The organism is Tolypothrix campylonemoides VB511288_2, from assembly GCF_045999855.1.
GTDB classification, from domain to species: Bacteria; Cyanobacteriota; Cyanobacteriia; order Cyanobacteriales; family Nostocaceae; genus Scytonema; species Scytonema bouteillei_A.
Genome location: NZ_JBFPMW010000020.1, coordinates 57,672 through 115,342, shown reverse-complemented (window position 1 = coordinate 115,342; position 57,671 = coordinate 57,672). Strand labels below are relative to the sequence as shown.

At 39.8% G+C, this 57,671-nt stretch carries 48 protein-coding genes, 1 tRNA gene and 2 pseudogenes; 30 read left to right on the top strand and 21 right to left on the bottom strand.

What is annotated here, in order from left to right; all coding sequences use genetic code 11:
- Positions 1–18: 18 nt before the first annotated feature.
- The 3 genes from AB0756_RS37660 to AB0756_RS37650 form a co-directional block, all read right to left on the bottom strand.
- On the bottom strand, positions 19–216 hold the full coding sequence (locus tag AB0756_RS37660) for an NblA/ycf18 family protein (protein ID WP_038073892.1): 198 nt from the start codon (positions 214–216) through the stop codon (positions 19–21).
- A 599-nt stretch (positions 217–815) separates the two neighbouring features.
- A complete protein-coding gene (locus AB0756_RS37655) occupies positions 816–1,541 on the bottom strand; it encodes a Stp1/IreP family PP2C-type Ser/Thr phosphatase (protein ID WP_038073890.1) in 726 nt (241 codons plus the stop codon).
- A gap of 16 nt (positions 1,542–1,557) precedes the next feature.
- Positions 1,558–3,243, bottom strand: coding sequence for an ABC1 kinase family protein (locus AB0756_RS37650; RefSeq protein ID WP_038073887.1), 1,686 nt, complete (start codon positions 3,241–3,243; stop codon positions 1,558–1,560).
- A 40-nt stretch (positions 3,244–3,283) separates the two neighbouring features.
- Here AB0756_RS37650 and AB0756_RS37645 point away from each other — a divergent pair, with 40 nt between their 5' ends.
- Positions 3,284–3,427: a hypothetical protein gene (locus tag AB0756_RS37645; RefSeq protein WP_153021460.1), complete on the top strand. Its 144-nt coding sequence runs from the start codon at positions 3,284–3,286 to the stop codon at positions 3,425–3,427.
- Positions 3,428–3,444: 17 nt separating this feature from the next.
- Here AB0756_RS37645 and AB0756_RS37640 read toward each other — a convergent pair whose 3' ends face one another.
- Positions 3,445–3,780 (bottom strand): DUF6825 family protein, encoded by a 336-nt coding sequence (locus AB0756_RS37640; RefSeq protein ID WP_038073885.1) that lies wholly within the window; start codon positions 3,778–3,780, stop codon positions 3,445–3,447.
- Between the two features lie 197 nt (positions 3,781–3,977).
- On the opposite strand from AB0756_RS37640, the gene AB0756_RS37635 reads away from it, so the two are divergent.
- On the top strand, positions 3,978–5,303 hold the full coding sequence (locus AB0756_RS37635) for a serine/threonine protein kinase (protein WP_038073877.1): 1,326 nt from the start codon (positions 3,978–3,980) through the stop codon (positions 5,301–5,303).
- Positions 5,304–5,369: 66 nt separating this feature from the next.
- Here the strand turns inward: AB0756_RS37635 and AB0756_RS37630 are convergent, their stop codons facing one another.
- From AB0756_RS37630 to AB0756_RS37620, 3 genes are all read right to left on the bottom strand, one after another.
- The gene (locus AB0756_RS37630; RefSeq protein WP_050045762.1) at positions 5,370–6,413 is read right to left on the bottom strand and encodes a pentapeptide repeat-containing protein; all 1,044 of its coding nucleotides are present in this window, start codon (positions 6,411–6,413) and stop codon (positions 5,370–5,372) included.
- A 514-nt stretch (positions 6,414–6,927) separates the two neighbouring features.
- On the bottom strand, positions 6,928–8,568 hold the full coding sequence (locus tag AB0756_RS37625; protein ID WP_167844680.1) for an ABC-F family ATP-binding cassette domain-containing protein: 1,641 nt from the start codon (positions 8,566–8,568) through the stop codon (positions 6,928–6,930).
- Between the two features lie 989 nt (positions 8,569–9,557).
- The gene (locus AB0756_RS37620; RefSeq protein WP_038073874.1) at positions 9,558–10,511 is read right to left on the bottom strand and encodes a response regulator; all 954 of its coding nucleotides are present in this window, start codon (positions 10,509–10,511) and stop codon (positions 9,558–9,560) included.
- Positions 10,512–10,799: 288 nt separating this feature from the next.
- On the opposite strand from AB0756_RS37620, the gene AB0756_RS37615 reads away from it, so the two are divergent.
- Positions 10,800–11,879, top strand: coding sequence for a RuBisCO accumulation factor 1 (locus tag AB0756_RS37615; protein WP_038073871.1), 1,080 nt, complete (start codon positions 10,800–10,802; stop codon positions 11,877–11,879).
- A 233-nt stretch (positions 11,880–12,112) separates the two neighbouring features.
- Entirely contained in the window at positions 12,113–12,985 is an 873-nt protein-coding gene (locus tag AB0756_RS37610; protein ID WP_038073906.1) for a hypothetical protein, read from the top strand.
- A gap of 77 nt (positions 12,986–13,062) precedes the next feature.
- On the opposite strand, the gene AB0756_RS37605 is transcribed toward AB0756_RS37610, so the two are convergent.
- The 4 genes from AB0756_RS37605 to pds form a co-directional block, all read right to left on the bottom strand.
- On the bottom strand, positions 13,063–14,379 hold the full coding sequence (locus AB0756_RS37605) for an ABC transporter substrate-binding protein (RefSeq protein ID WP_038073863.1): 1,317 nt from the start codon (positions 14,377–14,379) through the stop codon (positions 13,063–13,065).
- Between the two features lie 260 nt (positions 14,380–14,639).
- Positions 14,640–14,731 (bottom strand) — tRNA-Ser (locus tag AB0756_RS37600).
- 116 nt (positions 14,732–14,847) lie between these two features.
- Positions 14,848–15,780: a 15-cis-phytoene synthase CrtB gene (crtB, locus tag AB0756_RS37595; protein ID WP_038073860.1), complete on the bottom strand. Its 933-nt coding sequence runs from the start codon at positions 15,778–15,780 to the stop codon at positions 14,848–14,850.
- The gene (gene pds, locus AB0756_RS37590; RefSeq protein WP_038073857.1) at positions 15,764–17,203 is read right to left on the bottom strand and encodes a 15-cis-phytoene desaturase; all 1,440 of its coding nucleotides are present in this window, start codon (positions 17,201–17,203) and stop codon (positions 15,764–15,766) included. Before pds ends, crtB begins: the two co-directional genes overlap by 17 nt.
- Positions 17,204–17,955: 752 nt before the next feature.
- Here pds and AB0756_RS37585 point away from each other — a divergent pair.
- The 7 genes and pseudogenes from AB0756_RS37585 to AB0756_RS37555 all read left to right on the top strand — a co-directional run bounded on the left by AB0756_RS37585 (position 17,956) and on the right by AB0756_RS37555 (position 27,043).
- Entirely contained in the window at positions 17,956–19,182 is a 1,227-nt protein-coding gene (locus AB0756_RS37585) for a septal ring lytic transglycosylase RlpA family protein (protein ID WP_038073854.1), read from the top strand.
- Between the two features lie 460 nt (positions 19,183–19,642).
- Positions 19,643–19,834, top strand: a pseudogene (locus AB0756_RS37580) (hypothetical protein); the annotation flags it as partial.
- A 178-nt stretch (positions 19,835–20,012) separates the two neighbouring features.
- Positions 20,013–20,270, top strand: a complete 258-nt coding sequence (locus AB0756_RS37575; RefSeq protein ID WP_038073851.1) for a hypothetical protein — start codon at positions 20,013–20,015, stop codon at positions 20,268–20,270.
- Between the two features lie 196 nt (positions 20,271–20,466).
- On the top strand, positions 20,467–20,661 hold the full coding sequence (locus AB0756_RS37570; RefSeq protein WP_336604366.1) for a hypothetical protein: 195 nt from the start codon (positions 20,467–20,469) through the stop codon (positions 20,659–20,661).
- A gap of 735 nt (positions 20,662–21,396) precedes the next feature.
- Positions 21,397–23,865, top strand: coding sequence for a dynamin family protein (locus tag AB0756_RS37565; RefSeq protein ID WP_038073844.1), 2,469 nt, complete (start codon positions 21,397–21,399; stop codon positions 23,863–23,865).
- A 20-nt stretch (positions 23,866–23,885) separates the two neighbouring features.
- Positions 23,886–24,719, top strand: coding sequence for a hypothetical protein (locus tag AB0756_RS37560; RefSeq protein WP_038073843.1), 834 nt, complete (start codon positions 23,886–23,888; stop codon positions 24,717–24,719).
- Positions 24,720–24,859: 140 nt separating this feature from the next.
- The gene (locus AB0756_RS37555) at positions 24,860–27,043 is read left to right on the top strand and encodes a dynamin family protein (RefSeq protein WP_237265878.1); all 2,184 of its coding nucleotides are present in this window, start codon (positions 24,860–24,862) and stop codon (positions 27,041–27,043) included.
- 53 nt (positions 27,044–27,096) lie between these two features.
- On the opposite strand, the gene mutL is transcribed toward AB0756_RS37555, so the two are convergent.
- Positions 27,097–28,779, bottom strand: coding sequence for a DNA mismatch repair endonuclease MutL (gene mutL, locus AB0756_RS37550; protein ID WP_038073838.1), 1,683 nt, complete (start codon positions 28,777–28,779; stop codon positions 27,097–27,099).
- Positions 28,780–29,063: 284 nt separating this feature from the next.
- Here mutL and AB0756_RS37545 point away from each other — a divergent pair, with 284 nt between their 5' ends.
- Positions 29,064–29,408, top strand: a complete 345-nt coding sequence (locus AB0756_RS37545; RefSeq protein WP_038073903.1) for a rhodanese-like domain-containing protein — start codon at positions 29,064–29,066, stop codon at positions 29,406–29,408.
- Positions 29,409–29,443: 35 nt separating this feature from the next.
- Here the strand turns inward: AB0756_RS37545 and AB0756_RS37540 are convergent, their stop codons facing one another.
- Positions 29,444–30,478: an adenosine deaminase gene (locus tag AB0756_RS37540; protein ID WP_038073836.1), complete on the bottom strand. Its 1,035-nt coding sequence runs from the start codon at positions 30,476–30,478 to the stop codon at positions 29,444–29,446.
- 208 nt (positions 30,479–30,686) lie between these two features.
- Between AB0756_RS37540 and AB0756_RS37535 the strand changes: the two genes are divergently transcribed.
- From AB0756_RS37535 to AB0756_RS37510, 6 genes are all read left to right on the top strand, one after another.
- Positions 30,687–32,030, top strand: a complete 1,344-nt coding sequence (locus tag AB0756_RS37535) for an adenylosuccinate synthase (RefSeq protein WP_038073833.1) — start codon at positions 30,687–30,689, stop codon at positions 32,028–32,030.
- A 91-nt stretch (positions 32,031–32,121) separates the two neighbouring features.
- On the top strand, positions 32,122–32,706 hold the full coding sequence (locus tag AB0756_RS37530; RefSeq protein ID WP_038072672.1) for a 50S ribosomal protein L25/general stress protein Ctc: 585 nt from the start codon (positions 32,122–32,124) through the stop codon (positions 32,704–32,706).
- A gap of 115 nt (positions 32,707–32,821) precedes the next feature.
- Positions 32,822–34,396 (top strand): bifunctional aminoglycoside phosphotransferase/ATP-binding protein, encoded by a 1,575-nt coding sequence (locus AB0756_RS37525; protein WP_038072671.1) that lies wholly within the window; start codon positions 32,822–32,824, stop codon positions 34,394–34,396.
- On the top strand, positions 34,378–34,875 hold the full coding sequence (locus tag AB0756_RS37520; RefSeq protein WP_038072669.1) for a hypothetical protein: 498 nt from the start codon (positions 34,378–34,380) through the stop codon (positions 34,873–34,875). The genes AB0756_RS37525 and AB0756_RS37520 overlap by 19 nt, the downstream gene beginning before the upstream one ends.
- A 260-nt stretch (positions 34,876–35,135) precedes the next feature.
- On the top strand, positions 35,136–35,924 hold the full coding sequence (locus AB0756_RS37515; protein ID WP_038072667.1) for a YdcF family protein: 789 nt from the start codon (positions 35,136–35,138) through the stop codon (positions 35,922–35,924).
- Positions 35,925–35,962: 38 nt separating this feature from the next.
- Positions 35,963–36,187, top strand: a complete 225-nt coding sequence (locus AB0756_RS37510) for a hypothetical protein (RefSeq protein WP_038072665.1) — start codon at positions 35,963–35,965, stop codon at positions 36,185–36,187.
- A gap of 6 nt (positions 36,188–36,193) precedes the next feature.
- Here the strand turns inward: AB0756_RS37510 and AB0756_RS37505 are convergent, their stop codons facing one another.
- Complete coding sequence (locus tag AB0756_RS37505) at positions 36,194–36,466, bottom strand: ferredoxin-thioredoxin reductase variable chain (protein ID WP_038072663.1); 273 nt, start codon at positions 36,464–36,466, stop codon at positions 36,194–36,196.
- Positions 36,467–36,763: 297 nt separating this feature from the next.
- Complete coding sequence (locus AB0756_RS37500) at positions 36,764–38,698, bottom strand: protein phosphatase 2C domain-containing protein (protein WP_038072661.1); 1,935 nt, start codon at positions 38,696–38,698, stop codon at positions 36,764–36,766.
- A 392-nt stretch (positions 38,699–39,090) separates the two neighbouring features.
- Here AB0756_RS37500 and AB0756_RS37495 point away from each other — a divergent pair, with 392 nt between their 5' ends.
- Together AB0756_RS37495 and AB0756_RS37490 are read left to right on the top strand one after the other, a co-directional pair.
- Positions 39,091–39,525, top strand: a complete 435-nt coding sequence (locus AB0756_RS37495) for an NfeD family protein (RefSeq protein WP_038072659.1) — start codon at positions 39,091–39,093, stop codon at positions 39,523–39,525.
- Positions 39,526–39,553: 28 nt separating this feature from the next.
- A complete protein-coding gene (locus tag AB0756_RS37490) occupies positions 39,554–40,552 on the top strand; it encodes an SPFH domain-containing protein (protein WP_038072657.1) in 999 nt (332 codons plus the stop codon).
- Positions 40,553–40,629: 77 nt separating this feature from the next.
- Here AB0756_RS37490 and AB0756_RS37485 read toward each other — a convergent pair whose 3' ends face one another.
- A complete protein-coding gene (locus AB0756_RS37485; protein WP_038072656.1) occupies positions 40,630–41,028 on the bottom strand; it encodes a Fur family transcriptional regulator in 399 nt (132 codons plus the stop codon).
- A 236-nt stretch (positions 41,029–41,264) separates the two neighbouring features.
- On the opposite strand from AB0756_RS37485, the gene purS reads away from it, so the two are divergent.
- The 4 genes from purS to AB0756_RS37465 all read left to right on the top strand — a co-directional run bounded on the left by purS (position 41,265) and on the right by AB0756_RS37465 (position 43,936).
- Positions 41,265–41,549 (top strand): phosphoribosylformylglycinamidine synthase subunit PurS, encoded by a 285-nt coding sequence (purS, locus tag AB0756_RS37480; RefSeq protein WP_038072654.1) that lies wholly within the window; start codon positions 41,265–41,267, stop codon positions 41,547–41,549.
- 66 nt (positions 41,550–41,615) lie between these two features.
- A complete protein-coding gene (gene purQ, locus AB0756_RS37475; protein WP_038072652.1) occupies positions 41,616–42,290 on the top strand; it encodes a phosphoribosylformylglycinamidine synthase subunit PurQ in 675 nt (224 codons plus the stop codon).
- Between the two features lie 168 nt (positions 42,291–42,458).
- Positions 42,459–43,244, top strand: coding sequence for a hypothetical protein (locus AB0756_RS37470; protein WP_038072650.1), 786 nt, complete (start codon positions 42,459–42,461; stop codon positions 43,242–43,244).
- Positions 43,245–43,447: 203 nt separating this feature from the next.
- Positions 43,448–43,936, top strand: a complete 489-nt coding sequence (locus AB0756_RS37465) for a hypothetical protein (RefSeq protein WP_038072648.1) — start codon at positions 43,448–43,450, stop codon at positions 43,934–43,936.
- 85 nt (positions 43,937–44,021) lie between these two features.
- Here AB0756_RS37465 and AB0756_RS37460 read toward each other — a convergent pair whose 3' ends face one another.
- Positions 44,022–44,447 (bottom strand): hypothetical protein, encoded by a 426-nt coding sequence (locus AB0756_RS37460; RefSeq protein ID WP_038072646.1) that lies wholly within the window; start codon positions 44,445–44,447, stop codon positions 44,022–44,024.
- A 16-nt stretch (positions 44,448–44,463) separates the two neighbouring features.
- Positions 44,464–45,762 (bottom strand): TolB family protein, encoded by a 1,299-nt coding sequence (locus tag AB0756_RS37455; protein WP_050045759.1) that lies wholly within the window; start codon positions 45,760–45,762, stop codon positions 44,464–44,466.
- Positions 45,763–46,271: 509 nt separating this feature from the next.
- Between AB0756_RS37455 and AB0756_RS37450 the strand changes: the two genes are divergently transcribed.
- Complete coding sequence (locus tag AB0756_RS37450; RefSeq protein ID WP_202048615.1) at positions 46,272–46,460, top strand: hypothetical protein; 189 nt, start codon at positions 46,272–46,274, stop codon at positions 46,458–46,460.
- Positions 46,461–46,579: 119 nt separating this feature from the next.
- Here the strand turns inward: AB0756_RS37450 and AB0756_RS37445 are convergent, their stop codons facing one another.
- Positions 46,580–47,215, bottom strand: coding sequence for a hypothetical protein (locus AB0756_RS37445; protein ID WP_038072643.1), 636 nt, complete (start codon positions 47,213–47,215; stop codon positions 46,580–46,582).
- 223 nt (positions 47,216–47,438) lie between these two features.
- Between AB0756_RS37445 and AB0756_RS37440 the strand changes: the two genes are divergently transcribed.
- Entirely contained in the window at positions 47,439–47,747 is a 309-nt protein-coding gene (locus AB0756_RS37440) for a PadR family transcriptional regulator (protein WP_038072639.1), read from the top strand.
- 12 nt (positions 47,748–47,759) lie between these two features.
- On the opposite strand, the gene AB0756_RS37435 is transcribed toward AB0756_RS37440, so the two are convergent.
- A complete protein-coding gene (locus AB0756_RS37435) occupies positions 47,760–48,188 on the bottom strand; it encodes a beta-lactamase hydrolase domain-containing protein (protein ID WP_038072638.1) in 429 nt (142 codons plus the stop codon).
- Between the two features lie 1,246 nt (positions 48,189–49,434).
- Here AB0756_RS37435 and AB0756_RS37430 point away from each other — a divergent pair.
- From AB0756_RS37430 to AB0756_RS37415, 4 genes and pseudogenes are all read left to right on the top strand, one after another.
- Entirely contained in the window at positions 49,435–53,403 is a 3,969-nt protein-coding gene (locus tag AB0756_RS37430) for a DUF4011 domain-containing protein (RefSeq protein ID WP_038072637.1), read from the top strand.
- A gap of 65 nt (positions 53,404–53,468) precedes the next feature.
- A complete protein-coding gene (locus AB0756_RS37425) occupies positions 53,469–55,487 on the top strand; it encodes a phosphorylase family protein (protein WP_038072636.1) in 2,019 nt (672 codons plus the stop codon).
- A 128-nt stretch (positions 55,488–55,615) separates the two neighbouring features.
- The gene (locus AB0756_RS37420; protein WP_038072635.1) at positions 55,616–56,170 is read left to right on the top strand and encodes a hypothetical protein; all 555 of its coding nucleotides are present in this window, start codon (positions 55,616–55,618) and stop codon (positions 56,168–56,170) included.
- A gap of 130 nt (positions 56,171–56,300) precedes the next feature.
- A pseudogene (locus AB0756_RS37415) lies at positions 56,301–56,762 on the top strand (transposase); the annotation flags it as partial.
- Between the two features lie 90 nt (positions 56,763–56,852).
- On the opposite strand, the gene AB0756_RS37410 reads toward AB0756_RS37415, so the two are convergent.
- Entirely contained in the window at positions 56,853–57,437 is a 585-nt protein-coding gene (locus AB0756_RS37410; protein ID WP_082051700.1) for a YqhA family protein, read from the bottom strand.
- Positions 57,438–57,671: the final 234 nt, after the last annotated feature.

The window sequence follows — 57,671 nt, the reverse complement described above, 5'->3', positions numbered from 1 at the left end:
CACTGCGACATCACAAATCTATGCCCAAGTGGAACCAGAGTCTAGTCCCCATTGGTGCTTGAGGAGCTCTTTATAAGTAGCTTCACGGACAACCATTTGCTCGTAAAGCTTGACCAAAAAATCCTTTGCTTGGTCGTGGCTCATGTTTTGAACTTGGCTGGCAAAAGAATGAATGCTGAATTGTTGTTCTAAACTCAATTCGATTGGCTGGTTCATAAGTTATCTCCTAAGAGGATAAGTAAAGTTGAAAGAGTCAAGCAAACCAGAGGTGTGCTGGTACTGACTCTAATTAGCCATACAATTGTTCTTCTTACATATTACGAAAGATAACAACTGTTTGACGGAATTGCCCACACCCTAATGGATAATTTTTCGCTTTGAGCATCTTGCGGCTCACTCTACTGATATACACCTCAAGTCCGTTAAAGCGGATTTCGGGTGGCTGATATTAGTTGGGACAAAAACCAACTCTCATAAAGTCCAAGGGCAAAAGAACTCGATCGCTGAGCTTTGTCTTCCTTTGGTGCCTCTCGCATCTCCTGTCTGCCAACAAGAAATGCGAGAGCTTGTAAATCAGAATTATATGCGCCATACCTTATTAGGTGCAAGATGTCAATTACACTGAAACATCTTAAATAAAGCCTCCGAAGTCGATAACTACGGAGGCTTAAGAATATATGTATCAAGTTGTAAACCAGAAAAATGCTCAAGCTGAACATAATTAGGGTTTGGGAACAAGGAAGACAGGGAGGGAATAAGGAAGACAGGGGAGACAAAGAAGACAGGGGAGAAGAATAAATCTTCTCAATTCCCAATCACTCAACCGTTACAATCACAACGGTTATATTATCGTGTCCGCCATGCTCTTTAGCTGATTCAATGAGGGAGTACGCTGCTTTATCTACTGCAGGATTTTCTTCAAGGAAAGAACTAATAGTTTGATCGGCTAGTTCTTCTGTGAGCCCATCACTGCATAAAAGCAGACGATCCCCTGCTTTAATATCAACTTGCTTGATATCAACTTGGTGTAAATCTTCACGCCCCAAACAGCGAGATAACACGTGACGGAAGGGATGAATACGAGCTTCTTCTGAGGTGATATCGCCCATTTTCAGAGCACGTGCTACCCAGGTGTGGTCTTCGGTGATTTGTTCCAATTGAGAGCTACGGAAACGGTAAAGCCGAGAATCACCAACATGAGCGCACCAAGGTAACTCGGGATCGCGAAACATGATGGCTACAACGGTTGTTCCCATATCAGCCCGTTCGGGGTGATGTTGCTGGTCGAGCAAAATAGCTTCATTTGCTTTTAATAAAGCTTCTTCTAGTAATTGTTCGGAAGATTTGGGAGCTTTCCAATTTTCTGTTAAATACGTTTGAATTTCTTGTGTAGCAATGCGGCTTGCTTGCTCGCCTCCAGCATGACCGCCCATACCATCAGCGACTATAAAAAAGCGGTCTTCTGGGTCAATGTAGTAAGCATCTTGGTTATTAGAACGAATAAGTCCTGGGTCACTTTTCCCAGTAGAGTTAATTTTCATATAGTTTCTACAAAATTTAATACATACGGTCATAGCGGTCGAGACGCATGAGCAGTCGAATCAACAGCCACGAAACAGCAGCTGCGATTAAACCAGCAAGCGCAGCCAACCATATATAGTCTTTCAACAATAAAATAGCAGCTGAAAGGGTAAAACCACTCACAATAACAGCATAAGTCATTCCCAGTTGAACATTTGTTTGTCGGCGCAGCAATCTCTCGGTTTCTAAAGACCGAACTCGCAGCCGCATATCACCTCGTTCTAGTTTTTCTAGTGTATCTTCGAGCCTGCGCGGTAACCCTAGAGCCGTACTGCTAACTTGAACTGCTTGACGGCTCAATTCATTGAGAAAGCTATTGCCTTCTGTACCATTCATATCGGTCATAAGCTGCATTGCATATGGTTTTGCTACTTCCATAAAGTTAAATTCAGGATCTAACCCCTTACCTACACCTTCGAGAGTTGAGAAAGCTCGCATGACAAAAGTAAAGGTAGCAGGAAATCTAAATGGCTGATTATATGCTATTTCGTACAAATCGTCACTAATAGCAGCCACAGACTGATTTTCAAAAGGCTTATCCATAAAATTGTCCAGCATATACTGAACGGAGCGCCGCACCGGACCCATATCATCTACGGGAGCAAGCGCACCCAAATCTATCAGAGATTTCACAACGCGATTGCCATCTTTTGAAGCAATTCCAAACAGCGTTTCCATGAGCCCTTCACGTATATTACTTTTTATACGTCCCATCATCCCAAAATCATAGAAAATGAGAGCACCCATCGGGCTAACAGCAATATTGCCGGGGTGAGGATCTGCATGGAAGAACCCATTGTTTAGCAGTTGATGTAGATAAGCTTCAGCACCGTGACGGGCAATTTCTTTCCTATCTAAACCAGCCGCCTCTATTGCTTCATACTGGCTAATTTTAATCCCCGGAAGATATTCTAAAGTCACAACACGAGACGAAGTATAACGCCAGTAAACTCGCGGTACTTTCACCCAATCAATATCACGAAAATTGCGACGGAAAGTATCGGCGTTGCGACCTTCATTGAGATAATCAATTTCTTCCCAAAGAATGCGACAGCACTCCTCATAAATCCCCATCCAATCGCGACCCCGCCCCCATTCAGGGTGGTTTTGAAAATAACGTGCGATTCCCTTGAGAATTTGTAAATCTATTTCAAATAACTTCTTAAGACCCGGTCGTTGCACTTTAACAACAACTGCTTCCCCCGAATGCAGGGTAGCTTTATGAACTTGACCCAAGCTAGCAGCCGCCAGAGGAATTGGTTCAAAACTCTGAAAGAGGTCGGGAATTTTCTTACCCATCTCTTGCTCGATAATCGCTTCTACCTGTTCGTAGCTAAAAGCGGGAACTCTGTCTTGTAACTTAGACAGTTCTTCGACATATTCAACAGGAAATATATCAGAACGAGTAGAAAAAAGTTGTCCAACCTTAATAAAAGTTGGTCCCAAATCCAACAGAGTATTGCGAATCCATATTGCTTGAGCCTTTCGTCTTGCAGTTTTCTTAGCTTCCGTCACACCCCCTGGATAACTCCAAGACTTGTTGTAACGCCAAAGCTTGAACATCAAAGTCAAGACAAAAGACCAAATATCCACAAAGCGCCGTCTGCGAGAGTAATTTTCCCGATTCCAACGGTATGCCTTATCCGAATAACCTTTTTCCATATGCTTTGCTTACCGCTGGTTTTGACCCCTTCCTTGTCGTTTGGTTATTAGCAATCAGTCATTAGCCATCAGCCATCAGCCATCAGCCATCAGCCACCAGCCATTAGCCACCAGCCATCAGCCACCAGCCACCAGCTATCAGCCACCAGCCATTAGCCATCAGCCATTAGCCATTAGCCATTAGCCATTAGCCATCAGCCATTAGCCATTAGCATTACTTTGATTCCGAAACCGATGCAACTCAGTACGAAGTGTGGCAATTTCTGCTCGCAAATCGTCGATACTGGCTTGTGTGTCAACAGGTCCCGAACTAGTTTCAGAGTGAACTGAAGAAGTTGAAGCAGAACCAGCCGCTTCAGAAGCCCGGTTTGCCCGTTCTATGACTTCTTCTGTAAACTCGCGCATTTGCTCTCTGAGTTCAGCATCCCATTTACCGACTTCGCTTAAAGCATCGGTAACAGCGAACTCCAACTTTTCGCTGAGGACTTCAGCAACTGCTCTTCCAACAAAAAAAGCTTGCACTAAGGGGTTAGTCATAAATTTTTGTTACGCTCGTCCGCTAAAAAATTATAACTTGCTCGCTTACCCTGGTGCTTCTGCTTAAGTACTGGACTTTTGATAGAAACCAGCACCTCAAGAAAACAAAGGTTATAAAAGGTATATGGGATAGCGAGCCGCATCCGCCACAAGTGTTGATTTAAGGCTCATTTGACTTTGTTGAGAGGAATTTGGCGATGCTAGAAGTAGGACAAATATTACAAACTCGCTATCAACTCAAAGAGAACCTGGGGCAAAATGGCGGTCGTCAAACTTGGCTGGCTGAAGATTTAAAAACACAGCCAAGCGAACGTGTCATTGTGAAACTGCTGACATTTGGCGATCGAGTGCAGTGGGAAAGTCTGAGACTTTTTGAGCGAGAAGCTAATATTCTCAAGCAATTAGACCATCCTCGAATTCCTAAGTATCGGGATTATTTTTCTATTGACGATCGCATTCTCTGGTTTGGTCTAGTTCAGGATTTCATACCAGGTTCCTCCTTGAGGGAGTTGCTGACTCAAGGGCAGAAATTTTCGGAAAAGCAAATTCGCCAAATTGCCACAGATATCTTAAATATTTTAGTCTATTTGCACGAACTTAACCCAGCTGTGCTTCATCGAGACATTAAACCCAGTAATTTAATTCTGGGAGAAGACAAGCGAATTTACCTCGTTGACTTTGGAGCCGTACAAGATCGAGCCATTACAGAAAGAGCCACTTTTACCGTGATTGGGACTTATGGTTATGCTCCCATGGAGCAGTTTGGTGGTCGAGCCGTTCCTGCAAGCGATCTTTACGCTTTAGGTGCTAGTTTAATTCATTTACTGACAGGGATACCACCAGCAGATTTACCACAACGAAAGATGCGGATTCAGTTTAGCGATCGCGTCAGCATAGACCCCCATTTAATAAGATGGATTGAAATCCTTACAGAACCCGATGTAGAAGAGCGATTTAGTACGGCTCGTCAAGCTTTAAAAGCACTCGATACACCTCAAAATTCCAAAACCTATCTTCCAATTCACAAGCCACAAAGCAGTAGAATTCAAATTAAGAAATCTGCACGCAAACTGAACATCAAACTTCCCAAAAGAGGCCTAAAAACTTTAGATTTTTGCAGTCTAATAATTGGATTAACTGCATCTAGTCTATTTGCTGGATTATTTAGTATGGGAACAGGTTTAGGACCCTTAATTTTGTTAGCTGGTTCGATTCTTTCACTCAGTTCCTTGATTGCGCCGCTGACTGAAACCAACGTTGACTTTCAAAGAGATACTTTTACAATTACATGGAGTATTTTGGGTAAGCGTTACCGATATCTTGATGGAAACACGCAAGACATACACAATGTTTATGTTTACATTTATCAATCCAAAGGAGGAGAAGATTCTTCAGAAAGAATGAAACTGATCGTTGCAGCGGGTGAAGATAAATACAAATTTGGAGATTTTGATTTTAAAACGAGTGAACCAGAATGTCTTTGGTTAATTCAAGAGATAAAAGATTGGCTGGGACTGAGATAAATTATGAAGGATGAATGATGAATTATGAATGCTCAAACCTTCAATTCATAATTCAGAATTTATAATTCATAATTCATCAAACAGTGCTTTTTCCCAATTTTTAGCGGACTTGATTTGTTCTATTTCAAGACTTTTAACAGATCGGAAATCAGCATCACTCAGGTTAGCACCTTTGAGATTAGCACCACTGAGGTTAGCACCGCTTAAATTCGCTTCTTGGAGATTAGCACTGCTGAGGTTAGCACCTTTGAGATTAGCACCACTGAGATTAGCACTACTCAAGTTAGCTTCTTTAAGATTAGCACCGCTGAGGTTGGTATCACTCAAATCGGTATTGCTCAGATTGGCACTCCAAAGTTGGGCATTGCTTAGGTCTGCTGAAAACAGGATAGCATTATTAAGAATAGAACTGTTAAGATTAGCACCAATCAGATTGGCATTACAGAGATCGGCACAGTTGAGATCGGCAAAGAAAAGTGTAGCACCATTAAGATTGGCACCGCTTAAATTAGCCTCATTTAGGGTGGCAAAAAAGAGATTGGCATTGCTGAGATTGGCGGAGATGAGATTGGCATCACTGAGGTTAGCACCATTTAAATCGGCATTGCTAAGGTTGGCATTACTAAAGATGCAATCATTAAAATCAACTTCTTTAAGATCGGCGTTTCTAAGATTGATTTCACTTAAATTAGCACCAGGAACGTCAATTCCTTTCAGAGAAACTCGGTACTTATTCAAATCTTCTAGTGCTTTAATTCTAGCGTAGCTAGTAGAAACTTTTGCCGCTGATGCATTATCAACAACTTGCCATGCCTCATATATTCTGTTTTCGCGACGTTCTTGGCTTTCTAATATATATAAAATGGCTACGGTTAATATACTAAAACCTTCAATATTGCTTGGTGCAAATATAGAAATTACTTGTCTGAAATAACAATTTTGTAAAGGTTCTTTAATCCGACAAAATTCTTGATTGTTAGACCATTTATCTATACAACTTGCTATTACCATAATAATATAAGCAATAGTAAAAGCAATAACTACACGAAACCAGAGTTGATTTAAATAATTTTTCCACAAGGTGATTGTATGGTATTGTATATTTTTCAACTTTCATCACCTCCTAATTATTAACGCGAGTTTACTGAAGTCAAAACAGACAGCACCCCAAACCCCTCCCCTGCAAAGAGAGGGCTTTCAAACCCTGATGATAAGATTGGTTTTCCTCTGCCGTTTGATGAGAGGAAGTGAGTGTGAGGTCTGTCGAACTCACGTTAATTTTTAAAATGTTAATTTATAAAAATGACAATCAAATTAACACTACTAAAGTACATTAAAACAAAATCCTAGCATTTTAAGTTTCAAAATATACATCTCGTAATGTACAAAAATTTACATTCTTTGGATTTTGGAGATGTGTCAAACGGTAGATCTTTACATATCTAAAAATTTTGCTGGTAGAAATACATCTAGAGCAAGCTCTACAGGTTAAAGAATTATCTATTGCGTCGTCCTTTATAACAAGCATAGATAATTTATAAAAAATTGTAAGTACTAAGTATTCTAGGGTGGGCATTACCCGCCCTATCTCAGTTCAAAAATAAAAGAGACTCATTCAACACTTCTAGCTAGTAAGTAACTCTTGATAATATTGTTCGGGTTTGCTGGGTAAGTATGTGGTCATTTGCAGGGTTTGCTGGCTCAACTTATAAGCTTGGTGAATATCAATGCGGCTTAAGAAATCCAAATCGTGAGAAATGATCCAAAGCGCACCTTGATATTCATTAAGACTTTCTACCATTTGATTGACGGTTTCGATATCCAAATTGTTTGTTGGTTCATCAAGAATCAGCAGATCGATTTCGGAAATACTGATAATCGCGATCGCTAACCTTGCTAATTCACCCCCACTTAAAACTGATGCTGGTTTGTTGACATCATCATATTTAAATAGGAAGTGTCCCAACTGCTGTCGCAAAAGCTGATAGCTAAGATTGGGGTTAGCAGCTTGCATATTTTCGAGAATTGTCTGAGTACGATTGACGATTTCGTAAGTTTGGTCGAGATATACAGCTTTTGTTGTCGATCTTGAAGCCAGTATAGCGGTTGAGCTATCTTTAAGCTCTATCGATAACTTATTGGTTAAATACCGTGCATCATCTGTTGCCAATTTAGGCAAAATAGCTTTTGCCAGACTTGATTTGCCAGAACCATTAGCACCAGCTACAGTTATGCGATCGCCTGAAGAAAGATGAAGCTGAATGTTTTTAATTAGCAAGCTTTCACCTACCCAAAGATTCGCACCCTGAATATCAATAAGATTTCTCCGTTTTTGACTTCTTTCTTCCAATTGAATACTTGTAGCCTTTGCTGTTCTGACTTTTGTCTCTGTAAATTTCTGTGTTGCCTTCTCAACAATGGCTTCATGTTTTTGTTTTGCAATTCCTGCTGTTACCTCTGCTTTTCGTTTCATCATTCCAGCTACAATTTTAGGAATGCTACCTGCTAGCTGCTCACCTCTTTTGCGGGATTGGGCTGCTCTTTGCTGTTCTTGTAATGCTGAGGCTTTAGCACGTTTGAGTTCTTTTCTCGCAACTTCATGCGATCGCAATGCTGCTTCTAACTCTGTTTCTTTTTGTTCTCGGTATAAAGAAAAATGACCTCCATAAACTTTGATTCCCTCTGGTGTGAGTTCCCAAGTTATTTCTGTTACTTGGTCTAAGAAAAATGGTTTGTGCGAAACAAGGACAAATGCTCCTTCAAAGTTATTGAGAAAGCCTTTTAAACTTTCTAACGCCATCAAATCCATATGGTTAGTTGGTTCGTCTAACAGTAACAACTTTGGTTGTTGTGCTAAACCAATAGCTAGGAATAACTTTGTGAGTTCACCACCACTAAGATTGAAAAGCGGTAAGGATAAATCGAGATTGGTATTGAATTGTGTTTCCAAAATGGCTTCAATATCCCACCATTCCTCAGAAATAGAACTTAAAAAATCAAGAACTGTTTCTGCTTTACTCTCCTGTTTAATAGTGCTGATTTGCGGTAAGTAGTATATTGTGCCTTGACGCGTAATAGAACCCGTTGTGGGATTAAGTTGAGCGGCTAAGATTTTTAAGAGAGTTGATTTTCCCACTCCATTAGAACCAACTAAAGCAATGCGATCTTTCTCTGCAATGCTGAGATGAACGCCTTTAAATAAGACCCTAGTTGCGCTAAGTTCATAGCCCAAATTTTCAGCCAACAATATTGATTTTTTCTGCATTCTTTCCAAACCCCAATAAAACTATGTAGTGCATAGTTTCCCCACCCATTCCCTTCTTCCTTCTCCCACGGGAAGAAGAGTTAGGGATGAGGATAATTCATGCTTCTATCCAATAACGTAAATATTTGTCCCCATACTATGACGATCGCTGAGTCAGGAGAAAGCAGGCGGTGAGACCAATGCTAGAGCAGGGTTTCCTCCGCAGCCAACGCCGGACAATCCGAAGGTAACGCTCGTTCTATAAGATGTGAGACTTTGCTTAAAGCCAAAAAATTCTGTTGTCAGTCCCTATTGTTTTTGGGAACCGTTTTTTGCTACTACTTCATTTCAACTATCTGAGGAGTATTGAGGGTTTATTCTAGATACATTATAGTAGTATGGGATTCCAGAAAGGTAATTGAAAATTACCTCAAACTCTTTCAGGCGGAAAAGTTTTACCTGGATTTGTACTTACTCCCTTCCCGCTCGAAGATTTCTTAATTAAATGAACCGCAGAGGCGCAGAGGACACAGAGGAAAGAGGAGAAGAAGATCGGTAGTCTTATGGCGGAAAGGGAGTAATATGCAACGCATTGGGGCTAGTAACGGTGAGGTACACCCCCCTTTCATCCCCCCGATGCTTTGGGGGACAGAGGGGGGTAATTTTTGTACCTCACCAAGTTGAAATCTGCTGTATCTCTTCTCGTATGAGATAAGCAGCCAACTGCGCTAGTGGAAGCAAGAATTGTTGAAGGATGTCTTAGTATGTCTGGTTAATATAAAGCAGAACTCATCGAACTATCCGTACCATTGTGTAGCGTTAGGCGGGCGCACTGTAATCGTGAAAACTGCATTGGGAGCCCTCTTCCAAAAGGAAAGGGCTCCCAACTCCTTTGAGAGAAGGGTTTTATTCAGTAACGACCACCATTTGTTGTAGTGTGGACGTCCCTCTCCGTCCCACAATATGGAATAATTTTCCCCCTAGAAATTCCTAAGACTTTTGCTGATTTACTAAGTCGGTTGATAGTGACGAGTGGTAATCAGCGCCATCGCAACTAGTTGTGCTGATAGATGAATCAGTTTCAGTTCATCTTCACGTAAAGTGCAAGGTTGTTTCCATTGTAGGGACAGCACCGCCAAAACTTCTTCTCGAAAAGTGATGGGGATAATCAAGTGGGCTTGGACGCTGTTCGACTGATAGTGAGCAACACCAGCTAGCTTTTGATCGTTGGGTATATTGACTGAAACTTGTAGTTGCTGGTTGGCAATGGCTTCTGTTGTCAGGGGGTCGCGATCGAGCCAATTTTCTAAACTTCCTCCATTGCTGTAAGTGCCTTGCTTTGCAATCAAAGCCTTACCCTCTACGAGTTGCAAAATACACCCATCTGCAGAAAAACTATCGCCGAATGCTTTGGCGATAGGATCGAGTGCTGCTTCCAGGCTAGAAGCTTGTTGAGTCACGTGTACGAGGACAGCTAGTAACCCCATTTGAGCATTGGCGCGTCTCAATTCTTCAGTCCGTTGCTTTAGCAATTCATAGGTTTCTACTGCTCGCTGTACTACTGCCTTGAGTTCAACGGGGTCCCAAGGCTTGGTAATGTACTTGTAGACTTGTCCGGCGTTGATTGCTTCTACTAAATCTTCAATATCAGTAAAGCCGGTAAGAATAATTCTAACCGTGTCGGGAAATTGAGGAACGGTCTTACTGAGAAACTCTGTTCCTTTCATTTCTGGCATCCTCTGGTCGGAGATAATAACTGCGACTTCTCCTTCTGATGCCAACACTTGCAGCGCATTCACTCCACTGTCTGCTTTTAGAACTTGAAAGTCCCGGCGGAAAGTCCGATACAGCAAATCAAGATTATCTGGCTCGTCGTCAACCACTAGCATTTTTGCCTTTCTACGGCTTTCTACATTCACGAGTTGACGGCGGATTTTATCTAATTCGGGAAGGGGATTATTCATAAACAGATTCCTTTTAATCTTGATTTTTTGTTATATTCTGTACTCAGCAGGCTTAAAACTTAACACAATCTTAGGCATAAGTAATATTTCATCGCACCTGAACTGGTTATACTCACTTTTGACAAAAACTACAAGAAAAATCGCAGACAAATTCAACTTTTTGCATGCGTAAATTTACGTATTATTAATATTTATTAATGCTCGGTAACATCTTCCTTTCTACCTTCTGGCTTTCTTCTTGTAAATTTTTAATATAGTCTTCTCCTCTAAAAGCTTGCTGAAACACTTATGACTGACTTACCACCTAATGTTCAAGAGCCAAATAACAACGATGTAGCCCTAGAGTTGCTAAGAAAACTCAGACAAAAACAAGGTAACTGGGTGGAATGGGGAATTGCGATCGCCCAACTGCAAAAACTAGGTTATAATCCACAAGAAATTTTTGAAGCAACTGGATTTGAGCCCGTACAACAAAATCAAGTCACTGTTGGCGCACAAGTTTACAATTCTATAGAAAAAGTAAATGCACCAGCAGAAGTGCGATCGCATTACTCCACCAGAGGTAGCGATATTTTGTATGAATTTCGCCTGCTAACCCAAGAAGAAAGGACAGCAGCAGCCGAACTGGCCTTCCAAAATAAAATTGATGTTGATGGTGCAAAAGAAATCGCCAAGGCAATAAAAGAGTTTTCTCGCTTCCGTACCCTACCAGAGGGATTTGAGAATCATCCAGGCGATGCTGTTGCCTATCAAGCTTGGAAGTTAGCCCGTCAAAACACAGATTTACAAGAACGTTCTCGCTTGATTGCCAAAGGTTTGCGCTTTGCCTACTCGCAAACCGCCCGGAAACAAATCGAACAATTACTTACCGATTTTACCGTTGTTCCCAGTCGTCCCGCTCCTTCTCTGCCTTTTTATCGCTTGGAATCAGAAGCGGACTTACCTCGTGCTATACCAGTAGTTGGTGAACTACCACTGACACAAGAAGATTTGCAAGCAGTACCCCTCATTGAGGAGATAGAACCATTTCGCATGGTTAAATTTGCCGGAGAGCAAGCTTGGGTTCCTTTACCCGGCTGGCAAGTCTTGCTAAGTGCAGAAGACCCCGTGGCGATATTGTGTAAAAGCGGTAAATTTCCCAACCAGATCCAAAATCCATCAGAACCAGTGTTGGTAGTTGTAGACCGCGCTCAACGAGAATGGGACTCAAACAGTTATTTTGTAGTAGATAACTCTGGAGAATTAGACTTTCAGTGGTTTGAAACATCCCCAGAAGTCCCTCTTTTGGGAAGAATCATTGTGATTGTAAAACCCAGGAGAATTGTAGATGAAAATGTAACCAAAGATTCTTGGCAAATTGATGAGTAGGTAAGAACGTTCAGAATCAAGACCGCTTGAATAAGATAAAAAGTCCTCACTATATGCCATGTAGAGGCGGTTTCATTCAGAAGGTCTTGAAATAATTGAAAATTTCTGCACGGGCATATCCAATAGAGGATGATGGAATGATTTTTTTAGTGTTAAATGGTGGATATTGCTAAAAGTTGGCTGAAAATCTGACAAGTTAATTATTTTTCAGGCAATATTTTTGAGGAGTGATTGTGAACACTATTTTTTTCCGTAAAAATGCTTTTTGCTTGCTAAGTCTATCGGCTGTAGCACTTCTTGGTGTCAGCGTGCCTGCTGTTGCTCAAGTAGCAGATACTGCAAACGGCGAGCAGTTGACATTATCTTCTGGAACTGAAGTATCTCCCCAAACAACACCCGTTGAGGTAGAAAACTTCTATCCAAATGTTTTTACTCCATCTGTGCAGGAATCTTCTGTTCCCGAAAATACTGTGGCATCTGCTGGTGAGCTAAATCGGGTGCAGCCAGTACAAAATCACACACAACCGGAAACTTCTAACAATGTAGTGACTCCCGTACCGGGAACGACGTTCACATCATCAGCAGTGCTTGTCACTCCCCAAAATACAGAAACGCAGCTTAAGCCATCTACTTCTCAAGTAGCACAATCCGATATTACGACTGTCGATCCAGGGCGAAGAACTCGCGGTGGCTCGAGCTATATCGGGATAGGAGGAAACATCGGCTTGGGTGGCGACTCTGCTTTGGGCGATGGGAACTTTATGGTTCTCAGCAAAATCGGGCTGACACGTGTTTTATCTGCGCGTCCCTCAGTTGTGATTGGAGACGATACAGCTATTCTCATTCCGGTAACTTATGACTTTTCATTCAGGTCGATAGATCCTTTCTCCGAACCATTGCCTATTGCTCCTTATCTTGGTGCTGGTGTCGCTATTGAAACGAGCGACGATGCTGATGTTGCTTTCTTGCTAACTGGTGGTATTGACGTACCAATATCATCTCAGTTTACGGCAACAGCTGCGGTAAATGCAGCATTTTTTGATAATACAGATGTTGGTTTGGCGATTGGAATTGGTTACAACTTTGGCAGTCTCTTTGGTCGTTAAATAAAGACTCACTCAGGTGGGCATTGCCCACCTTAATCGTGCATTTAATTCAAAGTCAGATTGACTGGTAATCTACTTTACTGCGGACTTACTTTGTCAATGGTTTTGAGTTTGCCATCAGCTTCTACACTCCAGACATTATAAATACCAATGACATCACCGTTTGCGTCAACATCTACGTTGCCACTTGCTCCTTGGTAATTAATATCTTTCCCTTCTTTCAGTAGCTTCAATCCCTCACAAACATCTGTGACTTCCACTCCCGGAGCATTCGATACCTCACGGATTTTGTTCGCTATACCTTTACCTGTGTTCTCCTTAGCAGCTTGTGCGGCTAGTACGAGTAAAGCAGTTGCATCCCATGATTGAGGAGCGAATTCTCCTGGTGAACCACCTTTTTTCGATTGCCAAAGTTTGGTAAGAGCATCTAATGCTTTTCCGTTAGAACCCGGTACTGTACCAATTACGCCAGTGACAATATATTTTCCATCGTTTGTTTTGCCAACTTGTTGGGGAAACTCATCTGACTTCATACCATCAGTCAGCATCACCTGAACCCCCTGGAGCAATCCTTGCTGGTATGCTGATTTTAAAAGCAAGCTACCTGTTTCTACATAAAAAACTCCCAGAACGGCATCCGGTTTGCCCCCAAAAGCCGCTGCGGCTTCACTCTCAAACGTGGTTGATTTGGGGTCGTAACGAACTGGGTTGTTTTTGTTAACAACAGTTCCCCCCAATTTCTCAAAAGCTCGTACAAATGCTTGTTCAAAACCAACGCCGTAATCGTTATTAATTACGAGGGTGGAAACTCGCTTGTAACCTCTTTTATTTGCCAGTGTTGCTAGGGCTGGTCCTTGATAGCTATCAGGTGGAACAGTACGCGCCCAAAAGCCTTTAAATTCTCCTTTTTTTGCTTGTTCGGTAAATACGGGGCTTGTACTACCGGGAGAAATGAGCATGACTTTGTTCTGAGTAGCAATTGAGACAGCAGCAGTAGAAACGCTGCTGGCAAAGGAACCGACCACACCCGCTACCTTATCTACAGTTGCAAGTTTTGTCATACCGATCGCACCCGCTTTAGGATCGGTTTGGTCGTCTACCTGAATGAGTGTCACGGGTTGACCGTTGACACCGCCACAAGCATTGACTGTCTCAACTAAAAAGGGAACTGCTGGTATCATTTGTTGCCCGATAGAGGATAGATCTCCAGTTGCTGGGAGCAAGGAACCTATTTTTAGCCCACTACCACTACCAGTTGTATTTGAGCTTCCTGGGGTTGTGTTACCACTACTAGTTGTTGGAGTTTGAGGGGCTTGGGTATCACAAGCGGCTGTCAGGAAACCCACGCCTGTTGTTAATAAAGCCAGTGCTAAGGCTGTGCTTGTTCTTTTCATGCAGTAAATTTCACTCCTCTTCTTTAATAGGAGCCTGAATATTAAAATTAAAATTTGACTAAATTTCCAGAAGTCGTTTTAACTGTGTATACCGGGACTTATGAAAAAGCAATTGGCGATCGGTGATTGTTCCCCAGTCTCCAATTCCTGTTTTGAAGTCAGGTCAGTTTTTCTATTGGCTCCAGAAGATAAATAATAACAGCAATATCCCCCAATAGGAGGATGTATCTTTTCTTAATTTATTTTTCTTTTGCGAAAAACGGAGAGGGAGGGATTCGAACCCTCGGTACGGCCTTACGAACCGTACAACAGATTAGCAATCTGCCGCTTTCGACCACTCAGCCACCTCTCCAGGGTCACGAATACTAATGTTACCAGAACAAAATTTGGCTTGTCAATAGTTAATTGTCATTTGTCATCGATCTCTTGTCCTTTGTATGACAAATGACCGATGACCGAGGACTAACCTCATAACACTTGTGCTCGCAACCATGCCACTGGTAAAGTACTTAGCTTTTGTAATTTCGGCACGTAAGCACGCTGATTGAACACGTCATAGTCGCTGCGTTCAATAACCTTGAGAATCCCGCTGTAATGGATGAGAGCCGCCCATACGGGTAACCGCGCATCAGCAGATAGATAGCTGATTCCTCTTTCTGCTGTTGCGTAGAATTGGCGCGTCCTGGTGATTTGGAAGCGCATCAATGCTCGCCATCGCTCATCAATTACACCTTGGATCAAATCTTGCTCGGTGTAATTGAACTTCGCTAAGTCTTCTAGAGGAATATAAATTCTCCCCCGACGTGCGTCTTCTCCTACATCGCGCAGGATATTGGTCATTTGACTGGCAATTCCCAAAGAAATTGCTTCTTCCGTAGGATTATAGGGTGGCTTGCTTTTGTACCAAGGGGCTGATTGGTTGGATGCATCCACGCCCATAACTGCTGTTGACATCAAGCCTACAGTACCAGCGACGCGGTAACAGTAGAGATACAACTCCTCAAAGGTTTGGTAACGACTTCGGTATAGATCCATGCGCTGACCTTCAATCATGTCCCGATAGGGTTGGATGTCCATCGGGCAAGACTGAAGGGTATCCACAAGAGCTACATCGAAATTATCCGTTGGCTGTCCTGCGAAAATAGATTTCAGTTGCTGCTCCCACCGATCCAAAGTTTCCGGTGTGGTGATAGCAGCAACGGGACCATCCACTAGTTCATCTGTACGACGACACCAAGCATAGATTGCCCAAATATGCTTGCGCTTGACCTTACTCATTAGCAAAGTAGCCAGGTAAAAAGTTTTGGCGTACTTTTCTGTGAGTTGGCGACAAAGTTCGTAGGACTCGTCTACCGAGACCAACGTTTTCAGGCGTGGGGGAGAATCAGGCAGTTGCAGCATTCGTTGCAGGCTGAAGGGTTTGCATTTGCAGGCTTGACGATTTTGCTACTGGATGCGCTTCAGCAATCGCCTGCGCTGTCAGCTTACCAGAAAGTACGGCACCTTCCATACTCCCCAAGTAACGTTGCATCGTGTAACTACCTGCTAGATAGAAGTTGGAAACTGGAGTCACTTGTTCTGGACGGTGCTGCTGACGACCGGGCGTTGCTTTGTAAACCGATCGCGGCGTTTTTACGACATGGTATTTTAGCAACTTTGTCGGATTGTCTCCAATGAAGTGGTCGGGAAAGAGTTTTTCTAATTCGGCAAGGGTTGCCTGTAGTATTTCTTCATCAGATTTAGCAATCCAATCGGCTGCTGGTGCTAGAACTAACTCCAGCATTGATTTATCGGGGTTTTCATACCCGCGACAAGTGTTGCTCATGTCAGCATAAACGCTAAGCAAGGGCGATCGCGAAAACAGCAGCTGGTCAATATCTGTTAGTTTACGGTCAAACCATAGCTGTAAGTTTATCACCGGTACGCCTTCCAAACCTTCTAGCTTTTGGAAAAATTCTATTTGCTTCCAAGGTTCTGGCATCATCACCTTCATGACATCCACTGGCATTGCCGAGACGTACATATCGGCTGTTACCACTTCATCGCTTGCTCCATGCAACCCGCGTATGACATATCCTTTGACAGTGCCATCTTCGTTCAGCAAAATTTCTTTCAACGGTGCATTCAACCGAACTTCTCCACCTCGTGAAGTGATATATTCTACCATCGGCTCGCACATCCGTTCTGTTGGCGAACCATCAAGAAAAGCCATTTTTGAGCCATACCTTTCTTGAAGAAATCGATTGAGAGCCGTTAAAAGAATTGTTGCTGAAATTTCTTCTGGATTGATAAAATTTAACGCCTTGGACATGGCGATAAAAACTTCTTTTTCTACCCTTGGAGGAATATTTTGCTTTTTCATCCACTCTCTCCAAGAGTATCGATCCATAGCCTCTACGTACTTTTGCCCCTGAATCATCGCCGGTATCAAACCGATGCCAAAGCGAATTTTTTCCGGCCAGGTGAGCATATCGTTATTTCGTAAAATAGCGATTATGCCGTTCCAAGGGGCTGGTATATCAGGAAAATCAAAGCGACTGTAGGTACCTGGGTTATCAGGCTGATTGAAGATCAACGTGTGTTCTTTCCACTGCAGTCGATCTTCAATACCCAACTCTTTCAGCAACTGCAGCATATTTGGATATGCTCCAAAGAAGATGTGCAGCCCGGTTTCATACCAGTCGCCGTCTTTGTCTTTCCAAGCTGCTACCAGTCCCCCCAACACGTCTCGGCTTTCTAAGACGATTGGAGTGTAACCTGCATCGGTGAGATATTTGGCACAGGATAAGCCTGCTAAACCCGCTCCGGCGATCGCTACTCGCATTTAACCTTTGTGATATTGAATAATTCTTAATCGTTTTATCGCTTTTATTATACTTTGCAATCCGTTACATTTGGCAGTGTTTTTTTTCCAATCTCCCAGAGATTGTGAATTTTCTTTGATCCCTCCTCTTGGGTAATGGGCATACTTATGCAGCAAAAGGCATGATGCATGGGGCATTCAGCATTCTTCTATTCTCGTTTCCCGGCTGCATACTTCTTTGATTATTCCCCGACTCCTTTTCACAAGCCTCACCCTCTCTCATGGAGACAGGGGGGCTTTTTAACCCCGTTTCTATAAGTGCTTAGTAACAGAGGTGGCGTTCTTTTTGTCAGTCAGCCAATCAAGGGAAAAGCCGATCTCCAAACATGAAAAATTTTTTCCCCAGATCCTAACCCTTAACTCCTGATGCCTATATTAATTGATACTTTTTCCAAAATTCCCAATTCCAAAAAATGATGTCAAAAGGCGATTTCTAAACGCTTTGCTGTATTTGAGCGCCAGCCAGTTATAAAAAATTTAAATTGAAATTATAGTAATAAGCAAAAAAGATATCTAAAACTTTTATTTGCTTGTTTAGCAACAACAGGATAATATGATACCTGCTGGGATCGCTCAGTATCTTAATCACAACCAGGGTAAATTCTTACTCTTTAGAAGAGTAGACCGCTGGTTTAGTGATTGGGAAATTGTCATTATCAAGGAACAAGGTTAGCACTGTCAAAAGGTGTACTTACCTGAAAACTGACTGAACCATGATATTTTTTGGACTACTTTGGGTAACATCCTGGATTGGTTCATTTTTGTCGTTGAACCAAAACTTGCCACCAAGTTTGGCTTCAAATATTCTTCCGGCAAAAGTGTCATCCAACTTAGGGAAACTGGTTAACAAACCTCTCCCATTTTTAATCCCCGATAAGCAGCAAATGAATGTTGTAGGCACAACAATGCTGTCAAGAAGGTTTTTAAAATTGGATTGGGGTGATAAGGAATCAAAACCAAATGGCACTCAACCACTCGCTCCGCTCATTAAGAGAGATAAAAATAGCAAAAATCAGTTTTGCGGTCTTCAACAAGAGAATCTAGCCAAGCAGCCTGCTGTTAAAGTTGCAAGTCTTCTACCCGTTCCAAGTTTGATAGAGACAGGGTTCGATAATCGAGATTTTCTCCCAAATCAGATACTGCGATCGCTCCAAAATTTCTTTCGCTTGGACAATCCTATAGAACTGGGATTTGATTCTACTTCTGCGCCTGCTGTAGTTGTTCATCGAGGGACGAGCAATTACGAAGTGTGGCTAAATAACCGTATAGTTGCAAATTTACCAGACCGACAACAAGCCAGTTTAATGCAGCAACGCCTAACACGACTTGTGAAATCATCTAGCTTTGATGCTTCTCGGTTGCGTCCTGCGCTTGTTGATGGAATACCAGCGTTAATGTCAGGCAATCGCTTTTTGTTTGGAATTGGGAAAGAAGTCACTCGAAAAACCCATCGGAGTGCCGATTTATTAGCGATCGAATGGGTAAATAATTTGCGTCAAGCATTGCAAGTGCCCAAGCTATCACTTGTTGAAGGACAGAAGGAAATGTATGGATTGACTTCTTCCAAGAAAAAAATGGCAGGTTTAGCTTCTTGGTACGGTCCTTACTTTCACGGTCGCATGACAGCAAATGGAGAGACATTTAATCAAAACGAATTGACGGTTGCTCACAAATCCTTGCCATTCAACACCTACTTACAGGTAACGAATTTGAAAAATGGCAAGACAGTCATTGTGAGAGTTAACGACCGGGGTCCATATATTCCCCCTAGAAGTTTGGATTTATCCAGGGTAGCAGCTCGCTGTATTGATAGTGAATTAGCCGGAGTTGTACCTTATGAGGCGGTTATTTTGAACAAGAGCGAACCGAGAATGACTTTAAAAAGCCTCAGCTTGAAGATGCAGAAACCACCAAGAAAGCTTGCAGTTATTTCGGAGTAAGCAGCGATCGGTGAATCCTTATACTTAAAAGTAGGGGATTTGAAAAATTAATCAATTTCTTTTTTCATAAATAAATCATGGTGCAAGTACTGTACGCGTAACTCGTCATTTTTCGGTGCTGGTTGATTGCTGGTTACTAGTTATTTGCTAGTAACCAGTTAAATTATTTGTGAGCGAAAAATTAGGGTAAAATTTATCGGAATGACATATTGTATAGAGCTAAATATTTATCAGAGAAAATTTTTGGATATATGGTGCTATTGAACCCAGAACAGGAGATCATTTCTTCCACGAATACCCAAAACTAAACGGAGAACGCTTTCAAGAGTTTTTCAATTGGTGATCGCAGGAATTAGGAGAAGACTACGCCGTTTTACAGATTGACCAAGCCCCATCTCACATGAATTTGACGATTAGTTGGCCTGAAAACATAATTCCTTGACTCCAACCACCTCATTCTCCTGAACTTAATCCTATTGAGAGGCTTTGGGCGTTGCTAAAACAACCGTTAAAAAATGAACTTTTTTGTTCCTTGCAGGCTTTACGCAATCGCATCCAAGAAGTACTTGACCAACTTACACTTGAACAAGTTATGTCCGTCTCTTCTTACAACTTTATTTTAGAAGCCCTTTTCTATGCAGCTTCATATTAAATTTTTATGAGGTCACAAAGCAGTTAGAGCAATACAAGCTTGCTGGTGACAAAATTCTGATAATTGGTGGTGGATCTAAACTCCCCTTACTGAGTGCAGCACTTAAGAAAAAAGGTTTTCTAATGTCAGATAACGGTGCTTTTGACAACCTTAAGGGATTGGTCAGTGAGGTTATGTAATGGCTATAGACAAAATTAGGATTAAAAAGTATCAGCAATCCAAAGTTGAGGAATGGTCACAAGCGTTAGATATCCCGGTAACGAAGTTTATAGAAGATGCTATCAACTTTTACACAAGGTATTTAGATGGCAAACAACCAGTGACTATAGTAGAGCCAGTAAGCCAAGTGAGCCAGAATGAGCAAAAATTACATCCTGAAGTTACTGTGATTGATGTAGAGGAACCAGATGATTTTGATGGTGGGATTGAATTGTAAATATGAGACCTGAAACCAGAAACGCTTTGGTAAGTGCTTATATCCAGTTATAAGGCATTATTGATGAATTGTATATAGCATCTCAAAATGCCCTAAACAACAATCACTATGAGGACGCTAGCTTACTAGAGAGTAGAGCAGATAAACTTTATGAAGAAGCTGAAAATATAGAATTTGTGATTTCAGAACTGGAGGAATGATGAAAACAATTGAAGATTTAAAGACTCGCGCTAAAGAACTCAGTAAGCAAGCTGTTGAACTCCGGCGTAAAGGTTCTGAAGTGTATGAATCAGATCCGCAACAAGCCAAACAGTACCGACAACAGGCAAGAGAAGCTATGAAGCGCTGTCAAGTATTGATACAAGAGATGAAACGCCAACAAGCTGGCTAAAAACTGGCTAGTCTGAATGACTGCTAGTTACTAACTTAATTTATAGAATGCCCTCACTTATAGGGTCATTTTTTATTTTACCTGTATTATTTTAACTTATCTGTTTAAAAGTCAAACAGGAAACCCTAAAAAATCAAAACACCCATCATGAGGCGATTGGGAGTTGGTATGGTAACGTACATACAAAAAACCTCGCCTCTATTTATTATATCAATTTTTCTTGATGAAAAATATTGGAGTTATCACTTCAAGGTAAAGTGAAAAGTTGCCAATATATATTAGATAACATCATTTTTTTCCCCTACTGAAATGCTTTGCTAGTCTTAATTCTTACGATTTTTGATCTATTCGTTTTTTGACTGTATTAAAAATCTGAATCTAAATCAGTAGTATTACATAAGCATTTCAGTTATTTCCAGATTATAAAGAAAAAGTCAAAAGTATCAAATCTAGTTACTAATTCACTACTTTTTACCATAAGATTCCCTCAAGGCACGGCAGCAGCACTACTCATATGTCCACCAGTATCTAAAACTCGGTAGTGTTCACCCTAATAGAATTAGCCATTTTATAGAAGAAAAGAAGAGATACGTGACTCATTCATTGAACACAATTAAACCTAATTAGGTAAAATTTCAACACGAACTATTTTTTCTCTTTTGCCCTTCTCTTAATTTTCAATAAAATCTATATTTGAGTGCAAGTAAAAAATAAAATTTTAAATAGGCTTAAATAATGAACACTAAATTATATAAAGTCTTTGAAGATGTAGAACAAAATGCAAAACTTCTCTCTAAATATTGGCATAACTTCTCTACAGAAATATCTGAACATTTACCTGATACATATCATCCAGAAGTGCAAGAACTTACTGAAAAATTAGAGAAAGCTATTGAAAATTTAGTAAATGAGCTTCAAAATCCTACTCTTACCCTCGCAACAACGGGAACAACTAGTAGCGGTAAAAGCACTTTAGTAAATTTATTATGTGGAGCAGAAATTGTTCCTGTCGCCGTGAGCGAAATGAGTGCAGGGGCAGTAACTATAGAATATAGCGAGAAAAAGTCTTTAATTATCCATGAAACTCCCGGAGCATTATGGGAGTGTGGAGAATGGACAGGTATAAGTGATGAGCGAATTTATCAACGCTTGTATGATGTAATGATAAGTTACATCGATAACAGAGAGAAACAACCTAATTTAGCTTGCCCGCAATCAACCATATCTTATCCTTTCAGACTCATTAAAGAATCAAAACTGGAATTACCCAGAGGTGTCAAGGTAAGAATTATGGATTTACCAGGTTTAGCTTATGTAGGTGATGAAGGTAACGCAAATGTGATTAAACAGTGTCGTGAAGCATTGTGTTTGGTAACCTACAACAGTGCAGAAACCGATCAACAGAAAGTTAGAAGCTTGCTGCAAGAAGTGGTAGAGCAGGTAAAAGATTTAGGCGGTTCTCCTGCACGTATGTTATTTATTCTCAATCGTATCGATGTTTTCCGAGCAGATAGAAATTACCCTGAAACAGAAAATCGCTTTGTTGAAAATGCGATACGCAGTATCAAGTACGAACTTACCGAACATCTAAAAGAATATACAGAAGATATTGAAAAATTGCAAGTTATAAAACTGAGTACGTGGGCGGCTTTATTAGCACTGCAAATAAAAAATAATGATGAAATATACAGTACAGAAGCTTGTAAGAAAGCAGATAACCACTTTAATGGATTGATTGATGAAAACATATTAGAGGATTTACCGCGTAAAGTTGAAAAATGGTCTAGGCATGATCGAAATAGGGTTGCTGATACGTTATGGCAAAAATCTTATGCAGAAGAGTTTCAACAAGGCTTGAGAGCGCATATTAGCCAACATTTTCCCCGGTTAGTTATTCCCCAAGCTATAGAACGTTTTAATATTGCTGCTGGTAATGCTGTTACAGAGTGGGCTTTGCAGACAACAACAGCTTTCCTTAACAGTTCAGAAGAACGCTATCAACAAGAATGTGAAAAAATATCTTGGATTAGATCTACACTTGAGACTTTTCTGCAAATAAGTAATCAAAATCTGAGCAAGCCGTTTGAAGAAATAAATGCCAAAGTTAAACAGGTGCTTGCAAATCCATCAGAAGACGATCCAGTATTTTATTTGGAAAAAAAACTGAAGGAAATCCAAAATATTAAGCCTTACACTGAATTGGGAGAAAAATTATATCCACTTTATGGATGGCGCAGAGAATTAGGTAAAGGGCTTCATCAAATTTTAGAAGCCGTAGCAAAATCTCTAGAAACTGGAAAAGTAGACTTAGATATCACATATTTAAACAAAGCAAATATATTAAATGTAAATTTATTAAATAAAAACTTAAACCGACTAATTAATTTAGGGTATACAGCTTCTATTGCTAAAGAAGGTGAAATAATGGAAGCAAAGACAGAACTAGAAAAAAATAAACTCAAGCAAATAAATGAAGAGTTAAATGAATTATCTATTCATTTAAATATTGTTATGGAGGATGTATTGAAGCAAATTTTTAATCAAGAGTTAAATAGAATGTATCAAGCAGTAGTAGAACTTTTTCATTGTCATTTATCATATCTTGAAAAAGAAGCAAATAAGATTGCGCCTCATATAGCAATTACATTTCCTGAATCTCAAATTGTTAAAGTTGAAAAACATCCTACCATAACCTTTAAATTTAAAGCGGGATTTGCAATTACCCAAGGAAGTTGGCAAGAAGAAAAAGAAACAATTATTACGTTACAAGAAGCACATCAAAGAAATACTATAGGAAAGTCCGGTTGGGAATGGCTTGCTGGAACTATTCAAGGATTTGTAGGCGACTTTGTAGGTAAAGGTGTAATACTACAGAAAAAATATATCGATTATGTACAACGCTCTAGCGATAATGCTGTAATTCCTAGTGTAAGAAATTTACTCGAAGGTTGGATAGATCAAGCTGATGAAGAACAGAGAGAGATTGTATATCAAATTGTCTGTTGGTTACTAGAACAAATTGATTCTTTAAAAAGAAATGTAGATAAAATTCAAAATAATATTATTGACCGTTATCAAGCTAGACTTGATAGAGCCAAGCAAGATATTACTTTAGATTATGAGAATAATAGGAAACTTTGGCAGCCTATGCAACAAAAAGCTCAAAGTATTATAAAAGACTTTAAAAATTTAGAAAAATTTTAAAAAAGGAGCTTTAAAGTATAGTGGAAGATGATAATCTCAGCAGCTTATATGATGACGTTATTCTTAACATACGTCCTCAAATACAAGGATTAAAGAGAGGTATTCTATATAAAACAATTCAAATATTGCTTGAGGAGGAAAAATCAGAAATACAAGAGAAAACGCACTTAATTTGTGAATTTCTTGGTATAAAGGCTAATGCTTATCAAATTGAAGATGAAAAAATTGTTAAAAGTTTAGTAGAAGTAGTTTTCATTAAAAGACAGTTCCTGATACGAAATACACCCTGTTCAGGGTTAATAGAAAGTTTTTCCAAGCTAGTTAATCAATCTATTAATAATAATGAGGAAAGCATGAATTGGATTATTGTGACAGCTTGTACATTAGTTGGAGTAATTTATTGTCAGCAGTATCTTAGTAAAAATAGACATACACAAGCAAAATATAAACAAAAATTTGAAAAAGTAAAACAGCAAGTTATTCCTATCGAGCCCGTTCCTGCTGACCTCTGCCTTATTGTTCCAGCATCTATAGCTGGCAATTTCAAAAATGGTTCAAACTTAACTACTGATGAACTAATAAATCTTATAGACAATGCTTCATATTTCTTATGTACTACTCTTAAAAATGCCGATCTCAATGAAAAAAAATTAGAAATAACAGAGGACTTTATTTCTTCTGATAGTAAGCGTGAAGTTTATATGAGAATTAAGATTTATGATGGAAAAAATCTTATCGATCAGAAGATACCATACTATTTAAAATCAAATTTACCAAAACATACTTTATATATTATCGAACAGTTGGCTTGTTTAAAAAATCTGTCTGGTTTAGAAAAATTTAACCGTGTATAAGGATTATATAAATGGATTGGAAAACAGCATCTTCCTACTACGAGGCTCGTCTAACTGAAGCCCTAAACGTACAGCGATACGCAATTAATTTAGCTAATTTACCTCAAGCTGAGGTTCCCTCGCAATTAAAAGAAATACTATTGCAAGAAGCAGAACCAGCACGCCGTCAACTTGAGAGACTGAGAAAGCGAGAGTTTCGCATTGCAGTTGTCGGTTTAGAGAAAGCGGGAAAAAGTACTTTTATCAATGCTTGGTTAGAATGCGATTTACTCCCAGCTAAGGGAGGAAGGTGTACATTTACAACAACGCAAATTTATTCGGTTCAGAATGACACAGAGCAAAAGCTGGAAGTACAGGCAAAAACTGAAGAACAATTTATTAATCTCTTAAACGAACTTCAGAAAGTAAACGCGCAAGAAGATATTAATACTATACGAAATAATGAAATTACCTTACAGCAAGTAAGAAGAGAAGGTAATCGTATTTTTCCATTTACTCGTCTAGAAGATATCAAGGAATCGCTCAAGAAATATGTAGCTGATGAAAAGTATGCTCATGCTGTTTTAGAAGCAAGACTTTATACTAACAAACTTGCTCAAGCTGAAGGTATTGTATTTTATGATGTTCCTGGTTTAGATTCAGGTTTAGCAAAGCACGTGGACGAAGCCAAGGCAATGCTGTCAGATTGCGATGCTGTAATATTAGTACAGCGTTTTACTAGCTTGAGAGAGAAAGAACTAGAAATTATCAAATTTACAGAACTTGGCGACAAGAATATTACCGTTGCTGATAAACTTTTTGTATTTTTAAGTCGTATTGACTCATTAGGTAGTGCAGAAGCCCTGAAAACTCATATTGAAGAAGCGTCTCAAGATTGGTTTAAACGTGCGAGACTTCCACAGGAACGTATTGTATACGGTTCGGCTGGGGCATATCTACTTTTGAATGGATTAGCTGGAGAACAGACAAAGTTCGAGATTGGTGATGCAGGTAATATCCAAGCCCAGTTACAAAGGTTAACTGGAATTAATGATGAGGAAGCTTTAAATAAACAAGCGACTGGAATTCCAATCATAAAAGAAAAAATATTTAATTATATTAACAAAGAACGTGTACTTATCTTAAAAAAGAGATGCGAGGCTTCTATAAAAACTATTTTAAATACATCTGAAGAAATTTATAATTTAGTTCGTAAACGTTATTCGGAAAATCCTGAAGAAGCAAAACGATTTGAAGAAGATCGGAAACGAATTTTATTTAGCGAATGGTGGAATAATAAATGGGAACAGAAGAAAGCCGAACTGCAAAAATTTTATGATTCTTCGGTTACCAATAATTCTCTAGATAATTTAACTGCGAATTCCGCAACCAGTCTTGCTAAATTTAAAGATAGATATTTAGAAATTGTTGCTAGTGAAATCCAAAAGCTGAGAGAAGAAGCATTTAGAAAAAAAGATATTATTTTTGCTGCCAACTCATACCCTCAATTTGACCGCATGAAAGCTAATTTCGCTTGGCGTGAAGATTTATACGGCGATATTAGTAAACTTTTATCTTCCATAGCTCGACAACTCGCTCTGGAATTGAAAGATGAGGCATTAACATTAGTCGAATACATGACAAACTTATTGTGGGGTAGCAAACAAGTAAAAGAAAGATTAATTGCACAATCAGAAGAATACTTCTTATCTAAGCTGGAAAATAGTTTAAGTGTTCTATTCTTACGCTTTGCCCGTCCTGTTGCCGAAGTATTAATTCGTGCTCCGCTTAACAGCGATGCACGCGATAAAATTGCTAAGAGCCTTGGAGTTGACATTGAAATAGTAGATAACTATTACACGGGTGAAGAACTGGCTTTTCAAGTTCTCAAAAGATACGCAAAATATGGGCATCAATTGCTTTGCAATAGGACGATAAGACAACAAGTTTTAGGAGTAACAGGAGTAGGAACAACTATTGTTAATGTTGCTAGTGAAATTCAATTACCCCAAGATGATGTAATCTTTGAAGTTGAAACCGATATTAATGCATTTGAAGAATACTTACGTGCTGCTATTTTTGAAGCAGCAGGTTTTGAACAATACTGTATTCAAGAACTTAAGGGCTTGATTGATACTTTTAGAGAAAAGCAAGGTACATGGATGGGGATTGCGCTTAATGAGTGGTTACAAGGAAATCCACTTCTGTTAGCAGAAATACCGCCAGAATTACGATCGCAAGAGTCCCACTTAGAAGTTAGCGAACGTTTGCGACAATTATCTACTGCACTAAAAAAGACTCGGATACAAGAAGTGCAATTAAATTCCGTACTTGTTGAAGTGTAGTCTTCGCAAGTTGTAGGAGCAATATGAAAAAGAAACTTGCTAAAAATGCTTGTTCAAATCCCGTGACTTTTGCCAATCACCCAATTACGGCGGAAGAAACGGGCTAAAGCTGGCTCTTCTAAAGATAGGCAAATTGGGCGTCCGTGAGGACAGGTGCGCGGATTGCGCGTGCGCTGCCATTGCTCTAGTATTGCTTGCATTTCCGGTTGAGTCAGGGATGTGCCGTTACGAATAGCGCTGCGACAAGCAACAGCAACCTGCGCTGTCTGTAAATCACCGCCCAAACTGAGTTCTAAAATGGCTTCAGCACAGTCATCTCGCTGTTTTAAGAGTGCGGGAACGCTGCGAATTGCCCAAAGCTGTTCCCCAAATGTTTCTATGTCCAAACCAATGTGTTCTAATTGCGCTATTTGGGCTGGAGAAAGTTGATAGAGGATAATAGCTGGTTCAACGGGAACAATTTGCCAGTTATCGCAAAGTTGCTCGTATAAAATGCGTTCGTGAGCAATGTGCTGTTCTACCAACCACACTCCACCGGGATGTTCTGCGACGATATAAGTGTTGTTAACTTGAGCAACGGCTTTTATATTGTGGGGAGTAGAAGGTTGTTCTGCGGGGTTGGATGAATTGAGGTTATAGGCGGCTTTTTCTTCTGCTGCTTTCAGTAATTGACTGACGCGTGTTGTGTGGGCGGATTCTCGAATAGATGTTGAGTTGAGGCGGAGTGATTTTTCTATGGCGAGGGAAATTTGCTCTTGCCAATGATTGAGGTGGTTGAGATAAATTTCCGATTTTGCTGGATTGCGGTTCCAGTTGACTTGTTCGGGGGGAATAAATAAGTGTAAAAAACAAACAGGATAGCGATCGCGTGGTAATGTCCTGTGAAATCCTGTCAAAATCGTTTGCTCTAACTCCGGTGATTTTACCATCCGTTTGTTAATTGCCACTTTTACCCAATCCGGGCGGCGACGGTGACACCTGTCTGGTAATCCTATAACTAATGAAAGCAGGGAATCGGGGGTGGGAAGTGAGGTTTGCTCTGGGTTTGGAACTTCTAGTTTTAATTCGTGGAGATCGGATTCTTTAATTTGATGTACGATTTGGGGCAACAGTTGAGCAACTGCTGATGAGGGATAAATGGAAAACCATTCCCGGTCATTTTGACACACTTGCCAAGTAACGTGAGGATGACACAGCGCCATTTGTTGAAGCGTTGCTTGCACTGCTTTCATTTGTTGTGCAAGGGATGGCAATCCCTCTCGACGGGATGACCAATTTTCAAAGAGATTGGAAACTGTGACGATAGTACCTGGAGCGATCGCGGCTTCCTCTATATGTCGTGCTTCTCCTCCATAACCATAAATAATTCGCCACCCTCCATCCCCACAACGAGGACGGCTTAATATTTCTAAATCTGCCAGTGTTGTCAAACTGTGGAGTGCTTCTCCACGAAAACCCAAGCTTGTGATTTTCCACAAGTCAGCACATTGTCGAATTTTACTGGTGCTGTGGGCAGTCGCTGCACGTTGTAAGTCATCTAAAGACATCCCGCATCCATTATCAACAACGCGGATACGCCATTGTTGGGGCCATAAAGAAACTGCAATTCTCGTCGCACCTGCATCTAAGGAATTTTCTACTAATTCCCGCACGACAGAAGCGAAGGAGTCTATAACTTCCCCGGCTGTAATTAGATGTACTACTTCTGTTGGTAAAGCTTGAATACATAGCATAATGTATCAGTATAAAATAGAAGCGCACATCTTTAATGAATTTACATATTGGCTATTTACCCTCGTGACGGTAGCGAAAAAATCCCCAGTCATTGAGTGGATTTTTACAGTTTTCTAAAAATCTTTAAGATAATTAAATTAATTTATTTAAACTTAAAAATAAATGTGTATAAATTGTAAAAAAAAGTCGATAAAAATCAGATTTTTGATAGATTTCAAATTGATAAGACAGTGGCTGGCTCAAAAGAGCAAAGCAGTCACTGCGATGCAGTATCAGAGAAATGCTTATGGAAAACACTCTGTTAGGTGCTTTTGCGTCCCACTCGGATGCTCATGACCTCAAATCTCGTCTTGAATGGGGTCAGCCAGGTTTTACTATTGTTGATGTGCGCGATCGCCGAACCTTCAATCAGGGTCACATCAGTGGCGCGATCCCCATCCCTTTAAATGACCTGACAAAAAGAGCTTCTTCCCTAGTTAAAAGCCGAGACATCTATATTTATGGGGAAAGTGATGAGCAATCTGCTAATGCAGCACAAACGCTACGAGAAGCAGGATTTGCTCATGTCTCTACACTCACTGGCGGTCTAGCAGCTTGGCAAGCTGCAGGTGGTGCTGTAGAAGGGGTTTAATTAAGTGAGTGGTTAGTGGTTAGTGGGAATTTCCACTAACTACTAACTACTAACTCTTGATGATTCAGCAACCCATTAAGTAGAGATACCGGACGCTGTCTGTGAGGCCAAGCAAAAGCATGGCGGAAAGCAGCATCCTGACAAGCTTGCAGCTGTTTAAAATTGATGATGTCGTAAGTTAACAGATTTTCATACTCAAAAGGTAGGCGCACGTTGTGCAATCCAGCATTGTCAGTACAAATCGCAATGTCTACCCCCGCCTCAAAACAAAGGTCAAACACCCGCTTGAGTTCGCGTATATCTTGTAAAGTCCCTGTTTTTACGTAAGTTGTGGGACAAATTTCCAAACACTGACCTCGCCTTGCGACATCTTTAAGTAATTCTGGATAGAGCAAAGGAATTTGAATTCCATGACCGATCCGCATTAAATAAGGCAAAAGTTGGGGATAACAACCAGCTGTGGTTTCGTAAAGGTGACCTGTGGTATTGAGATTTAGCGATCGCGCATACTCATAAAGCCTCACCCATTCATCCAAACGCTCGGCATAGTGACTGTCTCCCCCAGCCACATCTATACCACAGACGTATTGTGGATTTTGTGCTGCTAGCTCGACAATTGCTTTGTTGACTTCAAAAGGCAAGCGCGAGTGCATGCAAAGAATTTGGCTGTTAATAATGGGATATTCTGAAAGTTGGCTGGCTTTGCCCACAACTTCCACGATTTCTGCCATCTTGTCAATTCTTTCAGCTTGGCTCAGATGCTCTGGCGTTCTCAAATAAGGCGTATAACGCAGTTCTAGATAAGCAAGATTTTCAAAGATATACGCGCCTCGAAGCAGACGATAAATAAAGTAAGGTAAAGTTTCTACTGTTTGTACGCTTTCTACAAGAGTGTGCAACTCTAGATATTCATCTAGAGTATTGCGAGGGCGAGTGTAAAATTCTTCAAACTCAGAGTAATGAGAAAAGCGAGAAATTAACTCTGAGGAATGACGCTCAAAGTAGCGCCACAATACACGCGGTACAACCGAACCGCCCAAATGCCTGTGTAACTCAGCATATAGAGCCATGGTAGTCTTTTCCCTAAAAATTTTAATTATTATTAACAGTAACAAATAAACTCAAGGATGAAGTATGAAGTATAAAGGATGAAATGTAATTTATTATACCCTAATACAAATTGAGCAATGCCCGGTTACTGTTTATTTAGTTGACAGAATTAAAAGAATCTGGTAATAATAGTTATTTGTGGAAACTTTAGCTCTCTAAAATAATCACTTGGCTAACGTCATTGTTATAGGTGCCCAGTGGGGCGATGAAGGAAAAGGAAAAATAACCGACTTACTCAGCCGCTCCGCAGATGTTGTTATACGTTACCAAGGGGGTGTCAATGCTGGACACACGATTGTAGTGAAGGATCAAACCTTCAAACTGCACTTGATTCCCTCTGGTATTTTGTATCCAGATACCGAGTGCATGATCGGCTGTGGAACAGTCATAGATCCACAGGTTTTGATAAAAGAACTTGACCAACTTGCCAAAGTTGGTGTTTCTACTCAAAATCTGCTAATTTCTGAGACAGCCCATGTGACAATGCCCTACCATCGCGCAATCGAGCGGGCATCGGAAGAACGCAGGGGAAGCCATAAAATTGGCACAACCGGTCGCGGTATAGGTCCGACTTATGCGGATAAATCCGAACGGACAGGCATTAGAGTCTTGGATTTAATGGACTCGGAAGGGCTGCGCGAGCAGCTAGAATGGACGATTAATTACAAGAACGTCATTCTAGAAAAACTGTACAACCTCCCGCCTTTAGACCCCAAAGAAGTCATTGAGGAATATCTCGGGTATGCGGAACGTTTGCGCCCTCATGTTGTTGATACTTCCTTAAAAATATACGACGCAATTCAACGGCGACGCAATATTCTGTTTGAAGGAGCGCAAGGTACACTTCTTGACCTGGATCACGGAACTTATCCTTATGTCACGTCCTCCAATCCAGTCGCAGGCGGCGCTTGTGTTGGAACGGGGCTAGGACCAACAATGATCGACCGAGTGATTGGAGTGGCTAAAGCGTACACCACGCGAGTGGGAGAAGGACCATTCCCTACAGAAATACACGGGGAAATGGGAGAATTGTTGTGCGATCGCGGTGCTGAATTTGGTACAACAACCGGACGCAAGAGACGGTGTGGTTGGTTTGATGCCGTGATCGGTCGCTATGCAGTGCGAATTAATGGTATGGACTGTTTGGCAATTACCAAACTAGATGTCCTTGATGAAGTCGAGGAAATCAAAGTTTGTGTTGCTTACGAGATAGATGGAGAACGCAGCGAACACTTCCCCACGAGTTCCCGTAAGTTTGCCAGATGTTGTCCTATTTACAAAACTATGCCGGGATGGCGTACCCCAACAACTCACTGTCGTTCGTTAGAAGACTTGCCAAAAGAAGCACGAGATTATTTAAAATTCTTGGCAGAGTTGATGGAAGTTCCGATCGCGATTGTCTCTTTGGGAGCCAGCCGAGACCAAACCATTATTGTGGAAGACCCCATCCACGGACCAAAACGTGCTTTATTGAACCATGAAGGTACTCCACCCTCATTACTGAGTGCGTAATTTGTTAGTAGAGCTAATGATTAATAACAATTAGCCATTAGCAATTAGCAATTAGCAATTAGCCATTAGCCATTAGCAATTAGCAATTTTTATGGAACTTACAATTGAATGTCAAAAGAGACCAGATGGAAGCAAACCCAATGCTTTGCGCCGTTCTGGTAAAATACCAGCCAACTTGTACGGTCATCAAGGGACTGAGTCAGTCGCACTTGTTCTTGACGCTAAAGTTGCCGAACGCCTTCTCAATAAGGCTTCTATTAACAACTCCATAGTTGACCTAAACGTTACCGATATTCCTTGGCGTGGGAAAACTTTGCTGCGGGAAGTTCAATCTCATCCAGCCAAAGGTACGCTTTATCATCTGAGCTTTTTTGCTGTTGCAGGTCACGGCGATACTGATATAGAAGTCCGCTTGCACCTTGTAGGAGAACCCGTTGGGGTAAAGAGAGATGGTGGCGTATTAGACGTACACATCACTAATTTGGCACTGCGTTGCTCTCCAGAGAGTATTCCTGAAGCAATTGATATTGATATTTCTAACTTGGAAGTTGGTGATAGTTTGCAGGTAGACCAAATTCCTTTACCTGGGGGTGCAAAGTATATGGGTGAGCCAGGTCAATCTGTTTTAACCATTTTGCCTCCCCAGAGAAGTTCTGAATCGGAAACAGAATCCTAGGGTTAAGAGACCTGGTGAGTTAAAGTTTGCTATAGTATCCGTGGAAACCAGGGGTAAAACCTCTGGTTTTTTGGTACTAAACCTTACTAGGCGCTAAGGGCGCACCAGAGAAGAGATGGCAGAGGTTTCTATTCCCCCTTTAATTCAACAGATGTTGGAGCCTGGGTTTTATCCCCATGAGGTGAGCGAACCTATTCAATTGATTCAAACCCATATTTCTTACGTATTGTTAACAGGTAAATACGCTTATAAGGTAAAGAAACCAGTCAATTATGGTTTTTTAGATTTTTCAACTTTGGAGAATCGGCGACATTTTTCTTATGAAGAGTTGCGTCTGAATCAAAGAGGGGCTGCAGAATTATATTTGGAGGTGTTTCCCATTGCTTTGGTAGATGGGAAATACCGTTTGGGTGATACGGGAGAACCTGTGGAATACGTTTTGAAAATGCTGCAGTTCCCTGAGGATGCTTTGCTGAGCAAGCTGTTTAAACAGGGTCAGTTAAATGAGGAACTTGTGGAAGAGTTGGGACGGGTTGTAGCTGCGTATCACGCCAATAAAACCGTAACCAATGATTATATTCGCTCCTTTGGTGAAGTCGAGCAAGTTCGTGTGGCATTTGATGAGAATTACCAGCAAAGTGAGAAATATATCGGTGGTCCTCAAACACGGGAACAGTTTGAGGAAACAAAGAGGTCTACAGATACTTTTTTCTCAGAATATGGCGAAGTTTTTAAGAATAGAATTAAAAGCGATCGCATTCGCGAATGTCACGGGGACTTGCACTTAGGTAATATTTGTTTGTGGCAAAATAAATTGTGGTTGTTTGACTGCATTGAGTTTAACGAACCCTTTCGCTTTGTCGATGTGATGTACGACGTTGCTTATGGCGTAATGGATTTAGATGCTCAGCAACGTTTGGATTTGAGTAATGCGTATCTCAATACTTATCTTGAGGTGACAGGAGATTGGGAAGGCTTGCAAGTTTTGCCTATATACTTAAGCCGTCAATCTTATGTCCGCGCTAAGGTGACTTCCTTTTTGTTAGACGATCCGAGCGTCCCTGCTTCCGTTAAGGAGGAGGCGACAAAAACAGCAGCCACTTACTATAAACTGGCAAGTGAGTATACAAAACCCCGTCAAGGACAACTGATTCTCATGTCAGGCGTATCGGGTTCTGGTAAATCCACTACCGCAAGGTATTTAGCTCGTCACCTGGGTGCAATTCACGTTCGTTCGGATGCGGTACGAAAGCATTTAGCTGGTATTCCATTGTTTGAACGGGGTGGAGATGAGATTTATACAGCCGAAATGACTCAGAAAACTTACACGCGGCTGTTAGAATTGGGAATTTTGCTGGCAAAACAAGGTTATACGGTGATATTAGACGCTAAGTACGACCGACAGCAGTTACGAGAGGACGCGATCTCCCTCGCCCAAATGCATCAAATTCCGATACAAATTGTTCAATGTACCGCATCAAAGGAGGTTTTGCAAAAGCGGCTTTCAGAACGTACAGGTGATATTACCGATGCAACTGTCGATCTGTTAGAATCACAACTGCAACAGACCGAGCCTTTTACTGAAAAAGAGAAACCTCTTGTAAAGATTTTGGACACAATCCAACCACTAGAGGCACAATTAAAAGAGATCATTCGCCGATCGATCCCCTTATGGCACCACCAAAGTTAAGCTTCTCTGGAAACTTTATTACTCAAACTCTATTTGGGTTATTTTTAACACTAGTATTTTTAAGCACAGGGTATCAACCATCCTTAAGTATTTTCTTAGGCGTACTTGGTGGTATTGCCATAGGATGGATGACGTCAGCACAGAAAACGGGTCCGAAACAACCTGATATAGGTGTTTCTGAAGGCATTGATGCGGGGCTAAAATACTGGTTGTTTTTCTTACTTGGCTTTGTCTTTGCAGGCTACAATCCTCCTATGGGTATCTTGCTAGGTGCAATTGCTGGTATAGGTGGCGGTTGGATTATTGCTTGGTGGGAAACTAAAGAAGATACCAGAACTCAGCTACCGACAGGTGATATGGAAGAAGCAGAAGCTACTCTTCCCGATGACAAACCAGTCAGGCGACAAGTTAGAAAAACCACCCGTAAATTCCGTCGCCGTTCCAGTGGAGGCATTAACCTCCGGTTTTGGGAAAGGTAAACTTGGCTAATAGCTAATGGCTAATGGCTAATGGCTAATGGCTAATGGCTAATGACTAATGGCTAATGACTAATAGTTAACTACCATTAGCTCTTCGGGTTCGCCCTCTGGGTTCGCCAGTCCCCAGGGCGCGGGAAACCCGCCTACAGGGCTGGACTCACCAGTAGCCAGGGCGCGGGAGACCCGCCTACAGCACTGGTCTCACCGCCTGCTTTCTCTGGTCTCACCATTAGCTATTAGCAGTTAACAATTAGCAATCCATGTTCCTATATCTGTCCAAATTATTACCGCTATTTTTCTACCCACTGGGGCTAGCTTGTGTGTGTATGCTGATAGCTTTCATTATGTTGTGGAAGCGACCCCGCACAGCCGCTTTTTTTATTGTGCTGTCGCTCGTGGTGTTGTTAGTCAGTAGTAACAGCTGGGTGGCTCGAAGTCTTGTGCGTTCTCTGGAATGGCAAAATATTCCAGGTGGAATTCCAAATGCAGAAGCTATTGTGGTTTTAGGTGGCGCAACGAAATCAGCTTTTCCTCCCCGCCCAACTGTAGATTTAAATGAAGCGGGCGATCGCGTTCTTTATGCGGCTCAACTCTATTTGCAAAAAAAAGCACCCGCGATCGTCCTCAGTGGTGGTCGGATTGATTGGCGGGGTAGGGGTCCATCTGAGTCGGGAGATATGGCGTCAATCCTATCTTCCATTGGTATACCAGCAGAGGCACTCGTGCAAGAGCCTGATTCCTTAAATACCTATCAAAATGCAGTCAATGTGAAAAAAATTCTCCAGTCCCGTGGGATTCGTCGTGTATTATTGGTAACTTCCGCGATGCATATGCCGCGATCGCTGCTGATTTTTAAGCGTCAAGGAATTGATGCGTTTCCCGCACCTACCGACTTTCTTGTAAGTGAAGGCGAATTACAAGAACTAACTAGCAGCCCCAAATCAGCCATCTTAAATTTGCTGCCTAGTGTGGATAACTTAGAGATGTTAACGGCTGCTATAAAAGAATATGTTGGGATTGTTGCTTACGGCTTGCGTGGATGGCTTTGAGGAATGTTCTCAATCCAAAATCTAAAATCTAAAATCAAATGTCTCAACACTTACCACATATTATTCCTGCTCCTCAACCGGAAGTTGAGGAAACCTTTGCTTCATACCAGACAACTTACCAGTTCTATCAGGAAGTTCAAGCTCGTTCTGAGTTTAAACGCCACTGCGAGTGGTATCACATGACAGCAGAGCAAAACCGCCAAGAATTAGAAAGAATGCGCGGCGAACTAAATATAATGCGATGGTTCTGTCGCCGCAAGTAAACTTGGTTATATAAGCTCTAATTCATTTTCTCGTAAATGGGCTCTAAATTTTTTACTAAATTGAACGTAGATGGGCAAGTTAGCGCTGACAGGTCTGCCTTGCCATTGGTTGATTACACGCTCAACTACACCTTCTGAACCTTTGAGGTCAAAAGCTTTTCCCCGAGATTCGGGATTGTGGTAAACGATGACAGATTCTTTAACACGGACGCGATCGCCAATTTTCATATCTTCTTTTACACCTTGCTTCTGTATTTCCACCAGTGTCTCCACAGCTATTCCTCACTGAAAATTGCTTTTTTTGAAAAATAGACTGCTTGCAAAATCTGACCTTCGGACTTAGTCTGCACGGACAGGCTGTTCGGTGCTTGTGACGTTATCAGACAAACAAAGCCTGCCCGTGCAGGCTTTAATGTTATAGATTATCCCGCAACATTACCTTTTTTCTCCAAAGAGAGTTGAAGGAGAAGAGTTTCGGGAAATATTTTAATCCCTGGGTGCCTTAGCAAGAGGTCTAATCCTTCTTATCTTCACTCTACTGTGCTCCATAGGTCAACCTCTTATCCCCCGATCCCCTTATCTCTTACACAATCCCCGCACGTTTGGAGGAAGTTTCTGACAAGTTTGCTGGAATGTTTGAGGGCTCAATTTCCACCAAGCAAACAATCCGCCACCTGTACCGGCTGCAAGCACGGCAAACAATCCCAAAATCCATATCCAACGAAAACGGTGGCGCTGAGTTTTTCCGGGGGCTTGAGCTTTCTTCCCTACAGCAGGTGGGGCTTCTGTATCTAAATCCAAAAGCGCTTGAGCGCTCGCTGTCAGCTCCTGTTCTTCCTCTTGTTCGATTTCTACCGGGAGTAGCGATCGCGTCATGGGTACCAAATAATCTGGGGAGACACGGCAAAGTGTCAGAACAACAGACACGTTGTCGTGAGCATTTTTTTGATTTGCCAAATCAATCCATGCAGCAACAGCATCCTCTGGGGATAGTTCGCCTCTTAACACTGGTAAAGCAAATTCTTGCCAGGAGTGTTCTACCCAGTCATTGTCACTTAAGCCATCAGAGCACAGCAAGAGTATGCCGTCTTCTTCCAAAATAAATCGTTGAATTGAGGGACGCAAAAACTCACCATCTTTTGTTCCCAAGGCTTGGGTAAGGGCTGTAGCATCTGGACGTTCTAGGGCTTTGCGATAAAAACTCCGCCCGTAACGGACTTCCCGCCCTGCAACATCATCATCTACCGTCAGCAATTGACAATAGTGATGGGTCATCCAGTAAGCACGGCTATCGCCGACACTTGCTAAGTAAAGTTCGTGAGCATTGTGAGACTCCCATCCTGCGGGAGTTTGAACGACCTGTGGCGGTTGTACCGCCATCACAACAGTCGTACCCATTCGTTGGGTTCCTTCGCGGTTTTGTTCGTTATTGCAATTGCAAATCAGATTATTTACAATCCGCAAAATGGCTTCGAGTTGTTTTTGCAATAAATCTGGTGTGGCGAGTTCTGTTTGTTCCGCAACCTCAGCTAGCAAGGCGCGGATTTGTAGCTTTAAGGATTGCACCGCTAATTGGCTTGCGACTTCGCCACCTTCATGTCCGCCAATACCATCGCAAACAATTGATACATGAGGCAATAAGGGGTCATCTGGATCTACAGAATCAGTGGGGTAGCAAGCATCTTCATTCTGAAACAAGACTGTAGAACCAATATTTGTATTTCCCGATACTCGTACCATGAGCGGCAATTCTGCTGCTGATGAGAGCAGTAAAGCATTCAGTTGAGAAGTGATAGTTTCTAAATTAGCTTCCCCACTACGCATCTGCTGTACAATATTTTTTAATTCTTTTGCGACTTGAGTTTTTGCAGTCGCTACCCAAGGTTCCCAGCATTCTGCTAGTTGTTGTAAAGGCTGAGTGTGTAGGGACGCAGCGCCTCTAGTTTCTACAAGTTGTACCAATCGCACGCACCAACCTTGTACTCGCAAGTTATAAGGAACAAGCAAACTTCCAGCAACTCTCAGTTCTGATAGCGGTGTCCATAATTGAAGAATTTGCCACAGCCAATAAACTTGTCTGACACCTTTTGCTTGTTCCCAAGCATCTTCTAGTGTTGGGTAGAGATTTCCCGTTTCATCTATAGGTGCATTTTCTAATAAGAAAATAGGATTTCCATGTCCTATGGGTAAATAAACTAATCCATGAACTTGAGGCAAATGCAATCGGTGATGGTATAAACGTAGATATGGAATAATTTCTTCTGGTACGTCTTCTGGTATGTCTGGCGCTCGTCCTGGTAAAGTATCCAACCAGATTTGAGGCGTAATCACCTCATATCTATCTTCTACCTTTTCTCCTATTTTAAATTCGGTTGCTGATAGCCCGGTTGCCCAAAGATAGCGATGAACTATAGGTGTTTGGCAACTCGAACAAATACTATCTCCCACAGAATTAATAGGGTTGCTACAGTCTGGATTTGTGCAATAAATTATTCGTTGAGTAGAAAGCATGAAAATGGTTAGTGGTTAGTGTTTGGTAGTTGGTGGATGGTAGTTGCTATAGCAGCCCGTGTAGGAGTTGCAAACACCTCTTCCTTGTCTCCCTTGTCTCCTTTGTGCGGATCTCAAATAAGATTGCTATAGTTAGTGGTTGCTGGTAACTACTGACGATTGTTCAGCACTTCTCAACCTAGAACGTTAGAATAAAGTTGAATTGTACACTTAATACTTCAGTAGGTAGGTATAAATAAACAAAAGTATATTACAAAATGTAAATATACTAAAAACTTTTACTAAGGTCAAATGATAAACAACTCAGTCTTTTCTGGAAACAGTTAACGCATGAATGTATTTAAACCATAAGAAATGCGTTGATGGCTAAATATATTTTTTAGGATGGCTTTATGCCAAGTACTACCCTTATTTGGCTGTTAGCAGGTGCGCTTCTGTGTTTAACGGAACTGTTTGTGCCAACAGCTTTTGTTGCCTTTTTAATGGGCATAAGCGCTTTTGTGGTGGCGCTGTTGTCTCAAGTGATTTTGCACAAGTTATGGCTGCAAGCAGTGGTTTGGCTGTTGCTTTCCACATCTTTCGTCTTACTTAGCCGTCGATTTGTAACACCGTCACGACGCAAGTCAAAAATTCAGCAAGCGATCGTAGCTGAAACTTTAACTGAGATTCCTGCGGGGAAAACTGGACGAGTTCTGTATGAAGGCAATTCTTGGCGGGCGCGATGTGACGATGAAAAACTCAGCGTAGCAGCCAATCAAAGAGTTTATGTTACAAGGCGCGAAGGTACGACTCTCTACGTGATGCCTGAGAATATATTGCACTCATAAGGCGCTGAATAAATAGGAAACTTAACATATGGAACAGTTTTTTTTACTTGTATTTTTAGCTTTAGGCGGTTCTGCCTTAGCAGGTTCTGTAAAAGTCATCAATCAGGGTAATGAAGCCTTAGTGGAACGTTTGGGTAGCTATAACAAAAAGCTAGAACCGGGGCTTAACTTTATCATTCCCGTTGCAGACAGACTGGTTTTTCGCGAAACTATCCGGGAAAAAGTGATAGATATTCCCCCACAACAGTGTATTACTCGGGACAACGTGTCAATTACTGTTGATGCGGTGGTTTACTGGCGCATTGTCGATATGGAGAAATCTTACTACAAAGTGGAAAACCTCCGCATGGCAATGGAGAATTTAGTACTGACTCAAATTCGTGCGGAGATGGGTAAATTGGAGCTAGATGAAACTTTTACCGCCCGCGCTCAAATTAATGAAATTCTGTTACATGACTTGGACGTTGCAACCGATCCTTGGGGTGTAAAAGTCACGCGGGTAGAACTGCGGGATATTATTCCTTCTCAAGCAGTCCGGGAATCGATGGAACTGCAAATGGCAGCAGAACGCCGCAAACGAGCAGCTATTTTAACTTCTGAGGGAGACAGAGATTCCGCTGTCAACTCTGCTAGAGGTAAAGCTGATGCCCAAGTTTTGGATGCAGAAGCCCGCCAAAAAGCGGTGATTTTGCAAGCTGAAGCCGAACAAAAGGCGATCGTTCTTAGGGCGCAAGCAGAACGACAACAGCAGGTGCTCAAGGCTCAAGCTATTGCTGAATCAGCAGACATTATTGCTCAAAAAATTAAAACAGACTCTACCGTTCATCAGGCTTTAGAGGTTCTGTTTGCTTTGGGTTACTTGGATATGGGTGCAACAATTGGCAAGAGTGATAGCAGTAAGGTCATGTTTATGGACCCACGTACTATCCCTGCAACCTTAGAAGGTATCCGCTCAATTGTTGCAGATGGTCATACGGACTCAAATCCCTTACTGGGCTTGCAAATGCCCCCAGGAAATAAGGGATAGGAGAATAGGGGACAAGGGGGACAAGAGGTTAATATAATTCCTTCTCTCGAGTCCCCAGTTCCTACTCCCCCTTATCTCTATTCCCCAGATGCTTGTGCCACCTGACATTGACTGCACAAGCCGAAAAATTCTAGGGTGTGATAGAAAATTCTGAACTTGTGAGTATCTTGCAACTGAGTTTCTAAATCGTGGACCGGGCATTGGTTAATTGGAATGGATGCACCACACTGGAGGCAGGTTAGGTGATGCTTGTCTTGCTGCGCTAAGCTGTAAAGGGCTTCTCCGTTACCTAATGTCCTGACTTGTACCATGCCTTCAAGTTTTAAGGCTTCCAAAGAACGATAAACGGTTGCCAAGCCCATGCTTTGGTTGCGGTTGCGTAATTCCACATAAATATCCTGCGCGGATATACCCTGCTTGACAGTTTTCAGCAGATTTAGAATGCGATCTTGACTGCGTGTGCGAACGGCTCTCATAGACAACAACATACGATTGAGATCTCTCTTATTTAACCAGTATTTTTTATACTGTCACCATGACTATTTTCTAGCTTAACCCCTAATAATGGGAATCTCATAGTCCCTTAGCAACAAGATTTTTTAAATTGTTACCTTGGCTAAGTTTTAGCTTAACTTTTTATAAGCAAAATCTTATAGCTTCCAGTTGCAGCAAAAGGATGTAGTATTACGATCGCAGTCTTTAGCTAAAGCCAGTGCAAAGGAAGTATCAAGCTAAAATTTATGTGACACTCCGTCCTTCAGTCCTAGACCCTGCTGGTGTAGCAGTAAGCTCGGGACTGAAACAGTTAGGATATCACAATGTCGAGCGGGTAAGGATCGGTAAATACATTGAAGTTACCCTCTCCGCACCAGATGAAAGCACAGCCCGCCAGGACCTGGATCGGATGTGCGACCAAATGCTCGCAAACCCGGTGATTGAAAATTATCGCTTTGATTTGAGTGAAGTCGAATCAGAAACAAGAGTTGCTAATGGCTAATGGTTAATAGCTCATTGCACCATTAACCATTAGCTATTAGCTATTAGCTATTAGCCGTGAACAATTATGAAATTTGGTGTTGTTGTTTTTCCTGGTTCTAACTGCGATCGCGATGTTGCCTATGTTACCAAAGACTTGATGGGACAACCAACTCGCATGGTTTGGCATCAAGACACCGACCTTTCCGATGTCGATGTCGTTATTATCCCTGGTGGTTTTAGTTACGGGGATTACCTCCGGTGTGGTGCTATAGCGCAGTTTTCTCCCGTTATGCGGGAAGTTATCGAACACGCTCAAAAGGGCAAACCAGTTCTCGGTATATGCAATGGGTTTCAAGTACTGACTGAGGCGGGGCTGCTACCGGGAGCATTGACGCGAAATCAAGACTTACATTTTATTTGCGATCGCGTTCCCGTAAAAGTTGAACGTACAAACCTCCCCTGGACGCAAAATTATCAAACAGGGGAAATCATCACATTGCCTATTGCCCACGGGGAAGGGCGATTCTATGCAGATGAGAATACCCTATCAGAGATTGAAAATAACGCTCAAGTGCTGTTTCGCTATGAGGGAGATAATCCCAATGGCTCGCTAAACAACATCGGTGGAATTTGCAATCTTAAAGGTAACGTGCTGGGAATGATGCCTCATCCAGAGAGAGCATCCGATCCCATGTTAGGGAATAGCGATGGGCTGAAGTTATTCCAGGGATTGTTGGAGAAAGCTGCTGCACTGGTATAGTGTCATCTCCCGTTCCCAGGCTCCGCCTGGGAATGCATATCCCAAGGCTCCACCTTATATGGCTTGGTAAACGATATTTCGTGGAAAGCTTCGATGTCAGTATTAAAGAAATGAATTATACTCAGTATTGACTGGAGCAGCCATAGAGGAAGGCTAGGAGCAAGCAGAGTGAGTACTATACGAACAGGTAACAACGATCTCGTTTTTGTAGACTACAGCGACATTCTGGACAAGATTTTACAAGTCCTACGAAATCAGCAATCTAACAACCTGTTTGAAGTATCAACCGATGGTTTGCGACTGCGTATTGACGTTGATGCTGTTGCGAGCCAAGTTGCTCGGTTGCAGATTAGCAATCCTTTAGGTGCTGCAGCAAACAATGCAAAAGCCGCTACCGTCAATTTTAGTCCGGGTTGTAAAGAATTACTTCCAGGAAAAATTCAAGCGATTGCAGATTGTGTCAAACAGATATTAGGAGATGCGATCGCCTCTGAGGTAGGAGAAGGTAGGGTTTCTAGCGTAAAAGAGTTTGTAGAGAGTTTAGTGACAGATTTGCAAAGCTTTAAAGGTGATATACCTAGCTTAAACTTTACCTATCCGTTTAGCTCTTATAAGGGTTTACAGAAACAAAGATTAACCTTTCCAGACAAAAATCATAAAGAAAAAGCAGTCTTAAGATTTCACAAAATAACAATCGCCGTACAAAAAACACGGGAGTTTAACGAGCAATTAAAAAAAGGGTTAGAACAGTATAGAAAAGTTCAGTTTGCTTCTATCGATGAAGAAGAAAGAGAAGAACTAGGGTATCTTCTTGACGATTTATACAAAGATAAAGACAACCCGCAGTTAGATTTTTATCGACTCAAGCGAATTATAGATACAGAAACACTGGGTAAACTGAAGAAAAAAGCCCAAATAAACTATCTAGAGAAATACTACTTACCTTGCTATTAAAAAAGACAATGTAAATATTGTTCAAATATAGACGAATCATTAATAATGTATGTTTTTTTTAAATCTAATGATAATAAACGCAACTTTTTTACTGTGTAATAAGTCATTAAAAATACTTGCTTAAAAGTAAGATGATGCTTATTGCGCTTTAATACTTAAATCTTGCTGTTAATCAAATAAAAATCATCAACGGAACTAGAAGAATGTTCTCCAATAATCTAAAATTTTTGACCTTATCCCTAATTATTCCAGTCGTTAGTTTAGGGATATTAGTTGCTTGTACTAAAGATAATAAAGTGGTAGGAACTACTAACGGTTTAATACCAGAAAAACCAAATATGATACTTAATGTCAAACGTCAAGCGGGGATATGTCCTGAAACCATTGGGATTTGGACTTTCTTGCTTCCTGTTGAAGGTGGCGCAGAACATACTGCTGTTGCTGACATTCAGAGTGCTAAATTAATAGCATCAGGTAAGAAATTTGTGGAGTATGAAGCAAAGCTACGTAATTCCTATACTTCCTGTGTTGGCAATGCTAAGTCAGAAGCACCTCCTGTATATAATTTTCGATTCCAGAATGGAAAAGTTTATTTTCGTTTGAATTTGGAACAAGCAACGGTGAGTACTACAATCACATATCAGGGAATAGGCGGCTCCCGTCCTTATGTACGTTGGTTAGCTGAAGAATAGCTAAACACTACTAATTGTAAAAGTTTTTAAGCCCAATAAAAAGACCTAGCATTTACTAGGTCTTTATACATTACGCAATTAGTTGTTATTGCCTAGTATTGGTAAAATAATCAAATTGGTTAGAGGTTGAGTTAGGATTAAAATCCGGTTGAGCAAATTTAGGGCTATGAAATGCCCAAGTGTAATTTGCTCCTGGCTTACCAACAATATTTGAACGAACTACTCGTACCATCCGATCAACTTTCGTACCTACGGGATATATAGTACTTAAGTCAGCGTAGTATTTATTAACACCCCCACTAGCAGTAGCAGTTTTCATTGCCCAGGCATTAGTACCCGATGTCCGGTGAAAAACCACAGCATTACCATCATAAATCGCATCATAACCGTATTCATCATCATAGGCATAGACATAGAAAGCCGTTATTTTACCACTATCCCAAGTTGATAAAGAGATGAAATCAAGCTTTCCTATTACTATTGTTGATGTTGCCTTAAGTAATTTCTTCATTATTTAATTTCCCTCCTTAAAAAGTTGACATCAGAAGCGTTTCTGCTTCTGAATATTGCAGATTTAAATTTCGACTTTCAACAGGCACAGCCAACTCATCGCCAAGCCATTTCACTGTCATACGACCGTAGAATCTTTTGCCTTGCGGCAATTCTAAACGTTTTGTATTTTTAGTTTGCAAATTATAAACTAGAAAGCTCTCTACACCTGTTTTCTTATTCAGTAAACCAATTGCAAAACGTGTGCTATCTTTTGAAAAATCTATTTGACCAATACTTAAACTTTCCTCAATAGGTGTTTTGTAGAGTAATTGAGATGTTCCATTAGACAGATTTAGTGCATACAATTCACCATGCCTACTATTTCGTTTTACATAAAGTACAGTTTGACGGTCATCACTTTGCCCAACAAAATCACCACTAATAAATTCTTGTCTTAGCCCTGTTTTAGGATCAATGGCAACTAAAACACCACCTCCACCTGTATGCTTGGATTCGTTAATTAGAATTTTATTATCTGCTGTCCAACCAAGGATATGAGGAGTAGTGTTTTCTCTGTGATATACTTTTAACTCTTGATTAGTAATTAAATCATGAATCCATACCTCAATGTGATTACTTTCAATGCGATTCCGGTTTGATAAAAAAGCAATTGTATTGCCATCTGGAGACCAATTCGGTTGCTGAATCCAGTGAAGAATACGCCCATGCTCAATACCTAAATCAGGCAAATCTTTTATCTTTTGCTTAGTTGTATATTGTGCCTGCTCATCTCCGATCGCTTTCACTTGCAGCGTCTTGGTGTCTAGGATATATAAGTTTTGGTCATGTTGAAACAACTGTTGTGAAATATCCGTCGGCTTTGGAATCAAATGCGGAGTCTCCGATCCAGGCTCTGCAACAAAAATAATACCATCTTTACTTTCAAAAGAAAGCAAGTCTAGGGTGTGTTCTTGTGCAGTGACCTTATCTTTAAATTTCACTTCATATTGGCTAAATGCTTTACTTGACTGCTTTTTTTGCAGCTTGTCAAAACTAATAAGTTTTGCCTTGTAGACTTTACGATGCACATTTCTTTCTTCAGTTAATTGAGGGTTTTGCCCAAGTAAATCACTTAATTCGTTCCGTTCTTTTCTGCTCGGTAGTCCTAAGAAAACGCCCTCTTGTCCATATTCACCCACAAGTATTAATGGAGTAGCTGCTAGAACAGTATTTTTGGATACGGTGATTGCGGCCTTTTGCCCCATGAAACTAATAGTTGCGATCGAGATTAATAATGAGCCAATAGAAATTAGTACTAATTTTTTAGAAATCATTTGGTTAGCTTTTAATAGTCTTAGCAAAATTTAACTTAAAGTTTTTATTGAAGCTAGCGGAATTTTACTTATAATAAGTTTTACGTATTTTCGCTCTAAAAACCTTAATAAATAAAATAGCAATTATCGAATAAATGAGTTGCTCATTTGGATTTAAGATACAGATATTTAAAAATGATTATTTAACTTTTTACTAACTTTAAAAAATAACCGTATTTGTACTAAGTAAGTCGGCGGGAAAATTTCTAACTATGTAACGAAAAGTTAACTGAAGCGATTGGAGTTAAATTTTACACGTTGTGTACTGTAGTTGCCTCTTTCTCCTCTAGCTTGAACACCGTCAATTACCGCATAAGCAAGTTCCATCATCTGAATGTAAGATTTGCGTGAAACCCCACCGATAACAAGACCTTTTAAAGATCTATGAAGGGATACTTGATGATGAAGACATCTACCAAGGTCTAATTTTTAAAGGGGAATTGAAAAATGAGATTTTGCAATATTTAACCTTGTTTCACTTTTCTCGTTATGAAAAAGCGAAAGATATCAATCTCAAACTAGACCCTTACGACAATCTGATTGGAGAGAACTCAGTCGGTTTATTGTCATTGTTTAGCCATATGAGAGGTCAGGTAGATTTTAATTCTCTAGCATTTTTGACTGAGGTGAAGAAAATATTGAACGTGCAATTTCTGTGAGGATAGAGGGCTTGGAATTTACGATTTATAATAATTAACTGCAGATGAACGCAGACGCCTGCAGATGAAATTGGAGGTTGGGTTGAGGAACAAAACCTAACATCTGCTCGAATTCATTTCTATAGCTGACAAATTGCTTTAAAAATTTGAAGTAACTGTGTTGCGTCATCAAATTCCATTAAATTGAGTATTGGCATTAACTGATAAATAGGTGGATTCCCCTGTTGAATATAAACAAATTGATAAATCCTTCCATTTGTCGTTAATCCCCAAACAGGTGTTTGATCTTCTAACTTTTCATACACATAAGTTAGTAATTGAGGTAAACCAGCTAATGCATCAATGTCACTGTTTTTAGCTTCAATCGCTAATACCCAAAAGTAGGGTTTGTTCTTTGCCGATTTAATCTTATTGACTGCTAAAATATCCATTCTTCCAGTAATTCTAGTATCTTCGTCTTCAATAATTAAATCAGCAAGATTCTCTTCCAAACTAATTTTTATAGGAGAGCGATAAAATCCAGCTAGTCTCATTAAGGGAAATATGGTTAAAGCTTTAACCATCCCTTCTAAGACTTTGCTTTCTATTAAATAGTTATCAAAGTCTGTTTGAATTTGTAAAATTTCTTGTTGTTCAAATTCGGTTAAGGGGTATAAAGATAATAATGAAGTAAAGGAGTTATTATACTGTCTTTGAAAATTAAAGAATCGATGAACGTCTCCTATTGTTAGGTTTTTAGCTTGTAAAAGTGTCATAGGTTGAATCTCTACAACTAAAGAACAAACACCTGATATGCACAAGCTAACATAAATTTTTAAACGTTATTTACATAAAGTTATTGAAACTTTAGATGATACATCCGAATTACCGTGGAACTCTTCCGCCGTTGGGTTGTACAATTCAGTGAGCCGTAATCAGTGAGCAGTTAAGAGAAGGTGAGGGAGTGTTACTCCTTCAAGCACAAGTTTAGAAAATAAGATGGATGACAAAGATTTTTACTCAGGTCTCATTCGACTTCACATTCTTCATCATGCAGTTCATGAGCCCATTTTCGGTCTGAGTATCATTGAAGAATTAGGGCGACACGGCTACAAGCTGAGTGCGGGGACTCTTTATCCAATGCTTCATGACATGGAACGCAAGGGCTATCTTCAATCAACGATTGAACGTTCTGGAAGACATTCGCGCCGACTTTATTGCGCTACGCCCTTGGGTAAACAAGTTTTAGAAGATTCCAAACAAAAAGTTAAAGAACTGTTCGGAGAATTATTTGAAGATAGAAGTTAGGAACTGGCTCCTTCAAGGCTCCTGAGATTCCAAAAACTGTTTGAGATGTGGCTGGTCGATGCTAATTCCTAATTCTTCAGCTTTTTTCAACACTTGCTCCCGGTTTAATCCTTCCTTGGTAGCAAGAGCAATGAGAGCAAGTGCGCCAGCTCTTCCCCCCACACCACAATGGAACAAAATTGGTGTTGGTAAATCTTCAATTTCCTTAAGAACCTTACTTGTCAAGTCTCGATCGGTTTTTGTTGAATTTAGTGGAACGTGGACGTAATTTAGTCCTGAGGTTTCAGCCTGCTGCTGCTCATCATTCAGGAAACCCGCTTCATCAGGAAAACGTAAATTAACGACAGATTTTAATCCCTCTTGTGCATGGGCTTGTAAATCTTCTGGAGTTGGTTGTCCGGATGCATAAAGCTCATCGCTGACTTTTTTGACATTAGCCATGTTTAATACTGTTAATAGATAGGAGTATCGTATTTTATATGCGTGCTCAAATCATACAACATTGTCTGCCATTTCTAATATACTATTTCGATATCGATTTACGATAATTTACTTCTGCAACCTCTTTAAACTAGGACTTATGGGTAGCCCCCTTTTTAAAGTTTGAGGTTGCGTAAGTCCCATAAACTAAGAAAAGTTGTGTTACGCAATATGTGTATTACGTAAATACAATTATAATTAAGTATAATTTTAAACAAAATATTGGATTTTGTATTGGGGATTTCCAAGAAATAAATGACCTTGGAAGGTGGGACAGGCGTCCTCGCCCATTCCTTATAATTGGTAGGCTAGAAGCCCCGCAATACAAGCTTTTTGGGAGATTTTTTGATTTAGAAATTCCTTATCCGCGCAGCCATATTTTAGTTTGTATAACCGCGATCGCGAACATCACTTAGCATTTTTTTGAAATTGGGACTGTTAAGTTCTAATGAGTTGAATGTTATCAATTTGATTATTTCAAAAGAAATAGTGTGAATTTATATCAGATAAAGAGAGTGAAGAAGTTACTCAGAAACTTGAAGAATTTTCTAGGTTTGTTACATCCTTTGAAAGAGGTAAGAAAGACTTTTTTGAAGGTCTACTTACACTTTTTAAGCAACTTAAAAGAAAGTACCAACTTGTACAATAGTATTGTCAATACATACAGATAAAAGGCAATTTAAGACACTTTAGTCTTGTCTATAGCTCTTTACTAAAATTTTATAAAAAATTTATATCATTTTTATGAATTTTGAAATAGAATGTATTGAGTATAAATTTCACTGTTACTTTAAAAGCATATTTTAAAGTTAGGAATAATTTTTATGTTTTAGTAAAACAAATAATTTTTCTATGAAAATTTATTTTTTATAAAATTTCTCAAATATAAAAAAGACTATTTGAGCCAAAAAGTAAACTATTTTTGAAAAATATAAATCTTCTAGCTATCAATAGTAGTTATATGCATTTTTTTTGTGTTTATTTCAATTGCTCTAGTTAAAAACTTAAAGAAAATCTTTAAAATATACTCAATAAGTGGGAATTTTCAATAATGGATTAAGAAGTTAGGATTTTCAAAAAAAATCTGGGTACTAAAAAAGTATATAATATATTTATTTTAATTATTATCACTGTTTGACACAATATATAGAGCACAAATAATTGGATTTACATATTACTGCATCTACCATATTACGAGAGGGTGTTGATGAGTACAACAGTCAGTTTAGAATTAAAGCAGAAGATTCAAACATGGAAGAACAATCTTGCAGAGTTAACTAAAAGTAACCGTCTGCTATACTTCTATTCAGAGAAAAAACCTACTATCGAAATTAAGATACCAGCTTCGCAATTATTTGACAAACTGGTAATAGAATCTGTTGCAATTCCTGCTATTGAACTAGATGCTGATGCAATAGAAGCTCAAATCAATAAAAAAAATTTGAAGAAGCTTCGTAGAGATGCCACTTTAATTCTGAGGGAGAAAGGAGTAAATAGTTTATTTGTAGCTTTAGGTTTTCTTCGATGGAATACCAAAGAACAACCTAAACAGGATGTTATTTCTCCAATTATTCTTATACCAGTTGAATTATATAAGCTGCCGAAGAAAGATGAATACGAAATTCGTCCAACAGATGAAAATGCTTTTTTGAATCCTATCTTAGTGCAAAAGTTGGAGATAGACTATAGTATTATTCTCCCTGAATCTGAGACAGAATTTAATTGTAGCTATGTTGAACTTCTAACTAGCTTACGTCAGAACAAGGACTTGACTAACCGTAAATGGGAAATTGAAGAAACTGCTTATATTAGTTTGTTCCAAAGAGCAAAGGGTTCAATGCTCAAAGACCTAGAGTATTTGGAACAAAACCCCGATATTCTTGCTAAGCAACACATTCTTAGAGGATTTGCAAAGGATACAGCAGACTACGAGTTAAGTGTTCCTGAAATTCTTGAAATCGATGAATTAGATAAGCGAGTTGATCCCAAGACAGTGTTCCAAGTTCTTGAAGCTGATTCTAGCCAACAAAGGGTTATTGAGGCAGCTAAGGAAGGATTAAGTTTCACAGTCAAGGGACCACCAGGTACAGGTAAAAGTCAGACAATTGCCAATATAATAGCTGAATTAGTTGGTAAAAAAAAGAAAGTACTTGTGGTTGCTGAAAAGCCAATTGCACTCGAAGTTGTTTGCGATCGACTTAAAGAGTCTAATCTAGAGGCTATTTATCTTAACTTTGCCGATAACGATGTAGCTAGTAAAAAGAACTTTGCTAAAGTTCTGCAAATAACTCGTAGAGAACTTGAGCAACGACTAGAGGAACAGGAGTCAGAATCTTTCTTCTATGAGTTGAGTGAATGTCGGCAAAGCCTGAATGAACACGCAGAAAGTTTAAACCATAAGTGGGAGCCATTAGATAAAACGGTATTGGATATTTATGGAGAAATTTTAAAATTTCAGCGAGAGCAGATTCCCACACTTAACTTTACGCTAGGAAATATAAATAATTGGTCTACTCTCCAATTAAGTCGAGCTAAGGATTATCTGGAACAGCTAAATCACGGAAAATTTTTACTTTTCTTTCGCAAAGAACTAACAACTCTATGGGCAAAAAGCCAGCAGCCATCACTCGATTTTCAAACGCGTGAGGATATAAATAATGGAATAAACACCTTGCTGCAAGGTATTAGAAGTGCTAAGAAAGCAGGAAACGAATTAGGAAAATTACTCAACTTAAAAACTCCAAGTACATTAACTGAGATAGCAAATTTCAATGCATCTGTAGCTCACATAGCTGCCGTTCCATTACTTCCACAAGGTTGGCAAGATAAAGATCTACAAGTTTTATGGCAATTATTTTTTCAACTCGAAAATGACCTAGAAGCTATCCAAAATAACCCTCTAAATACTAAGTACAAAAAAGAATTTCTTCATCTCAATTTATCAGATTTATCCAAAAACTTGCAGAAGTGGGGTATTTTTTGCTTCTTCCGATGTACGTACTGGAAAGCTCGCAATCAAATTCTTGATTGCCGTAAAGTAAAAAAGTGGGTTTTTGACTGGGAATTGAAAACAGACCTTAAGCGAGCAGCCGAACTTCAATTTCTATGGCACAACTTAAGAGACCCAAACTATTCTCCTCATGATGCTTTTAAAATTTTTTTTACAACAGAGATTCCAGATTGTGAAGCCATTGAGCAATCGCTTAGATGGTTAGAAACCCTACACCAATACAACATACAAAATAGTACAGTAGTAATGGTGATTTCTTCACAAACTAGTCGTCGTCAACTAGCAAAACTTCTTGAGGAATTAACATCAGCCCAAAGTTTGATTGAAGAAGGTTTCAATTTCTTGCAGCGCTACTTCCCGTATCCAGAAGATGTAATTACAAATTCTCGTATTCCCTTAAACATTACTTCTTTAGATGAAATAGAAACATTTCTTAACGTAGCAGCTAACGAGATTGACTTATTTCAGGATTGGTTAGATTACCAACGCAACGTTAAGCAAATTCAAGCAGTAGGTGCCGGAGCATTTCTTCAACAGTTACAAGATTCTGATATTGCTCCAGAATTGTGGTCAAGAATTTTTGAAAAAGGTTTTTACCAAAACTGGTTGCAATACATTTATGATAATTGCTATAATTTGCGGCGCTTTAGTGCCAATGTTTACGAGCAAAAAATACAAAAGTTTTCTCAGCTTGACATTAAGCAGCAAGAAGTTGCAAAAAAGCGCCTTCGGCAACTCCATGTTAGTCAATGGCAAGAGTGGTCTCAGCAACCAAATGCAAAAATAGCTTTAGATATGCTCTATAGAGAAAGTCAAAATAAAAAAAAATATAAGTCAATCCGTGAATTTATTGAAGAAGCCGCTGAGCTTGTTGTTACTCTTAAACCCTGTTGGTTGATGAGTCCGCAAGCAGTAAGTGAGTACATTGCTCCACAAGTAATTAATTTTGACGTTGTGATTTTTGACGAAGCCTCTCAAATTCGTACAGAAGATGCAGTATCCTCAATCATGCGCTCAAAACAGGTAATTGTTGTTGGTGATAACCATCAGATGCCTCCTTCTTCTTTCTTTGCTAGTATTACTTCTGACGCTGAAGATGAGGACAATGATGAGGAAGAAAGGTATGAAAGCTTACTTGCTGAGTGTGGGTTCATGAGAGAATTTACATTGAAATGGCATTATCGGAGCAAAGATGAAAGCTTAATTTATTTCTCCAATAAGAAATTTTATAACTCAGAACTCATTACTTTCCCAAATCCCGTAAAAAATGATAGTAGAGGTGTTTATTTCAAATACGTTGAACAAGCTGTATACAATCGTGGTGGAAAGAAAAAGCAAAACATTCGTGAGGCTGAAGAAGTTGGTAAGCTTGCGCTGCTTCATATTCAACAAAACCAGGAGCAAAGCCTGGGTATCATTGCCTTTAGTAAAGATCAAGCAGAAGCAATTCAGGAACAAATCGATAAACTGAGCGATGAAAATCCAGAATTAGCAGAATTTTGTAGAGATGAGTCAGAAAAATTCTTTATAAAAAATCTTGAAAATGTTCAAGGTGATGAGCGAGATGTTATTATTCTCAGTTTTGGATATGGAAAAGATAATGAAGGAGAGTTTAGTCACTATTTTGGTCCTCTTAATAGAGTTGGTGGAGAGCGACGACTTAATGTAGCAATAACTCGTGCCAAATATAAACTCATTCTAGTGGCATCTATTCGGGCAAATGATTTGCAACCAGAAGGCAAAAGGGAAGGCGTGCGCTTTTTTAAAGAATATTTAGAATACATTGATTCTAAGGAACAAAAGTTACCAGAAAATAGTAGTGTACAAAATTTACACTCCTATTCACTTTTAACGGAGGATATTTATGATGCTCTACAAAAGCAAGGGTATGAAGTTGAAACATCTGTTGGGCGTTCAGCATATCCTATTGATTTAGCAGTAATTAAAAAACAGCTAACTGATAAAAAGTATATATTAGGGATAGAGTATGATGGATTAACTTATTGTAGATATCCTACAGCCCGAGATCGAGATCGCCTGCGAAAAAAAGTTTTAGAAGACATACTAAACTGGCAAATTCACAGAGTTTGGTCTAAAGAATGGTTTGATAATAGGGACGTGGAAATAGAGCGGCTAGTTAACAGATTAAAGTCTGTTGATATTTAGCGATAGATATCGTTTCTTATAGAATCCTTATAAAAGGAAGTTAGCAAACTATTTGAAGGCAAGCCATGCATTCTGAAGAATTGAAAGAATTTTTAATAAAAATAGAGCGGCTACAATCAATTATGATTACTGTTGCAACTAGAAATTCTAACATCTATGAAGAAGAGCATTACGCTGAATTATACCAAGAAGTTGAGCTAAGCATTGAAGTTATGCAAGAGAATGGGTTAGTAATTTCTAATCCAAACCCTTTTAGTTCTCTAACCAAGTTGTATGAATACTGCTTATCTCATCTTAATGGCTCTGCATGGCGACACCAACGTATTAGATATATTTATGAAATATATCTCAACCTTTTTGGACAGATTGAAGAGTTTTTATCTAGACAGCAGTTAGAGATATTACCAAGCAATGATATTAGTACTTTTACAATATCACAAATAGAAGAGACCCAAAAGCGGATTTCTCAATTGCAAGCAATTATGATTGAGGTTGCTACTAAAAAAGCTCGAGTTCAAGATGAAGAAGAACTTTATGTTCAAATTTATCAAGATACAAATCTAAAAATTAATCATCTTAAACTTCTGAATTTATCTATTAAAAACCCTAATATTTTTAGATCGCTTTGGCACTTGCAAGCCTACTTTTATACTGAAGTTGACTTAGAAACATCCGCATCAAGAAAGCAATATGTCCTCGAACTCTATGCAAATGTTGTTTCTATACTAAAAAAAGTTTTACAAAAATATCGATTGAAGGCTACTTCGCAGAATAAATTATTTCAAGAATCAAAGCTTTATTTTACAAAAGAACAACCAACTCCAAGTTATAACTTTGAATTTACTTCACAAATTGAGGATATCAAAGCATTAAATAACTCTCCTACTCAAGGTGTTTCATCTAACACTGATACTCATAATGTACAATTTGGTTTCATTGACAAGTTACCAGAGAAGAAATTTTCTCCAATTTTTATAACAGATTCTGATATCTCAAGCACCTCTGCTGAGACTATTACTGATGTTCTTATATTAACTGCTCTACAAAAAGAACAAGATGCAGTTTTACGCTACTTAGACTCTCCTCGAAAAGTACAAACATCATCTCAAACATTCTATAGAGCTGCCCTTAAAACTCAGAAGATAGACACTGTTTATCAATTAGTAATTTTGTGCTTACCTTCAATGGGTAACCTTCAAGCTGCTGTTATCACTCAAAGAGCTATCACTCAATTTAACCCATCTCACATAATTTTAGCTGGAATCGCAGGAGGCGTTCAAAAGCAGAGCAGTCGATATCTTGGCGATATTATAGTAGGCGAACAGATTGTTTATTATGAGTTGGGTAAACAAACTCAACACGAGCAAGGTGGCTCTGAAATTAAGCGACGGTATGAAGTCTATCGTCCAGGTAAGGTTTTATTGGAGGCGGCCAAGAGTTTGCCGATACAGAACTGGGTTATGTCTGTAAAGACTTCACGACCTGATGGTACTACAGGAAGGGTGATACCTCAGGTACATTTTGGGGTAGTTGCATCTGGCGAAAAGGTTATTACCGATCCTTCATTAATTAATGAGCTACAGAGTGATTGGTCAAAGCTTGTCGGGATTGAAATGGAAGGGGCAGGTGTAGCTCTTGCTGCTTATGAAAGTAATTTTTTACCAGGATTTTTCCTTGTTAAAGGAATGTGTGATTGGGCTGATGGTTCAAAAAATGATGCTTGGCAGGAATACGCTGCCGATGCTGCTGCAGCGTTTGTTATGGAGTTACTGAAATCAGCACCTTTTGAAAGTAAGTTGAGACTAGAGCCTTTAAACAGCCAAAAACCTCTTCAATCTGTTGAGAAAGTTAACAAACGCTCACTTGGCCAGATTAAGATGATTATTTGTCAAAGACTAGTCCATGATTGGCAGGAGTTAGCAGACTATTTTGATATTCCACCTCATCAACGCGCTGTTTTTAATAGAGGAAGAGAACCGCAAGGCGTTTGGGAGTGGTTGGAGCAGCGAAATAAACTTTCTGAATTGAAAACTGCTTTAGAGGTAATAGGACGTAATGATTTGATTAAAGAACTTAATCAATAGATAGTTAACTATCCTAAGCAGTTAAACTTGATTCATTGATAAAATTTAGTTAGTCAAGAGATGATGCTGACAGAAGTGAGACTGCTAATGCCAGCAAATGTAGGAAGCATCTTTATTGGAAATGCCTTATGCGTGATGAGCAAAAACAAATGCTTGAAGTTTATCTTCATGAATACGAAAAGTTGAAAGAAGAGCAAGCTCAGCGAATTGGTTTTCGCGATAATATGCTCTATGTGACGTTAGGAGTTTTTGGTGCTATTCTCTCCTTCGCACTATCTGGAAAAAGTAATTATTATGCTCTCCTCGTTATCCCTTGGGTTTGTCTTATCCTTGGTTGGACTTATCTTGTTAATGATGAGAAAATTACAGCAATCGGTAGATATATTCGCTTAACACTAGTAGAGAAAATTAAAGAACATACAGGTCATTCTGACATAGAATCTATATTTGGTTGGGAAATAGCCCATAGAAGCGATAAGCGGCGCAGCCGACGCAAGATAGAACAATTAATTATTGACGAAATTACTTTTGTGGCTTCAGGACTGTCTTGTTTAGTAGCTTTTTGGTGGCTAGTACCACAAGCAAATTGGCCAATCGTACTTCTGGTCTTGGTAGAAATGACGCTTTTAATCTTTCTGGGTGTGGAAATTGTCCTCTATGCAGATTTAGCTAAAGGTCGCTAGCCATCAATTACTTGAATCAGGTGAAAAAAATGCGATTTATTAAAGATTTAACTCCCGAGACAATCAAATTACTTAACAGGATATATAAACAAAATTTTCATTATTAAGTTAAAAAAAGAGCGTATTGGATTTTATTAAGCTAAGAAGAAAAAACAATTGGAAATTAGAATTTGATGAGTTGAGTTCCTTAGTCAAAGCGGGTACATCTGAGAATGCACAAACCTATAGAGTTGTCAATTTTTGTGATTTAGAAACGAAAACTGAGTTTCGCTTAGTCACTAATTTACCTGCGTCGGGCGAGGCTGCTGTTTCTGATGATGAAATTAGAGAGATTTATCGATTACGTTGGGGAGTTGAACTTTTATGGAAAGTTTTAAAGATGCACTTAAAACTCGATAAGTTAATTACTAAAAATGTCAATGGTATCACTCTACAAATTTATGCCTGTCTCATTGCTTATTTAATTTTACAGATTTTATCTATTCCCCAATAATGGGGTCATACATTATTAGATAAACTTCGCTATTTACAATCTTGTATGTGTCAGAAATTTAGTTATGTGCATTGGTTTGAAGAGATTATGTTTTGTTGATTAATTTTAGCTTTTGAGCTTAGTGTTACCTAAAATGTAAATTTTTGTACCAGCATTCAACATTTCTGGATATGATTTGTTTTTCAGAGTTTAGTGTTCCTCTTTGTTATTGGCACCCTCCACTTGATTTTCTAAGTTAGGGTAAATTAAGTTTTTTGTTCCTTTACTGCTAAGAAGTTTTTTCATTTGTTCGCTTTTAGTTTTTTCGCCTAGAAAATAGGTTAATGTTGCAATTACTAAGGCAACACTCAATCCAAAGGGCAATATTTCTCTTCCACTCTCCCACCTTACTGCTTGTCCGAGGAACACAACACCTAAAATTACTACCACAACACTGGCGAGCTTATTTTTAAGGTCATCAATGCTACGAATCTCCAACCAGGTGGGAACTTTGACGCGGTTGTCAATAAACAGTTCATAAAGTCCCAATGCTGCGATGTAGAAAACTGTAGCAAGGAGAAACACATCAATGATTTCGATAAACGATATAATCATGATCTTTGCTTCTTTGCCAGATAAATTACCGACTCGGAGCGCGAGACTTATCGTTATGACAGTTTGAGCAGCCCCGTATACTAAGAGTGCAAACCCTGACAATAATAAACACATGACAGGAACTAGAATCGATACTCGACAGGCTAGAAAAATGTTCTGAATAATATTTCTCAAAAGCATATTGTTAATTTCTTGACTCCAAAATCTGTTCTATGAGATTTTCAGGGTTTCAAACAATTGGTTGACAAACGCGATCTAATATATAACTAACCGGAATAAGCCACTCAAACTAATGATTTAGCGATAAAAGCTAAGAAAAATTAGGTAGCTCAATCGCGCATCTTTTTGTTTTAGTTGCATTTGTACGGAGAGGTGCAAAATATAAAATAACAGATGACAAAGTGAATGAGGTAC

What these genes read in the sequence shown, in the direction of transcription:
- AB0756_RS37660 (WP_038073892.1), bottom strand. Translation starts at nt 216, where the DNA reads ATGAACCAGCCAATCGAATTGAGTTTAGAACAACAATTCAGCATTCAT.
- AB0756_RS37570 (WP_336604366.1), top strand. Translation starts at nt 20,467, where the DNA reads ATGATGAAAACAATTGAAGATTTAAAGACTCGCGCTAAAGAACTCAGT.
- purQ (WP_038072652.1), top strand. Translation starts at nt 41,616, where the DNA reads ATGAAATTTGGTGTTGTTGTTTTTCCTGGTTCTAACTGCGATCGCGAT.
- AB0756_RS37640 (WP_038073885.1), bottom strand. Translation starts at nt 3,780, where the DNA reads ATGACTAACCCCTTAGTGCAAGCTTTTTTTGTTGGAAGAGCAGTTGCT.
- AB0756_RS37540 (WP_038073836.1), bottom strand. Translation starts at nt 30,478, where the DNA reads ATGGCTCTATATGCTGAGTTACACAGGCATTTGGGCGGTTCGGTTGTA.
- AB0756_RS37460 (WP_038072646.1), bottom strand. Translation starts at nt 44,447, where the DNA reads ATGAAGAAATTACTTAAGGCAACATCAACAATAGTAATAGGAAAGCTT.
- AB0756_RS37585 (WP_038073854.1), top strand. Translation starts at nt 17,956, where the DNA reads ATGATATTTTTTGGACTACTTTGGGTAACATCCTGGATTGGTTCATTT.
- crtB (WP_038073860.1), bottom strand. Translation starts at nt 15,780, where the DNA reads ATGCTGCAACTGCCTGATTCTCCCCCACGCCTGAAAACGTTGGTCTCG.
- AB0756_RS37530 (WP_038072672.1), top strand. Translation starts at nt 32,122, where the DNA reads ATGGAACTTACAATTGAATGTCAAAAGAGACCAGATGGAAGCAAACCC.
- AB0756_RS37650 (WP_038073887.1), bottom strand. Translation starts at nt 3,243, where the DNA reads ATGGAAAAAGGTTATTCGGATAAGGCATACCGTTGGAATCGGGAAAAT.
- AB0756_RS37545 (WP_038073903.1), top strand. Translation starts at nt 29,064, where the DNA reads ATGGAAAACACTCTGTTAGGTGCTTTTGCGTCCCACTCGGATGCTCAT.
- AB0756_RS37495 (WP_038072659.1), top strand. Translation starts at nt 39,091, where the DNA reads ATGCCAAGTACTACCCTTATTTGGCTGTTAGCAGGTGCGCTTCTGTGT.
- AB0756_RS37515 (WP_038072667.1), top strand. Translation starts at nt 35,136, where the DNA reads ATGTTCCTATATCTGTCCAAATTATTACCGCTATTTTTCTACCCACTG.
- AB0756_RS37500 (WP_038072661.1), bottom strand. Translation starts at nt 38,698, where the DNA reads ATGCTTTCTACTCAACGAATAATTTATTGCACAAATCCAGACTGTAGC.
- AB0756_RS37525 (WP_038072671.1), top strand. Translation starts at nt 32,822, where the DNA reads ATGGCAGAGGTTTCTATTCCCCCTTTAATTCAACAGATGTTGGAGCCT.
- AB0756_RS37445 (WP_038072643.1), bottom strand. Translation starts at nt 47,215, where the DNA reads ATGACACTTTTACAAGCTAAAAACCTAACAATAGGAGACGTTCATCGA.
- AB0756_RS37455 (WP_050045759.1), bottom strand. Translation starts at nt 45,762, where the DNA reads ATGATTTCTAAAAAATTAGTACTAATTTCTATTGGCTCATTATTAATC.
- AB0756_RS37420 (WP_038072635.1), top strand. Translation starts at nt 55,616, where the DNA reads ATGCGTGATGAGCAAAAACAAATGCTTGAAGTTTATCTTCATGAATAC.
- AB0756_RS37440 (WP_038072639.1), top strand. Translation starts at nt 47,439, where the DNA reads ATGGATGACAAAGATTTTTACTCAGGTCTCATTCGACTTCACATTCTT.
- AB0756_RS37655 (WP_038073890.1), bottom strand. Translation starts at nt 1,541, where the DNA reads ATGAAAATTAACTCTACTGGGAAAAGTGACCCAGGACTTATTCGTTCT.
- AB0756_RS37435 (WP_038072638.1), bottom strand. Translation starts at nt 48,188, where the DNA reads ATGGCTAATGTCAAAAAAGTCAGCGATGAGCTTTATGCATCCGGACAA.
- AB0756_RS37575 (WP_038073851.1), top strand. Translation starts at nt 20,013, where the DNA reads ATGGCTATAGACAAAATTAGGATTAAAAAGTATCAGCAATCCAAAGTT.
- AB0756_RS37425 (WP_038072636.1), top strand. Translation starts at nt 53,469, where the DNA reads ATGCATTCTGAAGAATTGAAAGAATTTTTAATAAAAATAGAGCGGCTA.
- AB0756_RS37565 (WP_038073844.1), top strand. Translation starts at nt 21,397, where the DNA reads ATGAACACTAAATTATATAAAGTCTTTGAAGATGTAGAACAAAATGCA.
- pds (WP_038073857.1), bottom strand. Translation starts at nt 17,203, where the DNA reads ATGCGAGTAGCGATCGCCGGAGCGGGTTTAGCAGGCTTATCCTGTGCC.
- AB0756_RS37490 (WP_038072657.1), top strand. Translation starts at nt 39,554, where the DNA reads ATGGAACAGTTTTTTTTACTTGTATTTTTAGCTTTAGGCGGTTCTGCC.
- AB0756_RS37430 (WP_038072637.1), top strand. Translation starts at nt 49,435, where the DNA reads ATGAGTACAACAGTCAGTTTAGAATTAAAGCAGAAGATTCAAACATGG.
- AB0756_RS37635 (WP_038073877.1), top strand. Translation starts at nt 3,978, where the DNA reads ATGCTAGAAGTAGGACAAATATTACAAACTCGCTATCAACTCAAAGAG.
- AB0756_RS37625 (WP_167844680.1), bottom strand. Translation starts at nt 8,568, where the DNA reads ATGCAGAAAAAATCAATATTGTTGGCTGAAAATTTGGGCTATGAACTT.
- AB0756_RS37465 (WP_038072648.1), top strand. Translation starts at nt 43,448, where the DNA reads ATGTTCTCCAATAATCTAAAATTTTTGACCTTATCCCTAATTATTCCA.
- AB0756_RS37520 (WP_038072669.1), top strand. Translation starts at nt 34,378, where the DNA reads ATGGCACCACCAAAGTTAAGCTTCTCTGGAAACTTTATTACTCAAACT.
- AB0756_RS37605 (WP_038073863.1), bottom strand. Translation starts at nt 14,379, where the DNA reads ATGAAAAGAACAAGCACAGCCTTAGCACTGGCTTTATTAACAACAGGC.
- AB0756_RS37410 (WP_082051700.1), bottom strand. Translation starts at nt 57,437, where the DNA reads ATGCTTTTGAGAAATATTATTCAGAACATTTTTCTAGCCTGTCGAGTA.
- AB0756_RS37485 (WP_038072656.1), bottom strand. Translation starts at nt 41,028, where the DNA reads ATGAGAGCCGTTCGCACACGCAGTCAAGATCGCATTCTAAATCTGCTG.
- AB0756_RS37620 (WP_038073874.1), bottom strand. Translation starts at nt 10,511, where the DNA reads ATGAATAATCCCCTTCCCGAATTAGATAAAATCCGCCGTCAACTCGTG.
- AB0756_RS37615 (WP_038073871.1), top strand. Translation starts at nt 10,800, where the DNA reads ATGACTGACTTACCACCTAATGTTCAAGAGCCAAATAACAACGATGTA.
- AB0756_RS37510 (WP_038072665.1), top strand. Translation starts at nt 35,963, where the DNA reads ATGTCTCAACACTTACCACATATTATTCCTGCTCCTCAACCGGAAGTT.